Annotated in this window: 46 protein-coding genes, 4 tRNA genes, 1 other RNA gene and 3 pseudogenes; 38 read left to right on the top strand and 16 right to left on the bottom strand. The window is 32.4% G+C overall.

Annotated features, from left to right (window positions below):
• Positions 1 to 104: 104 nt before the first annotated feature.
• Positions 105 to 815, bottom strand: a pseudogene (locus CF599_RS13650) (YWFCY domain-containing protein); the annotation flags it as partial.
• 223 nt (positions 816 to 1,038) lie between these two features.
• Between CF599_RS13650 and CF599_RS13645 the strand changes: the two are divergent.
• The 7 genes and pseudogenes from CF599_RS13645 to CF599_RS19900 all read left to right on the top strand — a co-directional run bounded on the left by CF599_RS13645 (position 1,039) and on the right by CF599_RS19900 (position 11,959).
• On the top strand, positions 1,039 to 6,858 hold the full coding sequence (locus CF599_RS13645) for an ATP-binding protein (protein WP_121966561.1): 5,820 nt from the start codon (positions 1,039 to 1,041) through the stop codon (positions 6,856 to 6,858).
• A gap of 96 nt (positions 6,859 to 6,954) precedes the next feature.
• The gene (locus tag CF599_RS13640; protein ID WP_121966560.1) at positions 6,955 to 7,389 is read left to right on the top strand and encodes a plasmid mobilization relaxosome protein MobC; all 435 of its coding nucleotides are present in this window, start codon (positions 6,955 to 6,957) and stop codon (positions 7,387 to 7,389) included.
• Positions 7,386 to 8,693 (top strand): conjugal transfer protein MobB, encoded by a 1,308-nt coding sequence (gene mobB, locus CF599_RS13635; protein ID WP_121966559.1) that lies wholly within the window; start codon positions 7,386 to 7,388, stop codon positions 8,691 to 8,693. Before CF599_RS13640 ends, mobB begins: the two co-directional genes overlap by 4 nt.
• A gap of 112 nt (positions 8,694 to 8,805) precedes the next feature.
• Entirely contained in the window at positions 8,806 to 9,114 is a 309-nt protein-coding gene (locus tag CF599_RS13630; protein ID WP_254050315.1) for a co-chaperone YbbN, read from the top strand.
• Positions 9,115 to 9,132: 18 nt separating this feature from the next.
• On the top strand, positions 9,133 to 10,143 hold the full coding sequence (locus CF599_RS13625; RefSeq protein WP_121966558.1) for an NAD(P)/FAD-dependent oxidoreductase: 1,011 nt from the start codon (positions 9,133 to 9,135) through the stop codon (positions 10,141 to 10,143).
• Positions 10,144 to 10,369: 226 nt separating this feature from the next.
• Positions 10,370 to 11,284, top strand: a pseudogene (gene trxB / locus CF599_RS19905) (thioredoxin-disulfide reductase); the annotation flags it as partial.
• Positions 11,285 to 11,392: 108 nt separating this feature from the next.
• Entirely contained in the window at positions 11,393 to 11,959 is a 567-nt protein-coding gene (locus CF599_RS19900; protein WP_254050316.1) for a bifunctional 2-polyprenyl-6-hydroxyphenol methylase/3-demethylubiquinol 3-O-methyltransferase UbiG, read from the top strand.
• Positions 11,960 to 12,159: 200 nt separating this feature from the next.
• On the opposite strand, the gene CF599_RS13615 is transcribed toward CF599_RS19900, so the two are convergent.
• Positions 12,160 to 13,992 (bottom strand): AIPR family protein, encoded by a 1,833-nt coding sequence (locus CF599_RS13615; RefSeq protein WP_121966556.1) that lies wholly within the window; start codon positions 13,990 to 13,992, stop codon positions 12,160 to 12,162.
• 767 nt (positions 13,993 to 14,759) lie between these two features.
• Here CF599_RS13615 and CF599_RS13610 point away from each other — a divergent pair.
• The 8 genes from CF599_RS13610 (at position 14,760) to CF599_RS19890 (ending at position 20,369) form a co-directional block, all read left to right on the top strand.
• Positions 14,760 to 15,527, top strand: coding sequence for a ParA family protein (locus CF599_RS13610; RefSeq protein WP_121966555.1), 768 nt, complete (start codon positions 14,760 to 14,762; stop codon positions 15,525 to 15,527).
• A 4-nt stretch (positions 15,528 to 15,531) separates the two neighbouring features.
• Positions 15,532 to 15,975, top strand: coding sequence for a DUF3408 domain-containing protein (locus tag CF599_RS13605; RefSeq protein ID WP_121966554.1), 444 nt, complete (start codon positions 15,532 to 15,534; stop codon positions 15,973 to 15,975).
• Positions 15,976 to 15,987: 12 nt separating this feature from the next.
• Positions 15,988 to 16,260, top strand: coding sequence for a DUF3408 domain-containing protein (locus CF599_RS13600; protein ID WP_121966553.1), 273 nt, complete (start codon positions 15,988 to 15,990; stop codon positions 16,258 to 16,260).
• A gap of 3 nt (positions 16,261 to 16,263) precedes the next feature.
• Positions 16,264 to 16,692 (top strand): hypothetical protein, encoded by a 429-nt coding sequence (locus tag CF599_RS13595; protein WP_121966552.1) that lies wholly within the window; start codon positions 16,264 to 16,266, stop codon positions 16,690 to 16,692.
• On the top strand, positions 16,670 to 17,788 hold the full coding sequence (locus CF599_RS19895; protein ID WP_254050314.1) for a hypothetical protein: 1,119 nt from the start codon (positions 16,670 to 16,672) through the stop codon (positions 17,786 to 17,788). Before CF599_RS13595 ends, CF599_RS19895 begins: the two co-directional genes overlap by 23 nt.
• A gap of 2 nt (positions 17,789 to 17,790) precedes the next feature.
• On the top strand, positions 17,791 to 18,492 hold the full coding sequence (locus tag CF599_RS13585) for a hypothetical protein (RefSeq protein ID WP_121966551.1): 702 nt from the start codon (positions 17,791 to 17,793) through the stop codon (positions 18,490 to 18,492).
• A gap of 93 nt (positions 18,493 to 18,585) precedes the next feature.
• Positions 18,586 to 19,356 (top strand): hypothetical protein, encoded by a 771-nt coding sequence (locus CF599_RS13580; RefSeq protein WP_121966550.1) that lies wholly within the window; start codon positions 18,586 to 18,588, stop codon positions 19,354 to 19,356.
• Positions 19,356 to 20,369 (top strand): hypothetical protein, encoded by a 1,014-nt coding sequence (locus CF599_RS19890; protein ID WP_254050313.1) that lies wholly within the window; start codon positions 19,356 to 19,358, stop codon positions 20,367 to 20,369. Before CF599_RS13580 ends, CF599_RS19890 begins: the two co-directional genes overlap by 1 nt.
• A gap of 320 nt (positions 20,370 to 20,689) precedes the next feature.
• On the opposite strand, the gene CF599_RS13570 is transcribed toward CF599_RS19890, so the two are convergent.
• From CF599_RS13570 to CF599_RS13560, 3 genes are all read right to left on the bottom strand, one after another.
• The gene (locus CF599_RS13570) at positions 20,690 to 21,952 is read right to left on the bottom strand and encodes a phage integrase SAM-like domain-containing protein (RefSeq protein WP_121966549.1); all 1,263 of its coding nucleotides are present in this window, start codon (positions 21,950 to 21,952) and stop codon (positions 20,690 to 20,692) included.
• Positions 21,953 to 22,495: 543 nt separating this feature from the next.
• Positions 22,496 to 22,893, bottom strand: a transfer-messenger RNA (tmRNA) gene (gene ssrA, locus CF599_RS13565).
• Between the two features lie 126 nt (positions 22,894 to 23,019).
• Positions 23,020 to 24,147 (bottom strand): hypothetical protein, encoded by a 1,128-nt coding sequence (locus tag CF599_RS13560; protein WP_121966548.1) that lies wholly within the window; start codon positions 24,145 to 24,147, stop codon positions 23,020 to 23,022.
• Between the two features lie 238 nt (positions 24,148 to 24,385).
• Here CF599_RS13560 and CF599_RS13555 point away from each other — a divergent pair, with 238 nt between their 5' ends.
• The 4 genes from CF599_RS13555 (at position 24,386) to CF599_RS13540 (ending at position 28,423) form a co-directional block, all read left to right on the top strand.
• A complete protein-coding gene (locus CF599_RS13555; RefSeq protein ID WP_121966547.1) occupies positions 24,386 to 24,865 on the top strand; it encodes a GNAT family N-acetyltransferase in 480 nt (159 codons plus the stop codon).
• A gap of 774 nt (positions 24,866 to 25,639) precedes the next feature.
• Positions 25,640 to 26,725 (top strand): DUF2931 family protein, encoded by a 1,086-nt coding sequence (locus CF599_RS13550; protein WP_121966546.1) that lies wholly within the window; start codon positions 25,640 to 25,642, stop codon positions 26,723 to 26,725.
• 21 nt (positions 26,726 to 26,746) lie between these two features.
• On the top strand, positions 26,747 to 27,487 hold the full coding sequence (locus CF599_RS13545; RefSeq protein WP_121966545.1) for a hypothetical protein: 741 nt from the start codon (positions 26,747 to 26,749) through the stop codon (positions 27,485 to 27,487).
• 291 nt (positions 27,488 to 27,778) lie between these two features.
• Positions 27,779 to 28,423, top strand: coding sequence for a bifunctional 2-polyprenyl-6-hydroxyphenol methylase/3-demethylubiquinol 3-O-methyltransferase UbiG (locus CF599_RS13540; RefSeq protein WP_121966544.1), 645 nt, complete (start codon positions 27,779 to 27,781; stop codon positions 28,421 to 28,423).
• A gap of 65 nt (positions 28,424 to 28,488) precedes the next feature.
• Here CF599_RS13540 and CF599_RS13535 read toward each other — a convergent pair whose 3' ends face one another.
• The gene (locus CF599_RS13535) at positions 28,489 to 29,370 is read right to left on the bottom strand and encodes an AraC family transcriptional regulator (protein ID WP_121966543.1); all 882 of its coding nucleotides are present in this window, start codon (positions 29,368 to 29,370) and stop codon (positions 28,489 to 28,491) included.
• Positions 29,371 to 29,576: 206 nt separating this feature from the next.
• Between CF599_RS13535 and CF599_RS13530 the strand changes: the two genes are divergently transcribed.
• The 5 genes from CF599_RS13530 (at position 29,577) to CF599_RS13505 (ending at position 35,657) form a co-directional block, all read left to right on the top strand.
• A complete protein-coding gene (locus CF599_RS13530; RefSeq protein WP_121966563.1) occupies positions 29,577 to 31,037 on the top strand; it encodes a hypothetical protein in 1,461 nt (486 codons plus the stop codon).
• A gap of 351 nt (positions 31,038 to 31,388) precedes the next feature.
• Positions 31,389 to 31,922 carry a hypothetical protein gene (locus CF599_RS13520; protein ID WP_254050312.1) on the top strand — a complete coding sequence of 178 codons (534 nt, stop codon included), beginning with the start codon at positions 31,389 to 31,391 and terminating at the stop codon, positions 31,920 to 31,922.
• A 16-nt stretch (positions 31,923 to 31,938) separates the two neighbouring features.
• Positions 31,939 to 32,700 carry a hypothetical protein gene (locus tag CF599_RS13515; protein ID WP_121966541.1) on the top strand — a complete coding sequence of 254 codons (762 nt, stop codon included), beginning with the start codon at positions 31,939 to 31,941 and terminating at the stop codon, positions 32,698 to 32,700.
• Between the two features lie 144 nt (positions 32,701 to 32,844).
• Complete coding sequence (locus tag CF599_RS13510) at positions 32,845 to 35,022, top strand: tetratricopeptide repeat-containing sensor histidine kinase (RefSeq protein WP_121966562.1); 2,178 nt, start codon at positions 32,845 to 32,847, stop codon at positions 35,020 to 35,022.
• Positions 35,023 to 35,024: 2 nt separating this feature from the next.
• Positions 35,025 to 35,657 (top strand): response regulator transcription factor, encoded by a 633-nt coding sequence (locus CF599_RS13505; RefSeq protein ID WP_121966540.1) that lies wholly within the window; start codon positions 35,025 to 35,027, stop codon positions 35,655 to 35,657.
• A 141-nt stretch (positions 35,658 to 35,798) separates the two neighbouring features.
• Here the strand turns inward: CF599_RS13505 and CF599_RS13500 are convergent, their stop codons facing one another.
• The 4 genes from CF599_RS13500 to CF599_RS13485 all read right to left on the bottom strand — a co-directional run bounded on the left by CF599_RS13500 (position 35,799) and on the right by CF599_RS13485 (position 37,938).
• A complete protein-coding gene (locus tag CF599_RS13500; protein ID WP_121966539.1) occupies positions 35,799 to 36,248 on the bottom strand; it encodes a hypothetical protein in 450 nt (149 codons plus the stop codon).
• A complete protein-coding gene (locus tag CF599_RS13495) occupies positions 36,245 to 36,658 on the bottom strand; it encodes a helix-turn-helix transcriptional regulator (RefSeq protein WP_121966538.1) in 414 nt (137 codons plus the stop codon). The genes CF599_RS13500 and CF599_RS13495 overlap by 4 nt, the downstream gene beginning before the upstream one ends.
• Positions 36,642 to 37,049, bottom strand: coding sequence for a hypothetical protein (locus tag CF599_RS13490; protein WP_121966537.1), 408 nt, complete (start codon positions 37,047 to 37,049; stop codon positions 36,642 to 36,644). Before CF599_RS13490 ends, CF599_RS13495 begins: the two co-directional genes overlap by 17 nt.
• A gap of 316 nt (positions 37,050 to 37,365) precedes the next feature.
• The gene (locus CF599_RS13485) at positions 37,366 to 37,938 is read right to left on the bottom strand and encodes a hypothetical protein (RefSeq protein ID WP_121966536.1); all 573 of its coding nucleotides are present in this window, start codon (positions 37,936 to 37,938) and stop codon (positions 37,366 to 37,368) included.
• A 160-nt stretch (positions 37,939 to 38,098) separates the two neighbouring features.
• On the opposite strand from CF599_RS13485, the gene CF599_RS13480 reads away from it, so the two are divergent.
• Both CF599_RS13480 and CF599_RS13475 read left to right on the top strand, forming a co-directional pair.
• On the top strand, positions 38,099 to 39,226 hold the full coding sequence (locus CF599_RS13480; RefSeq protein WP_121966535.1) for an FAD-dependent monooxygenase: 1,128 nt from the start codon (positions 38,099 to 38,101) through the stop codon (positions 39,224 to 39,226).
• A gap of 308 nt (positions 39,227 to 39,534) precedes the next feature.
• Positions 39,535 to 40,743, top strand: coding sequence for an NAD(P)-dependent oxidoreductase (locus CF599_RS13475; protein WP_121966534.1), 1,209 nt, complete (start codon positions 39,535 to 39,537; stop codon positions 40,741 to 40,743).
• A gap of 67 nt (positions 40,744 to 40,810) precedes the next feature.
• Here the strand turns inward: CF599_RS13475 and CF599_RS13470 are convergent, their stop codons facing one another.
• Positions 40,811 to 43,081, bottom strand: a complete 2,271-nt coding sequence (locus CF599_RS13470) for an FUSC family membrane protein (RefSeq protein ID WP_121966533.1) — start codon at positions 43,079 to 43,081, stop codon at positions 40,811 to 40,813.
• Between the two features lie 145 nt (positions 43,082 to 43,226).
• On the opposite strand from CF599_RS13470, the gene def reads away from it, so the two are divergent.
• The 4 genes from def to CF599_RS13450 all read left to right on the top strand — a co-directional run bounded on the left by def (position 43,227) and on the right by CF599_RS13450 (position 47,745).
• Entirely contained in the window at positions 43,227 to 43,814 is a 588-nt protein-coding gene (gene def, locus CF599_RS13465; protein WP_121966532.1) for a peptide deformylase, read from the top strand.
• Positions 43,815 to 43,877: 63 nt separating this feature from the next.
• Positions 43,878 to 44,297, top strand: a complete 420-nt coding sequence (locus CF599_RS13460; RefSeq protein ID WP_121966531.1) for a DUF5606 domain-containing protein — start codon at positions 43,878 to 43,880, stop codon at positions 44,295 to 44,297.
• Positions 44,298 to 44,372: 75 nt separating this feature from the next.
• Positions 44,373 to 45,143 carry a nucleoside triphosphate pyrophosphohydrolase gene (mazG, locus tag CF599_RS13455; RefSeq protein ID WP_121966530.1) on the top strand — a complete coding sequence of 257 codons (771 nt, stop codon included), beginning with the start codon at positions 44,373 to 44,375 and terminating at the stop codon, positions 45,141 to 45,143.
• A 427-nt stretch (positions 45,144 to 45,570) separates the two neighbouring features.
• A complete protein-coding gene (locus CF599_RS13450; RefSeq protein WP_121966529.1) occupies positions 45,571 to 47,745 on the top strand; it encodes a S8 family serine peptidase in 2,175 nt (724 codons plus the stop codon).
• 65 nt (positions 47,746 to 47,810) lie between these two features.
• On the opposite strand, the gene CF599_RS13445 is transcribed toward CF599_RS13450, so the two are convergent.
• A complete protein-coding gene (locus CF599_RS13445) occupies positions 47,811 to 48,461 on the bottom strand; it encodes a hypothetical protein (protein WP_121966528.1) in 651 nt (216 codons plus the stop codon).
• Between the two features lie 112 nt (positions 48,462 to 48,573).
• Here CF599_RS13445 and CF599_RS13440 point away from each other — a divergent pair, with 112 nt between their 5' ends.
• A complete protein-coding gene (locus CF599_RS13440) occupies positions 48,574 to 49,416 on the top strand; it encodes a S9 family peptidase (protein WP_121966527.1) in 843 nt (280 codons plus the stop codon).
• A 78-nt stretch (positions 49,417 to 49,494) separates the two neighbouring features.
• On the opposite strand, the gene CF599_RS13435 is transcribed toward CF599_RS13440, so the two are convergent.
• From CF599_RS13435 to CF599_RS13425, 3 genes are read right to left on the bottom strand one after another with little or no spacing between them, the layout of a single operon-like run.
• Positions 49,495 to 50,532 carry a heme A synthase gene (locus tag CF599_RS13435; protein ID WP_121966526.1) on the bottom strand — a complete coding sequence of 346 codons (1,038 nt, stop codon included), beginning with the start codon at positions 50,530 to 50,532 and terminating at the stop codon, positions 49,495 to 49,497.
• A 4-nt stretch (positions 50,533 to 50,536) separates the two neighbouring features.
• The gene (locus CF599_RS13430) at positions 50,537 to 51,973 is read right to left on the bottom strand and encodes a CCA tRNA nucleotidyltransferase (protein WP_121966525.1); all 1,437 of its coding nucleotides are present in this window, start codon (positions 51,971 to 51,973) and stop codon (positions 50,537 to 50,539) included.
• A gap of 22 nt (positions 51,974 to 51,995) precedes the next feature.
• Positions 51,996 to 52,565, bottom strand: a complete 570-nt coding sequence (locus tag CF599_RS13425; RefSeq protein ID WP_121966524.1) for an L-threonylcarbamoyladenylate synthase — start codon at positions 52,563 to 52,565, stop codon at positions 51,996 to 51,998.
• 437 nt (positions 52,566 to 53,002) lie between these two features.
• Here CF599_RS13425 and CF599_RS13420 point away from each other — a divergent pair, with 437 nt between their 5' ends.
• The 7 genes from CF599_RS13420 to CF599_RS13390 all read left to right on the top strand — a co-directional run bounded on the left by CF599_RS13420 (position 53,003) and on the right by CF599_RS13390 (position 55,949).
• Positions 53,003 to 53,425: a PaaI family thioesterase gene (locus CF599_RS13420; protein WP_121966523.1), complete on the top strand. Its 423-nt coding sequence runs from the start codon at positions 53,003 to 53,005 to the stop codon at positions 53,423 to 53,425.
• Between the two features lie 116 nt (positions 53,426 to 53,541).
• Positions 53,542 to 54,600 carry a chorismate-binding protein gene (locus tag CF599_RS13415; protein WP_121966522.1) on the top strand — a complete coding sequence of 353 codons (1,059 nt, stop codon included), beginning with the start codon at positions 53,542 to 53,544 and terminating at the stop codon, positions 54,598 to 54,600.
• 118 nt (positions 54,601 to 54,718) lie between these two features.
• The gene (bshB1, locus tag CF599_RS13410) at positions 54,719 to 55,435 is read left to right on the top strand and encodes a bacillithiol biosynthesis deacetylase BshB1 (RefSeq protein WP_121966521.1); all 717 of its coding nucleotides are present in this window, start codon (positions 54,719 to 54,721) and stop codon (positions 55,433 to 55,435) included.
• A gap of 79 nt (positions 55,436 to 55,514) precedes the next feature.
• Positions 55,515 to 55,588: transfer RNA gene (locus tag CF599_RS13405), tRNA-His, on the top strand.
• A 23-nt stretch (positions 55,589 to 55,611) separates the two neighbouring features.
• Positions 55,612 to 55,685, top strand: a tRNA-His gene (locus CF599_RS13400).
• A 26-nt stretch (positions 55,686 to 55,711) separates the two neighbouring features.
• Positions 55,712 to 55,785 (top strand) — tRNA-His (locus CF599_RS13395).
• A gap of 90 nt (positions 55,786 to 55,875) precedes the next feature.
• Positions 55,876 to 55,949, top strand: a tRNA-His gene (locus tag CF599_RS13390).
• 91 nt (positions 55,950 to 56,040) lie between these two features.
• Here the strand turns inward: CF599_RS13390 and CF599_RS19885 are convergent.
• Positions 56,041 to 56,133 (bottom strand): annotated as a pseudogene (locus CF599_RS19885) (transposase); the annotation flags it as partial.

The following is a 56,133-nucleotide window of genomic DNA, read 5'->3' as shown; positions in this document are numbered from 1 at the left end:
GCACTATGCAATCACTCGCATAGCACGTATCCGTAGGCTACTATTGACGAAACAATAGGTCTAATCTAACGTTAGACAGCCACTTACACAACCTCGTGTCGCACGAACTTAAAATCATAGATATACATTGAAAATCCCTTTTCAATTTGCTGTTTGATAAAGTTATTCACCACAGCGTAAGATTTACCAGAACCAGGAGTACCAAGAACGATTGTGGCTCTAAATGGATTAACAATGTTTATCCAACCGCTGTTCCATTTTCCTTTGTAATAGAACTTTGAAGGCAGGTTAATGGAGTATTCGTTTTCAATGAACCTGGTCTCTTGCATAAAACTCTCGTTTTCAAAATTAAATACATCTTGCATTAGGTTGTCATTTAGGAGTCTACTAATCCACGCTCCTGATACCAAAAGCAAGATATAGCCTAAGAAGGTGCTTACTATATAAAGAACAGCACTCCAAGAATATCCAAAATCAAGTAAAAAGAAGTTAAAAAAGAACAGGCTAAAACCAACTGTAAAAACAAGAGTGATTTTAGAGACTGTTATCTTTTCATGTTTTACGCCTTTGCCTCCCCACAGGCTTAAAGAAAGTAAAACCAAACAAAAGAGTTTCGTATAAAGTAAATGTGAAAATAGCCCTGCTGTATCGTTGAAATTCACAAGTATTCTATCTACAACTCTGTGTGTTATTCCAAGGCTTAAAAAGAAAGAATAACAATACCAGTATAGGTGTATAAGCATAATAAGAATGCTTACTGCTCGCATAAATGCTAATATTTTAGCGAGCGCTTTTAAATCGTCTTCTGATTGCATAATGTAATAATTTAAAGGTTAACTATTAAAAATAGAAGACGATTGCAATGTTAAATGCTTATTGGAATATAAAGGAATTGTTTTGCAGTACATTCATATTCTAAGTATGTGGTAGTTATAGAGAAGTTGATATTAAGAATAATTTTTTAGTTCCATTTTATCGATTTATAAGCTTACCTTAGAATACAAAATTTAATACGATTACTAAAGTTTAACTAACTACATGAGAAAAAATCCCAATAGTCCAATAAGAAGTGGATATAAGTATGAAGATGTGTTTACGTTAAAATTATGCACTGAGTGGTTGCTAGAACCTGAAAAATATAAAGAAATTCGTATTCAGTATAAACCTGAAGATATAGGAGTTTCTCATTTTGCTATTGATGATATTGTTGCTACACGTAGTGATAATACAGTGGAGTTTTATCAAATAAAGCATAAGCAGAACCCAGATAGTGATTTGTGGACTTTTAAAGATTTGAATAAAAAAGGTATTCATAATTGGATAAAATCTTATTTAGCCTTAAAGGAATATAATGTAGAATGTTATTTATTAACTAATGGACAAGCTTCTGATGAGCTATTAGCATATATAGAAGAAGGTTTCTTTAATTTTAAAAAAATAGAAGATAGTAACCTAGATTTCTATAATTTATTGTTACAATCTTTTACAAAAGATCAATTATTAGATTTTTTTAAAAATTTCAATTTTAAGTTTAATCAACCTGGAAAAAAGAAGTTAGAAGAAGAAGTACGTCAGATATTATATAGGCAATTAAAAGCAATTAAGTCAGGAGTAGATAATTTACTTTTAACTATTGGTAATGAAGGGGCAGAACGACTTCCTGGTATATTTACTCTTGAAAAAATACGTTCATTCTTATCATTTGATGATCCAAGACCTTTAAATCAAAATTTTGAAGTTCCTATTGATTTTGAGTTTTTTAATGAGGACACGCATGAAAAAATAATACATGAGTTAGTAAACAAAGAAGGTGGAGTAAAAGTAATCTATGGAAAACCAGGAAGTGGGAAAAGCACCTATCTATCCAAGTTATACAGTATTTTAAGAAAAGAGGAAATCCTTGTCTTTAGGCATCATTATCACATAAGTTTAAAGGATATATCTAAAATCGAGAGATTGAATAATGATAGAGTTATAGAAGGACTAAAAGCACAGTTTAAAAGTTTAGATCATGAAGTAATTAAATCTTTGGGTGAAATAAATACGGAGATGTTGAAATTAAAAGAGTTTATAGATGAAATAGCTTCTTTTTCTAGAGAAAGAAATAAACCATTTGTATTAATTATAGATGGATTAGATCATGTTTTAAGAGAAGGAAGTAGTGAGAGAGAACTCGTTGAATTTCTAAATGAGGTAATTTTTCCACAACAAGGATATTGGTTAATATTGGGAACACAAGAGTTGGCTACACATAGTTTCCCAAATTCTCTTTTAAATTTAGCACCTAAAGAAGAGTGGATTGAAATAAGAGGTTTAAATCGTCAGGCGATTAAGAACATAACAATTAATAAGTTTAAAATTGAATGTGAAGTTAATGATTCCTATTTTGAGACTATTATATCTAAGTTAGTAACTATAACAGAAGGGAATCCACTTCATTTGAGATATGTTATAAATGAGGTAAGAAACTATGGTAATAATATTTCAGAATATGATTTAGATAAGATACCTCATTATAATAATGAAATTGAAAACTACTATTCAAATCTTTGGAAACAACTTCCTACTTTATGTAAAACAATATCTTATGCTGTTGTTGTTTTAGATTTTAAATTACAAGAGGATCAATTGAATTCATTGATTTCAAAATTTAGTAAATATGCTTCAGAGGTTACAGATAGTTTAAAAAAGATAAGACATTTATTTCGTTTTGACTTATCTGGTATTTCAATATTTCATAATAGTTTTAATGTATTTATATTAAATCAGGAGGAATTACAACAACAGAAAATACTTTTATTTCAAGAGCTTAAGGTTTGGTTAAATCAAAAAGAGCAAGATTCATTACGCTGGTTAGAACTTCCTAAGGTAGAGTACTATCTTGGAAAATCAGATAGGTTATTAAATATTGATAATAAATGGATTATTGAACATTATTTGAAATCTCATAATGAGTTAGGTATATTAACTTTATTGAAGTTAGCAACAAAAGCTGCATTTGAAAGTAATAATTTTGAAAAAACAATCTACTTTTCAATCGTTAGCAATTTATATGAAAATAAAGAGACTAATTTAGATACTGCAATTGAAGGTATTTGGACTACAGCTTTTAATTTAAAGAATCATTCTGATCTTCATTCTATAGATTTTAACACTCTTTCACACTATCAGCTTAAGTATAGTTTAATAGAATTAAAAAGGCAAGGTATTATTTCGGAAATCCCTGCTGAAGTATTTGAGAGGTTGAATGAATTGTTGAATGATAAGTGGAGTAACCATTTTCAAATAGCACAATCATGTATATCAATATTTGTTTGTTTTGATAAAGCTAATATTAATAGAGTTTTTGATTTTATCAAGCAATTTAGGGAAAATGAAGAAAGCATAGAACTATTTGAACACTATATTATTGAATTATTAAGAGCTTTAAAAAATCCGATTACAATAATAAAGAAGATGTTCTCACTAGAGTTGACTAGTGAAGAGAAAGGAAGTATAATCAAAGTTTTAATTACAGATGATTTAAACCAAAATACTGATAGATGGGGTCAAATATTAGGAAATATTAAGGAGTATAGTTTATACTTACATTTCTATCATATTATGTTAGATAAAAAAGTTCTGGGTTTAAATTCGAAAGAACCATTAATTTCTTTAGATCGCAATATTGGTTTTCCTGCTAAGAATGAAAATAGAATAAAACAGTCCTTGTTGGATATATTTCTTAAGAGTTTCATAAATGCTTATTCAAATAAAGACACTGTACCTATTGAGTTTACTAATGAGCTTAATGATATTTGGCTATCTACAATGGTGGGGGCTATTGATCAAATAAATCATGATTTAGTTAAATTGTTTAAAAATAAAGAGCTAATAGATATCAAGCTATTAATAGCTCCTATAATTAATTTGCCTAAATTGGAGTTTGGTGATAATAGATATATATATGATTATCAGCGAATAGGACTACCATGCTTAATTGATTGTGTCTTATGGATATCAAAGATATTAAATCAGAAAAATGAACTAATATATCAGTTAAGTTTCGAAGATTTGATTTTCTTAAGTACTTGTGAAAAATATAATAAAGGTTCATTATTTGAGCTTATAAATGGTAATAGGATTACAGTAATAACAAAAGATTTAGAAATTTATGTCTTAAATGAGTTAAAGCAAATCAAGAATGATTTAATTCCATTTAAAGAGAATGCAGAGTATGTTGTTAAATTAGCTCTGATAAGTTCAAATTTTTTAAGTAAAGAAAAAACGGAAGAATTACTCTATGTTACAACAAGCAATTTGATATCTTATGGTGGGCATAAATATATGTTGTTATATGATATTCTAGAAAGTATAGAAATATGTATTAATGAAGGATCAAATTTTGGAAAATACTATTTGAATAGGATATTTCCTTATGTTTTTCATATTGAAAAGTTGACTTCTGGTGATGAAACTCGACATTTTATGAATGAGTTTTGCAAGCTTTTGCCCAAAGTGGATCATAATTTACTTTTTAATATTTACCTGTATAATCTTAATGTAAGAGATTATATGAATGTAGATAGTTTATTTGATAATATTTTAGACTCGTTAGATTATAGAGATCCTGTTGCAAGGGCTATTGGAAAAACAGCAATTAATAGTCATTATCAAACATTAATCGAGATTCAAAAGAAAGGGAATGAGGAAGTTACTGAAATAGTTAATAAATTAAATAATAAGTTTGGTTTAGTAGAGATTACTGAAGAATCTGAAACATATATTCATAAAGATGATGAGGCTGATTATATTTCTATATCAACAATAGATATTAAAAACTATATATTTTCTAATACAGATTTTACAGAAAGCTATTTAACCTACTCAAATTGTTCATTCTTAAACTCTTGGTTAAAAAAACATTTAGAAAACGGAACAGATGAAGAATTATTATTTATTGTGTTAAAGGATATTATTGGAAATAATTTCTCAAATATATCATCAGAATTATTAGATAGTGTTTATTCTTTAGCAATTGATTATGATGATAATTTTGCTTTTAATTGTATTTGCTGGGCACATGCTAATGGTGGAGGATGGGGAGCTTCTTATTTTGGAAAACTAGAATATGCTCAAAAAAGATGGAAAAATGTTTTATTAGATTTTCCACAAAGAGTGGATGAATTTTATAAACATAGTGTTACAAATTCTGGTAGATACTATGGTAGAGGTAAACAGTATAGTATTCCCATTCCGAATAGTATTCAGTTTTATTTTGATAGAAATCAACAAGATAAGGCAGAGCAAATAACAACTGCCTATATTGAAGTTTTAACAAATATATTTCCAAATGTTAATCTTGTTTTACCAGAATATTTAAACGATTTACAGGAGGTAAACTTGTTTGATATATTATTATCTCGATTGACTTGGATAAGTCCAATTGTTAGATATAGAGCAGTTGAAAGTATATCTGAATTATTAGAAAATGATGAGCATGGAGAGTATCATAAATTGTTCATAGAATATTTATCCTATGAAGGGTTAGAAAATAGAAGCTGTGAAGGTTTATTGGTTATATTGAAATCTTTAAAAAATAAAAAATCATTTTCGTTTCAATATGTGAATGAATCAGTTTTAAGGAATTTAGTTACAATTAAAAGTATGTCTACGGATTTGCTTATTACAAAAATTTCGGAAATATTATCTATAAAGGTAGAATCATATAAGTTATTGGTCAGTAATGTAACCATTAATATTAGAATAAACACCAAAGAAGCAGAGTTTATTGAGTTAATAAAAAGTAATATACCTTCATATTATTTACATTATGCAGCAGGTATACAAGATATCATTGGTGATTCCTATAACTTTTTATCAATATGGTTTAATCAATATCAAGAGTATTGTCATAGTTTTAATATAGGAAAAGAAAGTGATGAGGAAAGTAGATACTGCCAAACTAAATATCAGTTTATGATAGGAAAGTGTACTATATACGGAGATATTTTGAAATCAACTTTTATGGGGGTATTAGAATATTTGTATAAGGTAAAATGTATCAACTTTTCAGATTTAAATCACTATCTAATAAAAAACTTACCGATAGATATATCATTATGGGATATTAATGTGGGAGAAAAACCAAGTTGGTGGCCAGAAATTACAATACCAAAAGAGTTTGTAAATTCTAAAGATTATACACAAAAAGTAATTGAATTTATTAAAAGTGATAATCCACAATTACCTTTGTACTTTAAAGGAAATTATTCAACCACAAAGGAGTTTTATAATTCTAATTCATACTGTGAAATAGAATCTATCGTCTTTATGACTAATCAGCATAGATCTACTATAGAGAAGATTGATTTATCTATTGTCTATAAACAACTTAAAAACACTGGAGTATGGTATGTTTTAGGTGATGACATTAATCCTAATTTCGAAGAAAACTTAAGATTTAATGGTTATTGTGAATCTAATCTATGTACTTCTTTAATATCTCCAATGAAATCATTTTTAAATAATACTTGGCAATATTATAGAGTATTTAATGACATCAAATTATTATCCCCTTTCTTATCAAGTACATTAGATTTAGTAGTTAATAACGGTAGACTTGAATATGAATACAAAGGAAAAAAAATAGCTTATTTTAGTGATTTTCTAGTCAATTTTAAAGACTCTTGTTATTCTGAGGAGCCAATACCTTATAATCATTACTTAATGGTTGATAGAGAGTATATTAATAGTGTTAGTAAGGATTATGAAATGAAATTGATGGTTATGATAAAACAGGGAATTATTGTAAAAGACAGAATGAGTCGCGATGAAGTATATGAACGTATAGAAAGCCTTAAGATAATTGAACTTTAATATTATTCATTCATTTCCAAATATAACCTTTAACAACCATTAGAAGTTTAGCGATATAAGTATTTCTTATTTTGACATCAACCAAAATAAGACACTATGCAAACCACAAGTAAAAACAAAGGAGGAAGAAAGCAAAAATCTAATCCTAAAAAACACAGACACGTTTTTAGACTCACTGAGTCTGAAAACCAGAGATTACTTACTTTGTTTGCTTCCTCAGGGATGGCAAACAAAGCAAACTTTCTTGTTTCTCTGCTTTTAGATAGAGAGATTACAACGGTAAAAGTAGATGTAGGTGTTTTGCAGTACCATACGTTACTAACCAAGCTCTTTAACCAATTTAAAGCAGTAGGGGTAAACTACAATCAGATTGTAAAGCTATGTAATCAGTACTTCTCTCAAGATAGAGCTAAGCGTTCTATCTCAAGACTTGAAGAGTACACTAAAGATCTAACTAAGCTGTGTTACTATATTATCAAGCTAAGTAAGGAGTTTGAAGAGAAACATCTTAATTCAAAAGGTAAGGTATGATAGCTAAAATTGGAAAAGGAAGTAACCTAATAGGAGTGTTGTCTTATAATCAGTTAAAGGTTGACAAGGGACAAGGAGCTGTAATAGATACGAATCATTTACCTGAACCGAATAACTCTGTAGACTACATTGATTCCCTCTATAGACACTTTGAACCATATCTAATAGTGAATAACAAGACTGAAAAGATTGTAAGACACATTTCTTTGAATCCGAACCCTAATGATAAACTAACAGACGATGCGTTAAATGAAATAGCTAAGCAGTATATGAAGCAGATGGGATATGAAAACCAACCTTATATTGTCTATAAGCATAGTGATATAGAAAGAGAACATATCCATATCGTAACGGTTTGTACAGATTTACAAGGAAAGAAAATTGATGATAAATACGATCATCTCAAATCAATGAAAGCTTGCCGTGAAATTGAAAAGCAGTTTAATCTAACTTCATCAGTCAATCAGACGCACAAAGAATCTAAACAAACTCTATTTAAACCAGTTGACTACACAAAGCTTAATCTAAAAACTCAAATAGCCTCGGTTATACGCTACTTACCCAAGTACTATCATTATGACAGCTTAACAAGTTACAACGCTTTATTATCCCTATTTAATATCAGAGCAGAAAAGGTAGAGGCAACTTATAATGGACAAGTAAAACAAGGCTTAGTTTATTTTGCTTTAAACGAAAAAGGAGAGAAGACTAGTAATCCTTTTAAGGCATCACTCTTTGGTAGAGAGGCTAGTTACCAAGAATTAGAAAAGCATTTTAAAGCATCAAAAGAAAGATTAAAAACCTTACCAACTAAGGCTAATTTAAAACAAACCATTGAAGTAGCTATAAACAGTACTAGCTCATTACAAGAGTTTAAAGAAGAGCTTCTCAATCAAGGAGTAAACGTTGTCCTCTTTCAAAACAAAGACAATCGTATCTATGGCGTAACTTTTATAGATCACAACTCAAAAAGCGTTTACAAAGGATCTGATTTAGGTAAAAACTTATCCGCTAATGTTTTTAATCAGAAATGGAGTAGTACTTCTGAATCTGAAGGTTTAATTAAACCGCAAGAGCTTCAAGAAGAACAAAAGAATGAAAGTAAACGCGATTTACCCTTATTTACACAAGCCACTGAAGAGATTCATCCTATGTTTGAGTTTGTAGAATCAGCGTTAAGTGGTAATGATGTAGCGTTTACATCATTTGTTAGTTTATTTTCAGCTAATCAAAATGTAAATTATCAAGAGTATGAATCTGAGATAAAGAAAAAACAGAAGAGAAAAGGTAGAAAAAGATTTTAAGATTAAGAGGTATTTGCGTTTAATTCTACTATATATGTGTTATGTACCGTTTAATCTCCCATTCGTCTATTATCATGTTCTAATAGTCTAGTTAGTTTTGTCCAGATTAAAAATGAAAAATAAGAACATGAATATAAAAGATATTTTAAAAGAAACAGATAAGCCAGTTTTATTGCAATTCTATGCAGAGTGGTGTGGTCCATGTAAGACTTTATCAAAAATGATTGATGAGTCAATAAATGATATTACAACACACGTTGAATTAAAACGCATTAACGTGGATGAACATCCTGCTATCGCTGCTGAATTCTTTGTAAGAGCAATTCCTACTATGGTATTAGTTAATCAAACAGGAGAGGTTAAATGGAAGCATACAGGTGTTATGCCAGTAAAGGATATTGTAGCTGAACTAATCAAGTAATTAAAATGTAGAGAAGTTATGGTATCACGTAGGGATTTTTTAAAAACAAGTACATTAGCTTCATCAGCATTGCTGTTAGCTAATCCGCTGTTGTCTTTTGCTAGTTTGGATGAAAAAAGCGAACAAGAACTTTTTGATGTTATTATCGTTGGAGGTAGTTATTCTGGATTATCAGCCGCATTAGCATTAGGGCGCTCTTTACGCCGAGTTTTAATACTAGATAGCAATGAACCTTGTAATCGAATGGCCACTCATTCACATAACTTCTTAACACAAGATGGAAATCCTCCAGGAGGGATTGGAAAACTTGGAAAAGAGCAAGTTGAAAAATATGAAACTGTGTTTTTCCATTTAACTAAAGTAAATAGCGTAGAGAAGCAAGAGAATCAAACTTTTACTGTTACAACAGATCAAAATAAGAATTACGCCTCTAAGTATGTCTTATTTGCTACAGGAATGAAGGATGAGATGTTACCAATAAAAGGATATGAAGCTTGTTGGGGGAAAAGTATTTTGCACTGTCCCTATTGTCATGGATATGAAGAAAGACACAAAAGCACCACTATTTTAGCCAATGGAGATGTTGCTTTTCATTATGCAATGCTTGTTTCTAATCTAACAGACAAGTTAACTATTCTGACAAATGGTACTGCCTTATTTAAAACAGAACAACAAAACATTTTAGCCAAAAATAAAGTCCAAGTGATTCAGAAGCAGATCAAAGAGCTTAACCATCAAAATGGAAAAGTATCTGAGATTATTTTTCAAGATAATACAACATTGTTTACAGAGGCTATCTATTCAAGACCTCCTGCTAAGCAACATTGTGATATCCCAGAAAAGTTAGGCTGTGAATTAACAGAGCAAGGACTACTTAAAATAAACGCCAAACAAGAAACAACAATCCAAGGAATCTATAGTTGTGGCGACACAAGTTCATTTCGATCTGTTGCCACAGCAGTAGCCACTGGATCAGCAACAGGTATGTCAATAAATGCTCAGTTGTGTCAAAACGACTTTATGAATTAACCTTTTAAAGATATCTTATAATTTCAGTTATTAAAATTTAAGTATTAAGGTTAAAGTTTGCAATTTATATTAGATTTCAAAAGCAAGTGATTTAGCCAAGATCACTTGCTTTTTTTATACAAACACAAGCATCTGTGTTTTGTACCATTTTTCATCCCATATGCTTAAGAACGAGATAGAAAGTAATTCTGAATTTTGAATCAGTAAAATTAAATCTACAAATAGAATGGAAAAACATGAATGTATCATTATAGGGTCTGGTCCCGCAGGTTATACTGCTGCAATATATGCTGCTCGTTATGGACGAAAACCAGTACTTTTTTCGGGTATCTTACAAGGAGGACAATTAACTCAAACAACTGATGTGGACAATTACCCTGGCTTTCCAAATGGAATACAGGGAACAGATCTTGTCAATGATATGCTGCAACAGGCTTTGCGCTTTGGAACAGAGGTAAAATATCAAATGATTGTGTCAGTAGATGCTTTTGATAGACCTTTTAAACTAACGGCAAGTGATGGAGCAATTTACTTAAGTGATAGCGTTATTATTGCTACAGGAGCCTCAGCTAAGTATTTAGGTATTCCCAATGAACAAAAGTATTTAGGAATGGGAGTATCAGCGTGTGCTACTTGTGATGGATACTTTTACAAAGGAAAAGAAGTAATTGTAGTTGGAGGAGGAGATACAGCATTAGAAGAAGCTATGTTCTTGGCTAATTTAGCTAGCAAAGTACATCTATTAGTTAGAAAGGATCACTTTAGAGCATCAGCTATTATACAAGAGCACTTGCAGGGTTATGATAATGTAGAAATTCATTACAATACAGAACTATTAGAAGTTATCGGAAATGAACATTTCGTTGAAGGGGCAGTAGTGTTTAACAACCAATCTAATATCCAAAGACAAGTTAATGTAGATGGTATTTTCATTGCCATTGGTCATTCTCCTAATACGGAAGTATTTACCTCTTTGGTCAATACAGATGAAGTAGGTTATATCAAAACTATTGCAGGATCAACTGAAACTAATGTTCCAGGCATCTTTGCCTGTGGAGATGTTCAGGACACTAAGTATAGACAAGCTATTACAGCAGCAGGTAGTGGCTGTATGGCTGCTATTGATACAGAACGATTCCTAAACAATAGATTGATTAAACACGACATATATTGTGTTGAAACTAATACAAATATTTTAGCGCTAGAGGAGTACCAAGAGCCAGAAGATAAGCTTAGTATTTTTGACAAGATGTACCAAGAAGAAGAATATGCCTATGGCATTCTTCCTAATAGTTACTTTAAAGATAAGATTGATAGTTTGATTCCTGGCAAAATTCTGTTAGCAGGTGAAGGAGAAGGAAGAAACGCTGTTTACGCCGCTAGTAAAGGATGGGAGGTATATTGTTTTGATATTAGCTCTTACGGAAAAACAAAGGTTTTAAAACTTGCACAGCAAACAGGAGTGAAGCTAAACTATGAATTAAAAAATATGAAAGAACTTACTTATGAGTTAGCTTCTTTTGATGTAGTAGCTTTAATTTACACTCCTTTAGAACACAGTGAACTGGTTAAATATCTAAAACCAGGAGGAAGATTAATCTTTGAGGGATTCAGTAAAAAACAAACCAAGTATAATCAAGAAAACCCATTTGCAGGAGGATCAAGAGAAGCATCAGAGCTTTATAATTATGATCAAATGAAAGAAACTTTCAAAGACTTATCTATGAGAGAATCTTATGAAACACAAGTAATTTTAGAAGAAGGCATTTATCACCAAGGAGTATCTTATATATTAAGATATTATGGCATAAAATAACAATTATCATAATATTAGTTTAATTTATATCCAAGATATATTTTGAATATCCTCGCCAAGAATTAAACTTTAAAATCATTCTAATTGTAGGCTGTTCGGATTTTCTCTTGAAAGCTTTAAAATCTTTTAAAAATGATATACGAGCTATATGAACAATAGTATAATCGTTAAATGCGTAGATTATAATAGAACAAAAGCTTTTAAAGCTTTTGTTCTATTATAGTTTTAAAATCAAAATCACTTATTTCTTTATTTAGGGTGGTTCCTTTATAGAAACCATCAAAATTCAAAATTTGCCTTTTTTCTTTCTTGTCTGAATCCTTGATTTCAAGGAAATATTTTGAGTTTATGGAGTGCTCTATAGCATATTTTTCAAACTCTAACCAAGCATTTAAATATAAATTTACTGTTTTATTAATTTCAGTTTCTACTAATATTTTATGATCTTTTATAATAGCACTTATCACAGCATATTTACCATATCTTAGAGCGTGACCAAAGTTAATTATACCATCTTTATTGTTTTTATCTTTACTATATTTTATCTGATAGTTATTAAGTTCTTGTAAAATAAAATATGCATTAATGTAAGATTTATATTTAGAGGTATCCTTGAGTACTTTATCGAAATTATTTTTTTTGAATAAAGTTGAGCCACCAGATCGTCTTGCTTCAGTTGGTTTTCTTTGACATGCTAATATTAATCTTAGTAAGACTTCGCGATCAATAATTTTTTTTCTATCTATATATTTGTTCTTTATTCCTTCGCTAAATTCTCCTGCTTTACGTTGATAAAAATAACCGAATTCATCAAAAATAAGGTTTTGAAGCTCTATTTGTATTTTATCATTTGATCTTCTATCTGCTTCTGATACAGTTGTTTGTTGGTTTGTTGCTTTAGATATAGCTTCAATTAGTTTAAGTTTGTTGTCACTATGTCCATCTTTAATAGTTTCATTAAATGTTATAATTTTTAATAATACTTCTTTACCTTCAAATACTTTAAGGTCTTCTTTATGCTCTAAACAGTCTTCATAGATTCTACTTAGTGTAAAGGCTGTTTGCCCTCCATTAATAATCTGTGGATTAGCAATGATTAATTGTCCAATTCCTTTTTTTGCAATTTTTTTATTAAGGTTGGTGTCATCAGATAACATTGTTATTCCGTTATTGTATAGTGCAAATTCATTTGTGTCTTTAGAAGTTAATGTGTTAGCTATTTCAGAATTTACTGTACCAGATTTCATATCTAAGTAACTTCTTGGATTGTATTTTAATATTGAATTTTTATACTTATATAATGTTTTTGCTATTTCCAATGTAGGAATAAATAATGCTGTTATTTGGCAGTCAGTAAATTCGGTTTCAACAGAATAACTAATTTCTTCGGATGTTTTGTTACTTAGATTTATTTCAATAATTAGTTCTTTCTGATCATAATATGTCCCACAAATTACAGGAAATACTAATTCTTTATATGCTCTTTCAAAATTGAATTCTTGGACAGGGTTCCCATCTGATAGTTTTTTTAATTTGTTCTGTGAGACTACTTTAGTATTAGCTATAATTATAATCTCATATTTATATCTTCCAATATCTGGTATTGTTGAAATAGTTTGTATTAATTTTTGTATTTTATCATTATACTTAGAACCATTTTCATATGTTTTTTCACCATCAGTAATTCTATCAATATCCATATTGATTAATTCCTCATATTTAATTTCTCTACTTTCAAAATTTAGTTGATTATCTCTAAATTTTGATTGTATAAAATATATTTTTTTATTTTCATTATCAATATAGTAACCATCTACCCCTCCATCATTTGTTCCATCAGTTACAAAATACTCTCTTTCTTCAAATGTTAATAATCCAAATCTAACTTTCAAGAACAAGTGAATATATGCTCTCGATCTAGCTTTATTTAATTTTTCATCTTCAGTTTCAAGAGGATGGTAAAAAGTATAATTTCCAGGAGCTTCCTTTCTAATTTCATCTAAAATAGTAATAAGTGTATTGTATTTTGACATAGTAAAGTAAAATATTATATATGGTAAAATAAAGAAATATTTACCGATTACTATTACGGAAATCCGTAAACCCCTCAATATTTTGAGTTAACACTCTATTTCAACAAAAAACTAGCGACTTCGGAGTAGTTTTCCAGCCCTCTGCAAGAGCAAGTCGTTTTGATGGCACGAACGTAGTTTCGAGTGCCTCAAAACATAACTTGCTCTAATCTTTCGATTAGTAATTCCTCTTATTTTACAAAGTAAAATCTAAAGTGATTTCATATTAAGAAATCACTCACTATTCTGCACTAAAATGCCAAGTACTACCTTAAAACTCCATAAATCAAATAAAGCTAGTATATGAGGTTTCTTTGTATGTATAATCATATTTGCCCAAGTAAATAGGTCGGTCACTCAGTACTAATGTAGTTAAAAAAGCAAGTAGTCCTGTGAATCAGTACTGTTGTAGTAAAATAAGCAGGTAACTCTGTTACTCAGTATTCTAGTAGTTAAAGAAGTAAGTGGTTAGGTCATTACTCGCAGTAGTATAGAGAGATATCCTTAGCATAGTAAATAGCTCCGTAATTCGGTATCTATTGTGGGAATTGCAATTGTAGCTTGATACATAGTTAAGTGAAGTGCTTAATATGACACTACTTATCTGAATATAATATTCAGTACTTAAAGAGATGTTTAATTACAACTATAGACCACTATGAGCTTTCTAATAGATGTATCTATTGACTAATCTATTTATTTGCGCAAGTAGCTAAATACATACAATTATGAAAACAAAAAAAGAACCAATTTTTGTAGCCTTCTCTTCTCAAAAAGGAGGAGTTGGTAAAAGCACGTTTACTACGTTAGTAGCAAGTATTTTACATTATCAATTGGGCTACAATGTAGTTGTTTTTGATGCGGATTTTCCACAGCACAGTCTTGTGAAAATGAAAGAAAGAGATTTAACTGTAGTTATGGAAAATGAGAGTTTAAAAAAACTCGCTCATAAGCAGTTTACTACCATCAACAAGAAAACTTATCCAATAATACAAGAGAAAGCGGATGATGTACTAAAAGCTGCAAAGCAGTTTGTAAGTGAGTCACCTATCCCTATTGATGTTGTTTTCTTTGATTTGCCAGGAACGGTTAATACCGCTGGAATAATCAATGCGTTATCAGGCATGCACTATATTTTTACTCCTATAACAGCGGATAGAGTAGTGATGGAAAGTACTCTTGTCTTTACACAACTTTTACGAGATGTTGTGATGAAAAAGACACAGACATCCATACAAAGCATGAATCTATTTTGGAACCAAGTAGATGGTAGGGAGAGTACTCCTTTGTATAATATCTATAACCAAGCTATTGAGGAATTGGATTTTAGTTTGATGCAAAGTCAAATTAAAAGTAGTACGCGATTTCGTAAAGAGAGTGAAGAAACAAGTAAGCTTGTTTTTCGCTCTACTTTACTACCACCTGATAAACGCCTGAGTAAAGCAAGTGGATTAGACGCTTTTATAGAAGAGTTTTTAACAATCATCCAATTATAACACCATGGAAAAAGATAACAAAAACAAAAAGCAATCGCCTATGCGTATTGACGAAGAGCTAATGATGAGCCTAATGGTTGATGGAGTGAGGAAAGAGGGAATCAAAGAACCAGTTCAGATAGAGGTTGAAACAAACGAAGATCAAACTATCATAGCAGACAAATCCTCAAAGCAAAAAACTGCTTTAAAAGAGAAAAAGCAAGCAAAGCAAAGTATTGAAAATGATTATGATGATATCTTTTTTAAAAAATCAGAGACTAATGCAAGAGATGGTAAAACGGTGTATATAAGGCCGGAGTTTCACGAGAAGTTAACTCGTATTATTCAAGTAATAGGAGAGGACAAAATAACGATATACGCATATTTAGACAATTTATTAGAGCATTACTTTGATGAGTTTGCCCAGCAGATCACCAAGAGTTACAACCAAAAATACAAACCAATTTAATACCTAAAAAAGATGAAAAATATATTCAAGAAAACAGAACAAACAAATAATTCACAAAAGTATGCTGATCAGTTCTTAACTAATCGATTCCCATCCACTCGCGCAGGGAAAGTTGTGTATATCCGTCCTGAACATCACGAAGTACTACTTCGCATTACCCAACTAGCTAAAGAAGAGAAAACAACGCTCTATGCGTATATCGATAATATCTTAGAGCAGCATATTAAAGAGCACACGGATGATATCAAGGCTTATTTTCAAGAACATTATAAACCAATTCTTTAACCCATGGAAATAATCATCATAATCAGTCTTGTTATTGTTATCGCTTTGCTGTTGTCTGATAAAAATAAACCCTTTAAAAAAGAGAATCCTACCACAGCAAAAGAGCTACCCTTTAAGCAAGACGTCCGTGTAAGTGTTATGGGAGAGAGTAAGCCTGTTATTCTAAAGCAATCTCTACAAACCGAGCAAGAGGTTAATATGCAAGAGGAAGAGCAAGTATTAGTTACTAGCATAGATCCTTTAGTGAATGAGTTTACCCAGAGATTCAATCTTAATGAGTTAGATACATTTCTAGATTCAGTTGGTAAGGAGCTAATTGATGATACTACCATTGAGATAGCTAAGAAGTTAGAAGGGTCAGAGTTACTTAAACTACTTGAGCAGGAGATGCCAAATTCAGTCAAGTCTATTGTATTCAGCAGCAAGAGGTAATTATTTTGAAACAAGTATATATTCAACTTCTTTAGCAATTCCATTAGTAGGAGCAGCTTGTATTAAAGGAGGAGCAAAAATCGGTGAAGATGCTGCTAAGCGAATAGGTATAATAGCTACAAAGGCAGATAATGCAGATGGTTTTGTACTTAGAGTAGTTCATGTAGGAGATATAAAACCAGGAGAATTACAGTTGACATCAGTTTACTTAGGACCAAATCAACAGTTAACAAAAGAATTTGAAAGTAGTGTTCTTGCAGATGTAAAAAACTATACGAAGAAAGCTGACATAGTAGAGAGTTTAAAGCATAATGAAGCTGTGAAACTCTTAAAAGGTAAAGAGCTATTAAGTTATGTTAAAGAAAGCTTACGTCGCAGTGGTTTATCAGATGATGTACTTCGTCGATTAGATGATAGTAAGATTTGGACAGATGAGAAATTACAAACGCTGAATCACTATTTATCAGATCCGAAGAAATATGGTAACTTAGCAGAGGAGTTAAATAATAAGAATTTATTCGATGCAGTAGAGGCTATTATACACAATCCTATCGATGCATGGGATATCATTAAACAGACACAGAGCGATGAAGTAATACGTGCAGTAACCGAACGAATCGGTAAGAGCCAGTTCTTTAAAGAGGTAGTAGGAAGGGGAAGAACTTTTGAAACATTGGTAACGTCTAAAATAAAGACAATCAATCCACCTTTTGCGGATTTGATAGCTGATGGATTTACACACTTAGATCAAATCTACCTTCTTCGAAAAGGAGGAAGTAAGAATATTATTGCAGATGATTTATTTGTTAAATTAGTGAAAGATGAAAAAGGAAGACCTTACTATAAAGCTGTTATAAGTGATAGTAAATTGACAAATGGATCACCGTGGACAGATAATCAATGGAGTGAATTAATAGAGATATTCCAAAACAACAAAAACTTACCTTTTATTGAGTATCAAATAAGAAGTATAGATAGTAATTTACCTAAAAATTTGCGAGGTAATATTGACATAAGAATATATCGAGAAGATGTATATAAAATAATAAGTGATGGGGCTGGAAATATTAAGATTCCACCAATTAAACAGTTTTAAAAATGAGTATAAAAGAATGGAATAATAGTATTTTGAATGGAATTGTTTTTTTGTTAGAAGAATTTACAGAATATTCAGATAGTAATAGTGTTACACTTTTAAAAAACAATGAAGGCAAGAGTATTTATGGTTTTAGTTGGTTCATCAGTGAAAATTATAAAAATGAACTTGTAGTGAGAAATACCATATATTGGATTAATTATCCACAAATGGAGAAGATTGTTCGACAAATTTTGTTTAAGAATGATCTTGTAGGTTGTGGGACAATAGAGGGGACATCTTCTTCTTTCGTAGATAAAAATAAAGGTAAATTATTAATACCCTATGATGTAAATGATGGAGATGTTGTAAATAAAGAAAGGTTAAATGATATTATTCTAAGATTTGTCTCTATTCTCAACGTAGAAGCATTTCCTTTTTTCGAGAAATGGTCAAGTTTAAATACTTTGTATCATTACATAAAAGATATGGAAGATATAGAAGAATTGGAGGCTGTGTTAGGTCAGTTCTGGCAGTTTAAGAGGGTTACTATTTTTAGGTTGTGTAATGACGATAGGTATCAGGAGTGTATGGATTCAATTTATGATAGAGAAAAGAAGTATTATGATGAAGATGCTAATGATATTGATAATATAAGATATTACCATGCTGCACGAGATTTAAAAGCAGTACTAGATACCACAGCACCAGTATATAATGTGTAAATTAGACAGCTCCTATGTGGAGCTGTTTTTGTAGATATACAGTTTAATTTTGTTAGAGGGATTCAAAAACGGAAGAGTTTAGAAGACAAACTTGTGCTTAATAAAGTAGCAGAGTTCTTACATCCTTCTAATAAAAAAGCATTAGATGCCATAGGCGGAGAAAGTGGATTAGAAGAAATTATTAAGGCGAATGTTAGAGCAGGGTGCAGTACTTGTGGAAAGGCATCGACAAGTTTCTTAAAAAATATGGATGAGTATTTAGACGATGTTCTGTATTTTGGGAATACTTTTGCAGGTAAAGAAGGTTTTGATAAGGTAATCAAAGAACTGAAAGTTATCAATAAGAAGAATAAAGATCCTAATTACGCTGTAGAAGGAGCTACTTTTATGTTGAGAAAGATAAGGGAAACACCAGAGATAACAGCGAATAGTGTTAGAAGGTTTGATGGAATATTTGAAGGAGAGATAGACAAAATATGTTTAAATTGTCGATTTGATATAGAACTAATATCAGGAAAGAAATTTGAGTATAAGAGTTACGGACCAACATCTATTAGTAGTATCTCAAGTAGTGATATATTCTTGAGACAACACTTAAGTTATTTGGAAGAAACAACTTCTTTAGATAATATACTGTATGAGTTTGATAAATTGAAATTCTCAGATAGGGATAAGGTTGTTGAACAGTTTAGAAAAATGTATGAGAAGAATGCAGAACAAATTTTTAAACCTAAGTCTCAAGGAGGATTAGGAGAAAGTAAGATAAAAGAGTTGTTTGGTAATAAAATAAATAGTATTGATGATTTTCTTGATGAGATAGAAAATATCAATAGTCCAATTTATAAATTTATAAAAGTAGATTAATGGAATTAGTAGACCATTTAAAAAATGTGGGAGATACCAAGGTTATAAATAAGCGAGTATATTATGAGAAGAATGGAGCTATTATGTTGTACCCTAATAGAAAAATTATAGAATTAGATGATTTTTGGGGTATTCATTATAGTGATAGTATAATCAATGTATTTACAAATAGAAGTTTTAATTTACTCTATGATTATGAAGGTAATCTGTTAAGTTCATATGAGAAAATAAATTTTTATTATATTTTGTCAAAAGACGATTTTATATATTATGATAGGGTAGATAAAAGAACAAAGAGAAAGGATATAAAATTATATGATGGGAAAATAGATTTAAGTTACCTTAAAGATAATTTATTCTTCTTTATTGATAAGGAGTTATTGAGATTTTGTAATATTCAAGATGGCAGTATTTATTGGCAATATGATATATCATCTATTGCTAATAACCCCCATAACGATGTTTATAACAAAGCGGCAGAATGGAAGGTAAAGAAGTTTATAGGTGTTATAGCAGATAAGTTGTGGATAGCTTTAAATCATCATACTATCATAGCGTTAGATATAAAAACAGGACAGTTGGTTCATCGAATCGATTGTATTGATGGTTTTAAGTGTGGATGGCTTCCATCTGCTATTCCATTGCCAGAAGCAACAGTGATAGATGAGAAGAATAATGTGTTAATTGGATTTATGTGGGAGTTTTATTGGGAGATAAACCCAATAGACGGGACACTTACTTTTATAGATTTGACAGAAGAGTTAAAACTAGTGGCTATCCGAAATGATCTTGCAGAGTTTGTTTTAACAGAAGATTCTATTTATTTTGCAAGTCATCCAAGTGAAAGTAAAATAGGGTTATTAGATCGAAAGAGTAAAAAGGTTACTTGGAGTTATGAGTTTAAAACAGAAGAAGGAGAACGAGAAGTTCGTATTATGCAACTTCAAGGTAATGAAGAGAAAATAGGAGCTTTAAGTTCTGCTAAAACTCTTTACATCTTCGAAAAAGAATAGGTAGACAGCTCCTATGTGGAGCTGTTCTCTTTTGTATAAAAGTATATTCAAGTATGGTCTCCAAAACCTAACATTTCTACCCTAAAAATGATTACGCTTCTTCCTTCAAAAACACCCTATCACTAAGATTAATCTGTTAAAAAACAAGAGTTGATTTTATTGTTAATTATTCCTTAATTTATGTTGTGCGAAATTAGTACACATATCCTGTAAACCCTTATGAATGCTAGGTTTTAAATTATTGTATCGAAGATAGCTTTTTACTTGTAAAAGTATGAACAGTCTGTTTAAAAAAACCATTGAACATAAAGAATTACCTTTTAATCAAAGTACTCAGACAACTGTATTGCTATATCTCTTGAACCTTTTCCAACATAAGTTAAAAACATAGCTTCAGAGCTGTGTCCTGTCATATTCATAAGAAAAACAGTAGGAATTAAGCCATAATTGTTTGTAGCAAATGAACGTCGACCTATGTGTGAACTAACTAATTCCCATTTATAAAACATCCCTTTTTCGCTTCGCCATACTCCATCCTTTTGCTTTACTTTAGATTGACTTTGTAATCTTGTATTAATACCCGCTTCTTTACATACTAATTTGACTAATGCATTATATTTTTGATCATTTAACTGTTTAGGAAAGTCCCCATCTCTTTTATCTAAAATAGCCATTACTTGCGAGCTTAAAGGTATAGTCATTAGTTTCCCTGTTTTTTTCTGAACAAACTCTAGTAAAGGTTTGGTTATTCCTTTACGATTTTTTTGATAGCGTATCATAGATTTATCAAAACGCATAAAATCAGAAATACGTTGACCTGTATAACATGAAATAAGTAGCCAGTCTCTAACAATATCAAGAAGAGTGTCTACTAACTTTACTTCAGCTATCCATTCTAATTCAAATTTCTCTAAGAAGACACTACTAACACGTTCTCTTTTTGTTCTAACTAGATCTAATGTATTGCTTACAGGAATATCAAAAATCTTTGCATGATTACATATTGTTTTTATAAACACAACATTTCTAGCTATTGTATTTTGAGCATATCCTTGATCCTTACAGTATTCAACAAATGTCATCATTACTCTTACATCTATATCTTTTACAAGTAAGCATTGCTCTATTGTGTTTTCAAAGCGAATAATAAGATTCTTAACAGACCTAGCTTTACTTAATGTAGCTGCTGTTGCATCGTCCCCTTTATCTATAACATATTGATCAAACCAACATTTTAATTCTTCGCTAGTAGTTCTTGGTGGTATAATTTTAATTTTGGGAGCATAGTATTGTTCTACAATAGCCTCAAGCCATTGTTTTGTATAAACATCTAGATTAGCAGATTCCCTTAATACAAGTTTCTTTAACTCTCTTAATTTTTTTGATACCTCTTTTTTAATATCACTATAAATAGGATGAGTAACATTTCTTGCTCTATGATATTTTATCCAATAAGTCCTATCTACTTTAACCCTTGAATCAGCTTCCACAAAAAATACTTGATCAAGCACTTTATACGAGAATCTAATTCTTAATGAACATTCATCAAGAGCACGCCTATATATAAATCTAATACTTATCATTGTCTTAAAATATAAATTGTTAAACACAAATAGTAATATTCAAAATGAAATAAAGCTTATTTCATTTAGCTCACATTCAGAAAATAACACCTGAAAATGTTTTAGAATTCTAGTTTGACTTGAATAAGAAAACTATGAAATTTGAGATAGCCTAAATTAATATCTTATGATAATAGTTTAAATACCATTGTAGTTTATGGTTACGTTTGGCTATTTAAAGATAAAAGGCGTAATACCCTAAAAGGTTTATAATTTGAGTACTCTCAGATTTAGAATAGGAGAGATGTTCAGAGCAAACTTAGGTAATTAATAAGATGTTTTTTTATATCGACCCAATAATTACGAAAATTTAGGGGAATTAACCAATATACTTATTTAACAATAAAATTGTGAATATGCCCAAAAAGAGTGCTTTATAGCACCTAAACGCCAAGTAATTCCATTAAATGCCAAAAAATCAACATTTTAACAAAAAAGCGAAAGTATATTTTGGACATAAAAAAAGGGTTAATGATTTGATAATCAAATCATTAACCCTTCAAATTGTGGAGTCGCCGAGAATCGAACTCGGGTCCAAACAAGCAATCAGGAAGCTTTCTACACGCTTAGTTTTTTCTTAGATTTTCGACCGTTGGCTTGGCAAAAAACAGCCACCAAAAGCTTAGCCTCTTAAGTTTCGAAATGTCACCGAGACCATAACATTCCTAGGTTTACTTTACGGTTCCTTTGGATAAAGCGCCATAAACCAGGGCTCTTTAGAGGAATTCAGCTCTCCCACCTAGTGGGAACTAAAGGCAATCTTACTGTAATTCAGATTATGCAGCTAAAGCGTAGTTATTTTCGCCATTTAAAAAGGTCGTTAGATGATATTTACGAGCAATCTAACAACGCTCGACGTGCTTACTAACTAATTCCACTCGCTGTCAATACCGATCGACCCCTTATGGTTGCTTATGTTAGCAATATATTGCAAAAGTATAACATTTTTCGCTAATTACAAATAAATACCTGTGAAGAGTTAGCGAGGAGCTTGCTCTTTGCGAATTTTTTTCTATTGCTAAGTATAACTATTTAGCACTAAACTTTTCACTCTCTGTTAGATGGGGGATATAGATCAGATAATCATTCCCTTTTATAATTCTCAATAATGTTTGAGCTTCTATTTTTAAATTACCCATAGAAATAGCCTTTTGAAGAGGTCTAAGATCAAAACAATACCATTCATCAGTTGTCACCACACCTAAAAATGATTTGTACAGTTTCAGATCTTCTACTGTTTCACCTGCACTTTTGCCTATCAGCATAATATGTAGTGAGTTTCTAAAGTTAGCATCTTCTATACTAGACACTAGATTACCGATGTCATAGATCTCCATTAGGCTTTCTCCTTTTGGAGTATGGACTGCGCCAAACTTGAATAGGTTCTTCTTATTTGACCAATTTGCAATCTCTTTTAGCAAAGTGTTTTTCATCACTTGTATTCTTAAATGATGATTTCCACCGAAGTATATTTCTCTACTAACTTTCATCGCTTCTAAGTATTCTCTTTCTTGTACAGATAGTTTGCTCTTTAATAATAAGGTACTCTTCTCTAGAAAATCTTCAGTAAACAGGTATATATCCTCATTTAAAGACAGTTCCTTTGACGTTTTTATCATTTCACTTAAGATAGCGTATGTATCCTTATTCTTCGTTTGCTTCAGTAGGTCAGATAATAGAAGTCTATCTGAATTTAAAAATACTTGCTCTAAACCAAATGTATGTATCCCTTGCTTAACCATCTTCTCATATAACTTGAAATCATTTTTTCTTTCTAAAAAAGAGAATGTTGAATTAAAGTCATTGACAAAAAGATTCAACATTTCAGGAGATAATGATTTAATGTTTTGTTCTAAAATACGATTTGAATAAGGATCTATCTCTTGAAAATAATTGTCAAATTTTACCTGTCCGATTAAAGCATTGATAAAGTAAGGCACTTCATTTGTAAAATGCATTTCTCCCACCACAACTGAGTTGGCAGCATTCGTTTCCTTTAACAAGAGATCCCAACCTTGCCCTTTAAAAGATTCCTTATCTACTAGCGGACTAAAAGTAGAATAATTCTTCTGTATGATGCTATCCATTAATGGCTCTTGACTAAAGGCATTGAAGCACAGGATGAAACATAGTGTAGTAGATAAATATTTTCTCATATAATGACTGATTTTATTGCTAAAGAAAATACTTTCTCCTTAAACTAGCAATAGGGGAATGAAAAAATAGTTTTAGCCCGAAATATGTGATAGGTATATAAACTAAAAGTAGTAATACAAACATACCCTAATTTTGTTTTAGAACTAATGAAAGGACTATGAAGTAGAATTGTTTTATAGTATTTGGCTAATGTGGATTTTGGGTTTAACTTGCTTCCCTCAATCAAATAATCTATCGATGGTAACTATAAAACCCTATCAAGAAAGCTATTTTGAGGCACTGTCCTCGTATGAGTTAGATGAACGCCAAGCTACTTTTGCCTTAGTGCCTAAATATATACTGACTAATCCTGCTGTTCTAGAGAATACTTTACGTGTTCAGTATTGCGTTTTATATAATGATGAGCCTGTGGGATTCTTCTCGTTAGATAGATCAGATGATCGTTTAATCTATACGGATAACCAACAGTCTATCTTGCTTCGTACCTTGTCTATTATGCCGCAGCATCAAGAAAAAGGTATCGCTAAGTCTATGCTGCTTTTATTACCTGAATATGTCAAAGCGAACTACCCGACAATCAATGAAATTGTCTTTGGGGTAAACTTTGAGAATGAAGGTGCTTATAATCTGTATCTAAAGACAGGATATACGGATGCAAATAGGGTATATCAGGGGCCTAAAGGACCACAACATTCGATGTTTAAAAAAATATTCTAACCAATAGGGTAAGAATTGACTAAAATAATAGGAAAAAGTGGTGAGATTTAAGAACAACTAAAGTTATTTCATTTCGCCATTTTTTATTTCTTACTATAGATGTTATGTAAGAGTATGTAAGGCTTTTAAAGTTATAAAACTATTTAGCCTGTTTAATTGAGAACAAAATAAAAAGGGTGTAGCAAGAAAAGCTAATTTTTATTTTATATATTTGCATAGTACTGAATATCAATATTCATTCATATTTTCCAGACCAATCTTCGAGGTCAATATTTAAAAATAATCAAAACAAACATTAGTAGTATAAAATAGGCATTTCTATGCACTTTTAGTTTGAGTGAGTCCATAGTGAGTCCATAGTGACTCCATAATGAGTCCATAGTGACTCCATTAAAACAAGCATTTTAATGGAGTCACTATGGATACACAATGCTGTCAATATACTTTCAATTAGAGCAAGGTATCAACTTCATAAATAGTCATTGGTAACAAAATATTTGTCTTGGGATAAGTGAGAAAATATATAATCCTAAAGCGAACTAATATCAATAATTTCTAAAGAAATAGAAACTAACTTGGAATTGCAAAGATATGAATTTACCCTAGATTACACACGCCTAATCTTAGAGCTTCAAAATATTCAAAAATAAAAGAAATAGTAATAAAATAAGTGATAAACAGTATTTTATAAAACTATTTTTGTTAAATTGTATTCATAATATATGTATAATGAATATTAATATATATCACCATTTCTGTAATAATTAAAAGGCTATGAATAGTTTAAAAGATAAAGCACAGTTTAAGAGCAGCAGTAAGGGAATTCTCTATTATAGTATAATAGCTGCGTTGTTAATTATATCATCTAGCTTATACGCTAGTTATGATCAAGAAAAGAAATATAAATGGGGTGGAGGAGCAAGTAGCCCTGAGGGCTATCCAGTAGAGGTAACAGTAGGAGGCTTTAGTTATCGAGCCTTAAGTTTTGGTTTAGTAAGAGGTCCTTGGGGAGAGGTAAGTTATCTAGGAGGTGATGGTTACCTACCTTTACCTCGTAAGTTAGTGGCAGAGTGGGTATCCTTCGGAGAAGGAGAGCATGGTAAGGCCTATCAGATTAAGGCTGACTTAGATTATGAAAAAATGGAGAAGTTCTTTGATGAAGGGTATGAACTTCAATTTGCAAATGGCAGACCTAATGAAATAGAGTATTATGGAAATGTAGTAGCAGGTTTTGCGCCTGGGGGAGTTGTTGTGGTGTGGGTAAAAGGAATAGGACGCAAAATAGAGATAGGAAGATATCAAGGTTATGAAGTAACGCCAGAGGATTCTAATCTATATCCGGAGACTTTAGAATTATTGACACCTTATTGGAATGCGGCATTTATGAATAATGTTAATGTAGTTCCTACAAATGTGAGAGAGGCTAATAAAGGTAAGAAGGCACCTTATGGGCTATGGGACAGCCTCCGTCAGCGATTTGATTACACAGTCAAGGTAGTATGTGCAGATGGAGGTAAGCTAATAGGAGGAGATATAAGGTATGTAAATGGAGAGATAAAGGACACATTTCCTTTAGCAGAAGGCGAAGCTTTATTCTTAAAAGAGGAAGCAGCACCTAAGAGAATTCTTATGGTTTGGCGTACAGCTAAAGGTGAAGAAGTTGGTGCAAAAATATATCTTGAAGAAGTATATAGTTTAGAATTATTTAAGCAGATGCAAGAAGGGGAAAAAACTACTGAGATAGAGTTAACTATTCGTGTCAATGAAGCGAATGACGATTGTACTTTAGTTATTAAAAATAATAAAGGCAAAGAACAATTAGTAAAGTTAGATCCATTAAAAAGGATAGAGATTTTTTAATATCTAATAATATCACAGGTTATGAAGCAATTTATGAGAAGAAGTTCGTACGTAATAATAAGTGTGTTGGCTTTACTAGCTGTTGTGACTTATAGTTTAGCTCAAGAGAAGAAACTTCCTTGGAAGGATAAGGATTTTGAAGCTTATTTGACGCTTAAGGGTATTTCTTTTTTTAATGGACCTGATGGTGGTGTGTATGCAGATTCTATAAGAAGTGATAGCTTGTATGATAATTATTACTTAGATTTTATAAAATATGAAAAGAAGGTTCAATTAGAAGCTAACCCTTATCTAAAACTAGATAAAGTATATATAGATTATAATAATGCGGGCTATATTGAGTTCTTTATTTACTCAGATCAAGAAACATTCTGTATGAAGGTAGAAAGTGTTTATAGCGATAAATTTAGTATATCCGAAAATGGTGTTGTGAAAATTTTAAAACCTATATACGTAGAGCATTATGGACATTATAAAATAGAGGACAACAAAATAAAAAGTCGTAAATATATTAGCCCTCCTGTTGATAAATATAATTATCTGAATGGTACTATAAAGAACGATACTATCCATTTTACTGAGAAATTTACAGGAACTAGTGTTGTTGAATATAAGAAGCAGTGGTTGACTAAAACAAGGAAAACAGATTCTAAAATCATCTATGAACCCACTTTGAAAGCTGTGAAAGAGAGTTATATTCTTCATCTAGTGGCTTATAAAGTAACAGGGGAGTTTACTGTAGAAGCTTTAAAGGAGAAATAACTTACGCAAGAGGAGAGATAGATTCCTTAAACCTGAAATATGTAATAGGTCTGAATTAGGTAATACAAGTATACTATAGTATGGTTTTAGAGCTAATGAAAGAGCTCTAGTGTAGAATTGCTTTGTAGTATTTGGCTAATGCGGATTTTGGGTTAAAGTCAACAATAGTCCTATTTAAACTAAGTTATGTGCTATATCACTAGTCTGCTAACTAATTATCTTTGTGGGGAATAATAAGGCTTTTTTTGACTAATATATAGAAGAAAGAGGCTGCCTAAATAGATAATTGATATGAATACTACAGACGAGATATTACACTGGGATAAACGATATAAAGAGGAGGAGTTTGCTTATGGCAAGGATCCTAATGTGTTTTTTAAAGAGCAGATCAGCTCTCTAATCCCAGGGACTATAGTACTACCTGCTGATGGAGAAGGGAGAAATGGAGTCTATGCAGCAGAGTTAGGATGGGAGGTGACCTCTATAGACCAGAGTACAGAAGCGAAGTATAAAGCAGAGCTTTTAGCTACAGAGAGAGGGGTTACCCTTGACTATATCGTTGATAATTTGGAGAATATCACTTTAAAAGAGAATTCCTTTGATGCTATTGCTTTAATCTATGCGCACTTTCCTGCAGATATAAAATTAATAGCACATCAGAAGATTAGCCAATGGCTTAAACCAGGTGGTCTTATAATCTTTGAAGCGTTTAGCAAATCACATAAGAAGTTAGTGGATGCTAATCCTAAAGTAGGAGGGCCTAAGAATATAGATATGCTATTCTCTACTGAGGAGATTAAGGAATATTTTCCTAATTACGAAATAGAAATTCTCGAGGAGAAGATAATCCCTCTACAAGAAGGCGTATATCATATAGGAACAGGTTCTGTTATACGATTTGTGGGCCGAAAACCTGCTATTGAGAAGTTAGTTTAACTCAGTAATGGCTGATATATTAGTCTATTAGCCATTGCTCATTTATAGAAATTTACGTTTTAACTCTATAGGTTTTTAGACGAGAATGTCTTTCTAAAGTTCTCAGGGCTATACGTCGTTCTTTTCTTAAAGTAGCGTATAAAATAAGAGACATCCTCCATCCCTAGTTTCCAAGCCACCTCATTAACCTGTAGAGTAGTTGCCAATAGATAGCGCTTGGCTTCTAATATAAAGTAATCATTAATCACTTCCGATGCACTTTTACCAGTGCTTGTCTTAGTAATCGCATTGAGTTGGTAAGCGGTTAGATTAAGTAGTGCGGCATAGAATGACACTTGTCTATTACTACATAGATTTGCTGTTATCAGAGAGGTAAACTCTTCATAACGCTCCCTATATAAGTTATTTGTAGGGGCGTTGTGGTTTTCCTTGAGATTTGATGTTCGCTGTAGATGGATAAATAAAAGATGAAGATTACACTTTATTACCTCTAGATATTGGTCTTTTTTTAGATGTTGCTCCTCAAATATAGCATCAATGATAGCGTATAAGGCACTAAATAGCTCTTTACTAAATGAATAGCAATTGGTATTACTCATTCTTCCTAGTAGTTGTGGTATTTTAGTTGGCATATCAGCAAATAGATCAGCCGTAAATTCTATGATATACCCTGTACTTTCTTTGTGGAGGTGTAACTCGTGTACTTGTCCTGGAACCATAAAGAATACAGTGTAGTCGCCAATAACGTACTTTATAAAGTCAATATGATGTGTACCTGTTCCCGTTTTGACTATTAGTATGTAGTAAAAATTATGACGGTGTAATGCTTGTATAATATCCCCTTTCGCTGTCAGTGGGTGTAATTCACGGATAGAAAAGGTATTCGATAATATTTGGATATTTTCGTCCGTTGGTTTTATCTCTCTAACTGGAATATGATTTGTCATATAATGTCACTTCTTTAAGTGTATCGCTATGTAATAGCAATGGCTTAAAATTAGGAAATAAAACGGGAATATTATTATATGTGTGATAATGAATATCTGTAAACATCGTCTATAGTATCTGCCTCTAAACATCCCTACTAATAGGGATTGATTCCTTCTGATTATCTTTTTAATATTGTTACTTATCGAATGCAAAAATGAAAAGAATGAAAGTAGCTCTATTAACAAACCTTCTGATGTTGACATCAGTGACTGCTTGTACACAGGTTAAAAGTGATAACTTATCTTTAGAACCGTTAAAGGCAGATGTGGTTACTTCTGTTCCATTCTTAACGAAACAAAATGACTTCGTCTACGTAGATAAGGGTAGTTTAAAACCTATTAATAATCAGCGATATAAAAGCGCTTCTTTGTATACAAATACAGGTTTTGCAGTGGTTATAAATGATCAAGGAGAGTATGGGGTGATTGATAGTAAGGGTAAGACTATAGTTGATTTTACAGATAAGATAATCTCCTTAGAGGTGGAGAATGGATTGACTTTTTATAAAAAGGAGAGAGAATATGAGAAGAAGATGCCGATATGGAATTGGGAATGGAATATCTTAGGAGGTGCTATTAAGAAAGAACAGACTTATCATCAAGTAGAAATAGGTGTGCTGGAAACAAAGCAGGTCTTACTTGAGAAAGACTTTCCCTACTTATATGATACTTACTATTTGGATATGACCTCGGTGGATGAACATCACGTTTTTTGGAATGAATGTATATATCAAATCAAGAAAGGTCTCTTGCATCGAGTAGAACGCCATATTACGGAACTATTAGACAATAAGCGCTTTATAAAGACTTCAGCGACGAGTTTTTCAATATATGAGTTGAATCAAAAGAATGCTGTTCACAAAGAGATGAAAGGGAGCGAAACACTTACAATTCAATTTGGAAGTGAGCGTATTGTATTAAACGAAATCAATAAAGAGCGTTATGCACCTGAGGTACCTAAGCTTTTAGTGGATACGAAGACAAATGATGTTTATGCCTTTCCACAGTATGATAAAGTCTTCCCCAAGGCTATTAAAGAGGCTACTCCTGTACAAATAGACTTTATTAAGCGAACGTCTTTAGTATATTCTATTGCTAATTCTCCTTATTTCTTGTTGGGTGTTTTTAATTATGATCACGATATTTGGGCTTATGATTGGCTTTATCTAGATATAAATGGTAAGGTGGTAGAAGATCTTGATTTGGATAGTTTTAAGGTAGCAGATCAAATAGGGAGACTTGTCTGGCCCTCTAAAGAAATGGTTGTGCCTCATCAGAAGGTTACTTCAGTAAAGTACTATGCTGATAGTAATGAATTATATCTTGTAAATATAAAAGGTAAAGAAGGAGATAGTATATATGGGGTATGGGATAGAAAAGCGCAGCTATGGAGTATAGAACCTAAGTACACTTCTATACTAGCTTTAGATACTGCTAAAGGTATCTATGCTTTACAGAAAGGAACAGAAGGGAATTATGTACTCTATAACAATTATAAAAAAGAAGAGATAGGTATGAGGGCTTATAAATACATTAGTTATGATGGGTTAGTTCAAGTAATACTTCAAGGTAAAACAGTGAGTTATTATATTGATATTTATACAGGTAAAGAGTATTTAGAGTAATGAAGAGATAGAAAAATAATGAAGTAGTTAGTGTTACTACCCAGTTGAAATAGATAGTTTCAGGTTGAAAAACGTTTGACAGATATGCCTGATTATCATAGAATGATTTACCCCATAATAAGGTGTAAAACAAGAAAACCACTATTATCAGTGAGATTATATAGGGTAAGAAGTATTACTTTTAACCCAGAATCAGCATTAGCCAAATACTACAAATCAATTCTACTTCATAGCTCTTTCATTAGCTCTACAACCATACTACAGTATGCTTTTATCACTAATTCAGACCTATTTTGTATAATTGCTTTTCGTTTATATGTCTATCGCTGTTTCTGGGTTTAACCAATGGATATGTTTAAAAATGTAGTAATGAAATACTTTATGCTTTTAGCTTCTCTTTTCGCTTTATGGGGTTGTAAAACCAATGCTGATAAGCTTCAGGTAAGTACTGTGATGTCAGAACCTAAGCGCGTGACTAGAGAAGTACCCGAAACAGGAAAACAACATACTTATACCACTTATCAGGAGGTTACAGAGAGATTTGTACCTGCTGTATATCTACTATCTAAAGAAGGTAACTTGGTAGTATTTAATATACAAGGTAATATTGCGTCAGGTGGTCATCACATTCAGCATGTATCTAAGATACGCTTTGAAGAAGGAGAGCAGTCTGGCAATAGCGTTTCGTTAAAGTACTATGTGATTATTAAGCATAAACCTGGTAAAGAAGGAGCCTCTATAGCAGGGTATAACTACAGTCAGGAAAAGGAGTATAAGATACCTGCTCATGTGAAAGTAGTCCACGTAGAAGTATATGAAGAACATCCGAATCAAGAACCTAAGTTAATAGCAACAAATACATTTGACTTCTTTGCGAAGATTTAGCATTAAAACAAAAACTATGAATCCATTAATAAAATTATTCCCTGAATACGAAGATGTATTCTATGACGATATCGAAAATCACAAGAAGTATTTCTTACCTATCTGTTCTTTTAATCTTAAGCTGATAGATCCTACTAAAGACCAATGGTTACACATCGTTTCTGTTAAGGAGATTTACGATGGATGTGTAGGAGAGGATAAGCCAGAATACCATACAGACTATACTAAAGCAGATATGTTTGGATTTGATGTGATTGACGGGAAGTATAAGTTCGATGCAGATTGGAACTTCTTTTCAGTGAGTACAGTGATAACTGCTGAGGATTATCAGAATAAATACTCAGCATTAGAGATAGAATACAATAAGAATGAGGCAGTGTATCAACTGCGAAAAGCATATTATCAGCAGTATGGTAAGTTATGTGATAAAGATTATGATCGTCCAGGCTTACACGTAGAAGATATCCGAAGTCTAGAAAGATTGCGTCAACTTACTGTAGAGGATATGGATAATGGAAAACATTCAGATTATTATATAGAGCGTTTAGCAGAGAAGATATACGGTGTTTTTGAGGAATTAAACACTGACAACCTTTCTTTAGAAGACTGTAAATACGGCGGAGAAAATATAATAGAAAAACCACACCACAATGGTGAGTTATTCCCTCATATTGCTACTATAGAAGGATATGACTTTCAACAGAGTGCCGCTGATATGTTATTTTTATTCTATAATCAAGATATTAATAAAGCTGTAATTTGCTTTGAATATACCTAGAAGTGTAATAAACAAGTCGCCTTAGCTAAGAAAATCTATCTTTGCAGGCTTAAGTCCATAATATCTATATCCTTGAAGACCTTATTTTTCCCTTTTACTATTTCGTTGATTCGCGTAATTACTGTTACAGTATTAGCAGTTGCTATGCCGTCGATGTATGCGCAGTCTGTCGAAAATTGGGAGAAGCAATACAATGCACAGACCAATACAGCCAATGGGCAACCATCAGTTGTATTATCTTATTTGTCAGCTTTGTATGCAAATAAGAAGGTAGATAAGGCACAGCAAGTATTGACTTGTAATGTACAAATAGCCTTAAAAAAAGGAGATTACAGTAGTGTAAGTATTTTGTATTGTATAGAGGCTATGAATCTGCGTATTATGAAGCATACTGCAGATGCTGATAAAAGTCTTGACTTGGCCAAGCAATATAGCCTTAAGACAAATGATGCTGAAGCCAAAGGATATGTCGCTTACTGTGAGGGATGGTTAAATAGCCGAAATGGCAAACAAGACAAGGCTGTACACAATATTATTACGGCAATCAAGCTGTATGACCAAGCGCCAAGTTCTACTACTTTAAACAAGAGAAAATCTGTAGCTAATAGTGAGCTTAGCGTTATCTATAATAAATTAGGGGAGGATGAGCTAAATGAGAAGTACGCTAGAGCTTCACTGCAATACGCATTACTACAAAGCGATCCACAGGTAAAGTTTTCTGCCTTTATGCAGATGGGAAACCTATACGACCGACTATACAGTAATCATCCCGATAGTCAGAATTATCGACAACTGGCAGAGCGCTATTTTTTACAATCTATCGATGTGTTCAATCAGAATAAAGAGGTGATGTATAACCAATCTGACTTGTCATTTGCCTATAATAATCTAGCGAGTTTATATCTGTATTCCTTTCCGGATAGTTATCGTCCTAAAGCACTAGAGTATGCTAAGTTAGCTAATGGTATTGCGTTAAAAATGGATAGACCCGATCATATCGCTTCTTCCTATGGTATTATATCGTCTGTCTATATGGCTAATGGTGATATAGATACTGCGATAACCTATCTATTAGAAGCACAACAAGCCATAAGCAAATCAAGTATAGTCGATCGAAACATAGAATTAAATATATACGAATCATTAGTAGATATATACGCTGAGCAGGGTAACTATAAAGAGGCGTTTAATTATCAAAAGGAGTACTTGGAATTGTTTAAGACAATCTATAATCAAGACAAATTAGAGATAGTCAAAAAGTTAGAGGCAGAGTTTGACAAGGAGAGACAACAGCAGAAACTAATTAAGCTACAATACCAGTCTGATAAAGACGCACAGCAAATTACCTTGATGCAGGCATTAGCACTACAAAGAGAGCAAGTGCTGAATAACTTATTGTTAACAGAGGAGAATCACCGCAATAAGCTTAAATTCTCTGAATTGGAGGTGCAAAAGAATATACAACAACTTCGTTTATTCCAATTAGAAGCAGAACAAAAAAATAAGGATTTACAGGCGTATAAGAGCATTGTAGCCTATAAAGATAAAGTGAATATCTTCTATATCGCTTCTATCATTTTCTTTGCGTTATTAGCGCTATTGTTATTCTATGTTTATAGACAGCGTTTAAAAACGATGAAACAACGTGATGCGTTACATAAATTGGCCATTGAACAAGAGAAACAAAACTCTAAAATATCTACGCTGACTGCTCTTTTACAAGGGCAGGAACAGGAGAGAGGACGCCTTGCTCGTGATCTACACGACGGATTAGGAGGATTGCTATCCGGTACCAAATTACACCTAACACAATTGAATGATAAAGTAGATGGACAAGCTAAAATAGGGCTTGACAAATCAATCAATCAAATCGATGGGGCAGTAGCCGAACTGCGTAAAGTAGCACATAACCTAATGCCTGATCTGTTAGTCAATTACGGTCTGAAAGAGGCATTAGATGAGTTTGCTATCCGTATGTCTAATGAGACATTAGATATTCACATTGAGTTTTTAAGTTACACTAATTCCTTATCACAAGAACAACAGTTATTAGTCTATCGCATTATACAAGAGTTAGTTAACAATGCTATAAAACACGCCACCGCTTCTCAGATTATTATTCAGTTGGTAGAAGAAGAACAGGATATCGTAGTAACTGTAGAGGATGACGGTAAAGGATTTGATATTAATAAACTAAACCTCAAGAAATCTGCAGGCTTTCACAATGTGCAGTCGCGTATACAGTTTTTAAAAGGAACGTTGGCAGTGCATTCTGAAGAACAGGTAGGAACAAGTATTGAGTTTAAATTTCCTAAACAATAATTATGATTAAAGTAGCTATTACTGATGACCATCCTTTATTATTAGAAGGATTAAAGAATATATTAAGCAATCAAGCAGAGATAGAAGTAGTCGCTTGCTTTAGAGATAAAGAGAGTATGCTACATGGACTATCTACTCTAGATATAGACATCATTCTATTAGATATTAATCTGGCAGAGATCAATACAGTAGAACTAATCAAACCACTAAAAGAGAAGTTTCCGTTAGTAGAGATTATTATGCTGAGTGTTCACAATGAGTATGCTGTGATAAATAGCAGTCTAACAGAGGGTGCAAAGGGATATATACAGAAGAACGCCTCAGTAGAAGAGATTATATCAGGGATAAAGCAAGTTTATAAGGGAGAAAGCTATCTATGCTCTCAATCTAAAATAGTATTAGATAAAAAAGAAGAGATTGGTTTAAAGCAAATCCCTAAGCTAACTCGTCGTGAGAAAGAGATCTTAGTAGAGGCAGCCACTGGATTAACTACTAATCAGATAGCAGAAAAGCTGTTTATTAGTCATCACACAGTAGAGAGCCACCGTAAGAACTTAATCGAGAAGTTTCAGACTTCTAATTTGAGTACAGCTATCAAAATGGCTATTGAATATAATCTTATCCAAAGGAATTAGGAGCGCTGCGCTTAATTAGGAATTGTGCCTGTGGCAATTAGATGACATTATTCCATAACTATTTGCACCTTAATATATCTGAATGTATTAAAAGTAAAAAGCCCAAACTATACTATTGAGTTTGGGCTTTTTATTTTATAATTAATCTTCTAATCCGAAGACTTTTTTTGGGTCAACTATGGGTAAAAAGAATTTATCTCTATAAACAGTACTCGATAGTTTAGAAGCTAATAAAGCTCTAGCGTGAGAATGAGATAGTGAATATAGTTGAACTAAGAATTCTGGTGGGAAATCATACGAATCATCCTCTTTATTTAGCATTTCATCTAAACCATTGATAATAAAACTTGTTATTCCTGTATGCTTGATTAGTGAATCTTCAGTTTCTTTTTCAACTACATTTGTTTCTATATGAATAGTTACTATAGATTTTTCGTTGTCAACTTGGATTTGGACTCCCATATCAACGCGTAAACTTTCATTGTCAAAAAAAACTACTTTAATTTTCTCTTCTTCTATTTCTTTGAATTCAAACTTTGTAGATTGAATTTTAGTTATTTTATATCCTAGAACTATATCCTTTTTTTTCATATTGCGAGTACTACTTTATAAAGCGTTGATTGATTTAGTTTAATGACTTTAGTTTCTTTTGTTTTCTTTGTAAGAACGATATCAGAGAAGTCATTAAATAAAGTAATACTATTCTGATATCCCGTGTGTTTTGCTAAATATTTTTGTTTTTCTATAAGAGTAAAATCAGGATACATTCCTATTTTTAATGCTATTTCAATAATCTTATTAATGGAGAAGTTAATCTCACCATCATTTAATATTTGAGAGATTCTTCCTTTGCTTAATTGTAACTCATCTGCTAATTGGGTTCTATTTAAGTTATTACTCTCCATATAATTAATTATAGCATCGTATAACACCCCATTCACACTCTCAATCCAGTATGATGGTTCCTTTAAAATCTTTTCTATTTTACTTTTGCTGTTCATCTTTATATGCTTGTATTGTTTTTATGGCATTATTAATGTCTTTGGTCTGATCATTTTTTTTACCTGCAGTGACAATTATACGCCCTGTTCTTTCTTCATGGAATATATAAACTCTAAGGATTCCGGCTTTCGCTTCATATAGTTTAGTCCCTTGAAGTTTTTTCTCTTTACCTTTAATTTCTCTAAACTTAGTCTCTGGTTGCCTCAATAAATTAGAAGAGTTTTCTATAATCCTAATCAGTTTAGCTAAGTCAGAAGTATGATTACCTGTTGCTTCAATTTTTTGAATGTACTTTTCAAATGAACTTATACCATACTCAAATAATTCATAAACCTTTATTTTAGTTTGATGTGGTATATTTTCAGACAAATGTAGTGAATATTTTCTCATTTGTTTAGTTATAGCTAAATAAGTGCTTTTCCGATTAAGTTATTATCAGACAACAATTTATATAATTCTTTTAATCACATTGTAAATTTTTTGTAATCAATATGTTATATAAAAGTATTTACAGAAAGAGCTAATAGATCGTTTACTAATGGACAGGTCGTATTAGGGGCGCTATGCTTAATTAGGAATTGTGCCTACGGCTATTAGATTACATTATTTCATAACTATTTGCACCTTAATGTGTGAATGTATTAAAAGTAAAAAGTCCAAACTCAGTAATGAGTTTGGACTTTTAAGTAATAAGCGGTTTTCTTTTTCAATTAAACTTTAATTCGACAGTATATAAAATGGAAACTTCTATAAGGTTATACTCCTTATCATAGACAGGAGAGTAGATGTAGACATATACATTGTCTTTAAATTTGGTTAGTGGAATATGCTCATAGCTTGATAAGTTATTAAGCACTTTAATCGTTCTATTACCTACCCATTTTTGTGCATTTCCTTTAGGATTCTTATCAAAGCGATGATCGTTGGTACTAGTATAGTACCAATAACTAGGAGATTCATCAGATATAATCAACTCCTTGTTAGGGTTAAACATTTCGTCTGCAAAAGCAGTACTTTCAAACCAAGGCACTTCTAAATCAGCTTCTCCTATAGCTGAACGATACAGGTCTTTATCAAATGTAGCTCCTATAAGAAAACTCTCTATGTTATTAGAAGTTACTTCAAAAGTGAATTCATTGCTCTTAAGATGAACTACTCCATTTTGGTTAGGAACGACTACACCATTTTGTTTGACTTGTATCTGAATGTTGCCTTCTTGTGCCCAACTGCTTACTTGTGTAATAAGTAGTAACAATAAACTAAGACCTAATTTTCTCATATTCGTTTTATAGATTGTGAATGTTTCTGAAGCAAAAGTAGTGCATTGAAGGCTAGATTTATTCGCTGTAAATAGGGATATTTGGATAACATTTATTCTAGGTTCATATTAGCTGATATGATTTGTAAAAGAATATAGTATAAAGAGTAATTTTGTAGATATGGAAGTAGCAATAATAGGAGGGGGGATTGCCGGATTAACGATGGCTATTGCCTTAAAAAGGGCTAATATTCCCTTTGTGATATACGAAGCCACTAAAGAGATAAAACCTGTCGGTGCTGGGATAGCGATAGCTAATAACGCTATGCAGGTGTATCGACATCTAGGTGTGGCTGATAAACTTAGTGATAAAGGAACTCGTATCTCTAATGTGCTACTGACAGATTTTAGTCTGAATATATTAGATCATACAGATTTGACGCCATTTGAGCAACAGTATAAGCTCGCTAATGTAGCAATACACAGAAGTCAATTGCACCAAGTCTTACTTGGAGAATTAGAGACTGCTGATATTCTATTAGATAAGCGATTAGAAGAGATTACGTGTAATAATGAAGGATTATATCAACTTGCTTTTAAAGATGGCTCAAAAGCTACTCATAAGTTCATTATAGGGGCTGATGGTTTACGTTCACAAGTACGTCAACACATCTTTGGAGAGAAGCCATTGAGAGATGCTAAACAAGTTTGTTGGCGTGGAGTGCTTGACTTTGAGTTACCTCAGAAGTATGAACATGTAGCTTTAGAAGGTTGGGGAAGAGGTAAGCGATTTGGTTTTGTCAAGCTAGAGGAGCATGTTGTCTATTGGTACTATCTCGTGAACGAATCTATTTATAAAGAAGGTAGCCCGTTAGATAGTTATCTGTCAGGCTGTGATCCTATGGTTAGAAAGATGATACTTGATACACCTAGCGCTAGTATATTCAGGGATAAGATCTATGATTTACCCTTATTAGACGAGTGGTATAAAGATAAAGTAGCTTTAATAGGTGATGCAGCGCACGCCTCTACGCCTAACTTAGGGCAAGGAGCTTGTCAAGCCATAGAAGATGTCTATGTGATTAGCAAGCTGCTAGAGCGTTACTCACTAGAGGAGTCTTTAGCTAAGTTTACTGCTATAAGACGTTATAAAGCGCATATGATAGTTTGTGAAAGTTGGAAACTAGGAAAGGTGGCTCAGTTTAGCAATCCACTCTTAGCAGGTATGAGAAACACAGTGTTTAAGATGCTTCCTGCCTCATTAAAGAAAAAACAGTTAGTAGCTATGTTTGAGTTGCAGAAGGTGTAGGGGTTGCTAAATTATATATCGTAATATAGCTTCCATTCTTCCTACTGAGTGCTAAATCTGTGCAGTATAAGTGAACAATTCTAGCTCCACAGGCTGTTTTCAGCAAGCATACTTCATAGAATGGGCACTTATAGCTCAATCATTAAGATTAGTTGGATACTACTAATAGATTCAGTTTTCAAATATGTCTTATACTAATCGAAGTTTTTATTTATTGAATAGTTGTGTAACTCCGAAATAATTCTATATTTGGAATACCAAGAAAAAACCAAACAAACAAAAACTGTTTATTAACCAATAAATAAATTATGAAATTAGGAATTATTAAAGAGAGGAAAACACCTCCTGATAGGAGAGTTGTGCTTTGTCCACAGCAGGTTAAAAATGCTTTAAATAACCACAAGGAGCTAAGTATCAAAATAGAGCCTTCTGATATTAGAGTTTTTCCTGATGACAATTACACAGCTCTTGGATTAGAACTATCATCAGATTTGAATGATTGTGATGTTCTATTAGGAGTGAAAGAAATCCCTGTTGATAATCTTATACCAAATAAAACTTATGTCTTTTTTTCGCACACAATAAAGAAACAAGAACATAATCGCAAGCTATTAAAAGCTTGCTTAGACAAGAACATTACATTAATGGATCACGAAACATTTGTAGACGGTAAAAACACAAGGATTATTGGCTTCGGAAGATATGCAGGAATAGTAGGTGCATACAATACTTTTAGAGGTTTTGGATTAAAATACGAGCTTTTTAATTTAGCTAAAGTGGAGACTTTACTTCACAAGGAAGATTTAATTTACAGATTAAAGAAACAATATTTTCCACCTATTAAGATTGTTCTTACAGGTCATGGTAAAGTGGCTAATGGAGCAATGGAGATTTTAGATGGAATGAAAGTTAAAAAGGTCTCTATAGAAAACTTTTTAACGCAGAAATACGATAGACCTGTTTATACTCAGATAGGTGTAGAGGATTATTATAAGAGAATAGATGGTACGAGTGCAAGCAAACAGGATTTTTATGACAACCCTGATTTGTATGAAAGTAACTTTGAACGATTCTCTGAAGTAGCAGATATATTAATGACAGGGCATTTCTTTAAGAAAGGATCACCTGTAATTGTTACAAAAGAAATGCTTAATTCACCTAAGAATCAAATTAAAGTAGTTGGTGATATCTCGTGTGATGTAGATCACGGACCTATAGCGAGTACGTTAAAAGCATCAACTATAGCAGAACCGTTCTTTGGTTATCACCCTGGTAAAGGAACAGAGGTAGAGTTCGATCATCCTGCTGCTATAACAGTTATGTCAATAGACAACTTGCCTTGTGAGTTACCAAAAGATGCAAGTGAAGGCTTCGGAGAAATCTTCGTAGAACAAGTACTACCTGCCTTCTTTAATGGAGATAAGGATAAAGTATTAGAAAGATCTACAATAACTAAAGGAGGAAAGTTAACAGAGAAATTCGAATATCTACAAGACTTTGTAGATGGAAAAGAATAAGTCTAAAATCTTTATATTCAAAAGGGGATGCACACTGTGCATCCCCTTTTGATATTCCTATAAGTTATTAAGGTATAATTTTTTTTCTTAAAGAGCTTAACATTGATGAGTCAGTCTCTTCTTTGTGTTTCATTGTCGCTATGCTAGCAGTGATTTTAAATATCTTCTCAGACAAGCTTGATAACCAAATCAGTTGTTCTATCACTAGAACAGATTCTTCCATTAGATCTTGGATTTGCTTGTCATCAGAGTACGTTTTCTTTAATTCGTATTCACGTATACCCTTAAGGTAAGAGATACTTAGATTAAAGTTCTCAGTGCGTTCTATGATTGTTATATTCTCATTGTTATGATCTTCTAATAAAGCGATAGTCTGCTTTAAATTGCCAATGGTATAATCCATTACAACATTAAAAGCTTCTGAAGCTTTGGTTGTTGTATGAGATTGAACATAAATACCGATCGAGGCAGCTGTAGATAGAAAGGTATGATTAAGTACTGCTAATTCATATAGTTCCGTTCTATATTTCTGTTTCGATTTAGGTTCTTGAATCATCCTTTGGAAAGACGCCATTAAGTTTCCTATCTCAATAAAGGCATACTTTCTCGCTAATTTATAAGGTAGCGTTACTTCTCCTTTTTCATTATAGTATAGAGTGATTTCCTTTACATATTCTTTATTTGCTTCAATTGACTTCTTTAAATGCGTATTTAGGTTTAAGAATTCCCATGATGGCCATAGTAGATAATTAGCAGCAAAGGCTAGTAATGCCCCAATGATGGTATCAATAATTCGATAAATCATTACATCCATAAAGTTAGGTGTAAGTAGTCCGTATATTAAGACTACATACATGGTTATGAAAGTAACTCCTACTTTATAATCTGTGTGAGAAAAGTAATAACCTATAATCATCGTTAATACTGTGATATAAGCGATGACAGTACTATTAGGAATAATATAAAGTAACCCGATAGCAAGTAACCCTCCCACGACGGTACCTATGACACGTTCGAAAGATCGCTGTTTAGTCAGACCAAACCCCGGTCTCATAATCACTACAATGGTAAGTAATATCCAATATCCGTTCAGCAAATTAAAGAACTGACTAATAATCAGCCCTGCTAGAATAGTTAAGGTTAGTCTTAAAGCATGTCTAAATATCGTAGAAGTAAAGTTTAAGTTCTCTTTTAATGTCTCGAATCTATAGTGAACAGGAGTTAAGAACTTCTCTAAGTCTTTAAAACGCTCTTCTACATCTGCTACAAAAGCTTTCTCAATCAATGTCTTTTCTAGAATATGTATCTTGTTAATCTGATTTTCTGCATAGTGTAATACATTAGAGAACATCACAACGGCTTCTACCATATTACTAGATTCGCCATTCTTTACGAATTCATTAAGTGCAGTTTGTATTTCAGCAAGTTCACTAGATAAGTCATATTTTGATTTATACTTAGTTCCTAAATTGATAGAATAACCTATATGATCTATAGTGTCTGAGAAGTGATATGCTAAGCGTTGATAGCTTTTGATAATCTCAGGATTACTTTTAAATAATTCGTGTAATTTACTGTGCTCAAAAGAGGTAGATACGGCTACTTCAAGTATTTCTACAAGAGTGGAGAAGGCTACTAATAGTCTACGATTATTAGAAGAGTTGCCTGTATTGGCTTTATTTCTTACTAAATAATCTCTTAGATTCTCATGTACTTCATTTAAGCTAATCTGAATCTTTAATTGCTCTTCAGTTATCTTTTCAACATTGGCATCTACTTCCCATAACTGGCCTCTATGTTTTAGATACTCTGCTGTTAACTCCATACATTCTGATGTCTGAAGCACTACATAGCGTCTAGGACGTAATAGATTAAAAATTAAAGAGACTACTAAATAGAGTAGTCCTCCTATTAATAACATCAGACAGTGCATTAATAAAGCTTTCCCGCTATAACTGTGTGCTAATCCTAAACTAGCTGCTAATAGTCCTGTAAAGGAAAGCATATTAGCACGGTGTCCATAGACTGAAATCATACTCAAAGAGAAGAAGACAAAGACAAAAATAGGGTAGAAGTACCAATGACCATTAGTAATAGATAAGGTAAAAGTAACAGCAGGTACTGTAAAGGCACCTACTAATAGCCCTATAATCTTATCCTTTTTATTACTAGGAATATCTACGGGAGCAGTTAACATAGCACCAATAGCTGCTGCAAAAGCCCAATCAAATGCTTCGTAAGGCATTAATATTAAGAAGGGTATGACGGCGGAGATAGTAATTTTTAAAGAATCTGCAAGATGGGTGTTATCTGTGAATTTTCTAGCTTTTCCTAGCATGGGTTATAGAAACTTTGATTTTAATTAAATAATAGGACTTTTTACTTAGCAATATAACACAAATAAGACATCAAAAATAATTTGGAGTGTTATTTATTCATTTATTTTTGAGTATTTTTGCACCTTTAGAATAAAATAATAAGACATGATATTATCAATAGTTGGATATGGAGATTCTGTTTTACGTAAAGTAGGAGAGGACATTACTAAAGATTATCCAAACTTACAAGAGTTAGTGGCTAACATGTATGATACGATGTATACAGCACATGGAGTAGGACTAGCAGCACCACAGGTAGGATTGCCGATTAGGTTATTTGTTGTTGATACAGCTCCTTTCGCAGATATGGAAGGGAACACTGAAGAAGAAACGGCATTCTTAACTACATTTAAGAAGACTTTTATCAACGCGAAGATCCTAAAAGAAGAGGGTGAAGAATGGACTTTTAATGAAGGGTGTTTAAGTATTCCTGATATTCATGAGCCTGTTAAAAGAAAACCTAAGATTCAGATAGAATATTTTGACGAGAATTTCGTTAAGCATATAGAGGAGTTTGATGGTCTAGCTGCACGTGTTATTCAACATGAGTATGACCACATCGAAGGAATCTTATTTACTGATAAAATTTCTGTGTTAAAGAAGAAGTTGATTTCTAAGAAGTTAAATAATATTTTAGAAGGAAAAATATTTACTGACTACAAAATGAAATTAAGTAAGAAAAAAGGTAGATAAATAAATTGATTATTAATAACTATTTAAGATATTTGCGATTCTTAAAGTAAAATTTAGAAAAAGATGAGTTTAGAAAAAGTTTTAGCTATTTCGGGAAAACCAGGTTTATATGAGTTACTAGTACAAACTCGTACTGGATTTATCGCTGAATCATTGGCTGATGGAAAGAAAAGTACTGTAGGATTAAGAAATAATGTTAGTTTACTTTCAGAGATTTCTATTTACACATACAGTGATGAAGTAAAATTATTTGAAGTATTTAGAAACATTGCAACTAAAGAAAGTAATGGTGAAGCTATTTCTCACAAAGCGGATAATCCTGCATTAGTAGATTATTTCAGAGAAGTATTACCAGAATTTGATGAAGAGAGAGTATATGTTTCTGATATCAAAAAAGTACTTAACTGGTACAATATTCTTCAAAAAAGAGGAATTATTGCAGAAGCTTTTACTGCAGCTGCTGTAGAAACTGAAGCAAAATAATCGATAAGAATTATATTTGAAAAGCTCGCTTTGTATAAAGCGGGCTTTTTTTTATTTTTATAAAAAAGTATTACCATGCATACACGTGAAGAACAATTACAAGCTGTAAGTCGTTTACTAGATATACTAGACGAATTAAGAGTCAAATGTCCTTGGGATAAGAAACAAACTTTTGATAGTTTAAAGAATCTTACTGTAGAAGAGATGTACGAGTTAGTAGATGCTATTACTGAAGGCGATACAGATGAAATGAAGAAGGAATTGGGAGATTTGCTTATGCATATAGTATTTTATGCTAAAATAGGCAGTGAGCAGTCTCTGTTTGACATTAAAGATATAGCTGATAGTATTTCTGATAAACTAATCTTTAGACATCCTCATATCTATGGAGATGTAAAAGTAGAGTCAGAGAAAGAAGTATTAGAGAACTGGGAGAAACTAAAACTTAAAGAAGGGAATAAATCTGTGCTAGCTGGTGTTCCTAAGGGGCTTCCTGCATTGATTAAAGCCTACAGAATTCAACAAAAGGCAAGTGGTGTAGGCTTTGATTGGGATAATATGAAAGATGTTTGGGCCAAGATAGAGGAAGAATTAGAGGAGTTTAAGGTAGAAGTTCACGCTGAGGATAAAGATAAGATGGAAGATGAGTTCGGAGATATTCTTTTCTCTTTAGTTAATTATGCTCGCCATACTGGTATAGATCCAGAAAAAGCACTTGCAAGAGCTAATAGTAAGTTTATTCATAGATTTAATAAAGTAGAAGAGATAGTAAACCAAGAAAATGGTGGTTTCGACAATGTAAATGCAGAGTTACTAGATAAGTATTGGAATATAGCAAAGAAGTAAGAATAATATAGATATTAGATAAAGAAGTCCGCCTTGTTTCAAGGTGGACTTCTTTGATTTATATACAATTGTATTGTGCCATTGTCATACACTGACATTCGTATTTTATGCATATTATTTACATAAAAATCTAAAAATATATTTGTATTGAAAATGTTATTGAAAAAGGTATACTTTCTACTACTAAAACTACAACAATGCGTAATGCCTTTAAATATAAGGGTTTTAAATTCTGTTATATGGCATAAATAGATGACACAATATGACAAGTTTACATATAGAGAATTACGTGTCTAAATATAAAAGTGTTACAATATTCAAATATTGTGAACTTTTAATGAAGTAAATAAAACAATTTCTATGACGTTAACATTAATAGGCACATACTTTGAATTATGTAATTCAACAACATAATATCCTCAAAGCCATGAAAAAACTATTAAACCTAATCGTATTTTGCTTTTTTGGAATGTCATTTGCTCAAAATGATACTATTGTCAACAAGGCAACAGGTGATGATAAAAATCGAAATGAAAGTGAGATTTTGTCTGATCTAGAAAAAGAACGTTTACTTCGTCAAGAGAGAATCAGAAAAGTAGTAGAAGAAACTAAAATTCCCTATAGCTATATTACTACTTCTGGTGAGTATCATGAGATAGTAGACGTCTATCCTGATGGAACCCCTATTTATTATCAAAGTTTTAATAGTAGAGCACAAGATTTATCAAGGATAACTACTATTAAAAAAGGAGGGAAGTATCACTTAGATTTAACTGGAAATAGAGTACTACTTGGCGTTTTTGACGCGACTCCAACTTTTAAGAGACATGATGAGTTTAGAGATAATATTAATAATATTCATATAATGTCTGAAGTTGTAACAGATCAAGCTTCTTTAACTGAAAGAAGAAAATTTCAAACAGCACAAGAGCATTCTACCCATGTCACAGGAACTATTATAGCTAAGGGAATAGATAGTGATGCAACTGGAATTGCTCCTAATGCAATATTGTATTCTTATAACTGGAGGGATGACGAAATTAATATGAGATGGTTAGCTTTTACAGGTGGAGTTACGAGTAATCACTCTTATGGAACAACATTAGTTAGTAGTAGTGGGAAGCTTCTGGTTGACAAAAACATTATAGGAGCTTATGATTGGAAAGCAGAAGCCTTTGATAGAGTAACTTTTAAATTTAAAAATTACTTACCAGTAGTTGCAGCAGGTAATTACCATAGACATGCTGATCTTCTTAATTATCCAGGGATGGAGTATAATAATCTTGCAGGTATTGCTACAGCAAAGAATGTATTGGTAGTAGGTGCAATAGAAGAGTTTGGTGGGTTAGATGATCTTAATAGCGTGAATATTGCAGATTTCAGTAATTATGGTCCCACTAGAGATTTTAGAATTAAACCAGATATTGTAGCTCGTGGTGTTGGAATTTACTCTCCTATTAATGATTTTTCTAAGACAGATGATTATACGCTTAAAACTAATAGATATACTTTTCTATCAGGAACATCAATGGCTTCTCCTGTAGTTACTGGGACAGTAGCACTATTTCAAGAGTGGGCTCAAACAAACTATGGAAATCAATTATGGGGTGCTTCTATAAAAGGTTTATTTATCCATACAGCGTACCCTATAACTAAAGTAAGAGATCATAAGACTGGTCAAGTGAAATATCTTGGTGAAGGTCCTAATGCTATTTATGGTTGGGGAGCTATTGATGCGGATAAAGCAATGAAAGTTTTGCAAGACAGCAAAGAAAATAAAAGTTATATCATAGAAAGTGAACTGAAGTCTAAAGAAACTAAAAGATATATCATTGAGAATACTCATAGAAATAATGATATAGAGGTAACATTGGTTTGGGCGGATCCAGCTTTTGTTTTCAACTATGGGCTAGTTACTGCTGGGATATATAAAGATGCTCTTATAAATGATTTAGATTTAAGAGTAAAAGTCAATGACAACGAATATTATATGCCATGGGCATTAAATAAAGATCTGAATAACCTAACAGCAAAACAAAAAGATAATGATGTAGATAATGTAGAGAGAATTGCTAAAAAGCCACTTCCTACAGGTGAAAGTGAAATTATCATTAGTACTAAAGAACAAATTGTTATGGGCTCTCAAAGTTATGCATTGATTATCACCTCTAAAGAACCTATTAAAATCAAAGACGTAATAGAACACTCTGGGGCACAGGATCAACTTATGAGTGAAGAAGATGTATATCGAATCGAGAACCCTAATGATGGTGCTTTGGCTAAAATAGATGATAATAACAACTCTCTTTTAGGAGGAGAAAACAGTACTTCTAGTGAAAAAATAGAGCCTATACATGAGGAGAAGATAGATCTTATTGTTTGGCCTAACCCAGTAAAAGATGTAGTTCACTTTGATTATGATGAAACAGAATTAACTCTATATGAGTTACATGTGTTTGATATGAATGGAAAACTTATTCGCTCAGACTATGATTTGGATGAAAAAGAAATTCCTGTTAATCAATCAGTACCAAAAGGATTCTATGTCATGAAAATTCTAACAAGTAAAGGGATTGTTGTAAAGAATTTAGTAAAACAATAATCTAATAAAGAAAGCTCCATTCTTGGTTGTGAATGGAGCTTTTTCTATTAATAAGTATTATAGCGTTATTTCTTTTTTTCCTTAGGTAAACTATCCGCTTTAGTTTGTTCTTCAGCTTTTTTCTCATGTTCACTCATTATCTTCATAAATGCTTCCTGCTGAGCTTCCATATCTTGTTGCATAGTCTGCATTAATTGCATAAAATCTTGAGCAAAGAAATCTTCTAATTCTTTGTTTGATTGCTCTGAGTATAGCCCTCTCGCTGCTTGGGGATCATTAGCTGTATTTACATACTGGCGATTCTGATTAGAAGCACTACCTAGCTCTAGATAACGATCACCAGTCTCATTCTCTTTTATTTTTACAGTAAAATCACTAATGCCATTTGAATTGAATTCTGATTTTTGTTGAGAAGAGCCTCTCTCATCTTTAAATTGAGTCTTTAGAGAGATGATTTCTCCTTTATCATTGCGTTTTATATTTGAGAAAGTAAGGTTAGCAACCTTTTGATCATTAACTTCTTTTTTTATCAGCTCTAATTCAGTATCTTTAGTATTCTTATTAATATGGTACTCTATTGTTGTACTCTTAATTTTTAAACTTTCCTTCTCTTGTGCTGTTGCACTAGTAGTAACTAAGATTAAAACAAGGCAGATTGACAATGTTTGAATGGAAATAGTTTTAATAGAATTAAATAATCTCTCTAATGTATTCATAAAAATAAAGTTTTAAGTGTAATAATTCTTTTTAGGTTGTTATACGAATTTAGCTATTAAAGGGTTAAACTAAGCTTAAAACAATCTTTTTAGAATATTAAAAATTGCTGATATGAAAATTGACTTGATAAAAAATGAAATAATTATAAATGGATCATCTAGATCTTTTCTTTCTGACTATACTTATCCTAAGGGAGGTAAAGCATTGCCTTTAGTTATCTTTTGCCATGGTTATAAAGGGTTTAAGGATTGGGGAGCTTGGGATAAAGCGATGGATTATATAGCGGAGTCGGGATGCTATGTTGTGAAGTTTAATTTCTCTTTAAATGGAACTACTTTAGAGAACCCTAGTGAGTTTGATGATTTAGAAGCTTTCGGACGTAATACTTATTCACAAGAACAAAATGACTTGACTGCTGTTATCGATCATTATAAAAATAAACTAGAAGTAGATAAGGATAATATATATCTTATAGGACATAGTAGAGGAGGTGGAACAGTGATCTTGCAGTGTTATTATAACCCTGATGTAAAAGGGGTTATTACTTGGGCAGGTGTGGCAGGCTTTAAAAAGAGATTTCCTAGAGGAACTCGATTTGATAATTGGAAAACAAAAGGAGTATTTTATAGTGAGAATGGAAGAACTAAGCAGCAGATGCCACATTACTTTACTTTTTGGGAAGATTATAAAGAAAATGAAGCAAAGCTTAGCATTCAGAAAGCAGCTCAGAATCTAAAGAAACCTACATTGATTGTTCAGGGAACAGAAGATCCTGCTGTGCCGCTAAAAGAAGCTCAGTTACTACATCAATGGATATCAAACTCATTATTAGATATAGTGGATGGTGCTGATCATGTATTTGGCTCTAAACATCCTTATGAAGAAGATAAACTACCTAGACATTTAGAACATGTCGCTAAAGCTACAAGTGAATTTATTCATGCTACTAAGTAATAAAAGGAGTTTATAAAAACAGCTAGGGGTCTTTAAATTATATAATTTAAAGACCCCTAGCTATATAAATCAAGTAAACTAATCTAAGTTACTTTTACCACTGTAATAACACTTTCTTGATTCTAATATCAATTGGAATTGAATTCCGAATAGAATAGACGCTAATACTAAATGCGCTGCTTGCGTTCCAAAAGGGAAGTGTACATAGTACATCATTATTCCTGTGAATATCTCTAGTATCAACATAATCATTACCCACTTCATCTTGTCAAAACCTAAGTTCAAACTCCTATTGATATAGAATAAATACATGTTTAAGAACAAGATTAAGAATGAGAAACTACGGTGAATATAGAATTCTACAGTAGGACTATTTAACCATAAATACTCGTTTCCAATTCCTGCTTGTACTTGTTCATCTATAAACTCACGTACTTGGGTTCCAAGTACTACTTGAGCAAGAGTAAAGATTAGAGATATAGCTAACAATGTTCTAAATGTTCCATTGTATTTCTTAATTTCAGTTCCTTTTTTAGCACTTTTGATAATACCGATAATTATCGCTACGATTACTAATGCCATCACCATGTGAATAGTGATTTTAATAGGGTTTAGCACAGAATAAACAACTGTAGCTCCTAACCAAGCTTGGAATCCCATTAAGAAAACTACTAACCAAGAAGCAAATACAAGTCCCTTGCGATCTCTCCAAAATCCAAAAGACGCAATAGCCATAGCTACACAAACTACCCCTGCTAATGCTCCGGATAATCTATTTATATATTCTACCCAAGTATGACTAGGGTTAAACTCTGCATAGTCATGACGAGTATATTTCTCCCAATGACTTTCTTCATAAGTAGCCGAAGTAGTGAAAGTATCTTTTGCTTTCCATAGACTTTGATCGTGAATGATCATTTGTCCTTTTTCATACTCTCTATTCGGTTCCCATGTGATTGCTTGTTCTTCTGTAGGGGGGATGTAGTATCCAAAACACTTTGGCCAATCTGGACAGCCCATTCCTGAACCTGTCATTCTCACTGCCGCACCTGCTAATATCACTATGTAAACTAGTATAAGCGATGCTTTAGCCAATGGCAAAAAATAGTTTCTCATATTTTTATTTATTATTTACGATTTCAAGTCCCATTTTAGATGCTTTACTTACCATAAACTCATAAGCTGCATCATATTCATTAGGGATAACACCTTCTAGGATAGCTTCTTTAATAGCCTCTTTAATCATACCGATTTCACGACATGGCTTTAAATCATAAAGTTCCATAATTTCCTCTCCGGTAATAGGAGGTTGGAAGTTACGTACATGATCGCGTTCTTCTACCTCTACGATCTTATCTCTAACGATCTTAAAGTTATTGTGGTATTTCTTAAACTTAGAAGGATTCTTTGTTGTAATATCTGCCTCACATAGCGTCATTAAATCTTCTACATGCTCTCCTGCGTCAAAGACTAATCTACGCACTGCAGAATCTGTCACCTCTTTCTGAGCTAAGACTATAGGTCTAGAACTCATAATAACCATCTGCTGTACGAACTTCATCTTTTGATTTAACGGCATGTGTAATCTCATAAAGATCTTCTTTACCATTTTACCACCTAAGAATTCGTGTCCATGGAATGTCCAACCTTGTTTCTTAGAGAAGCGTTTAGTAGGTGCTTTACCGATATCGTGTAATAACGCTGACCATCTTAACCATAGGTCATCTGTATTCTCACAGATATTATCTACTACCTCTAGTGAGTGGTAGAAGTTATTCTTATGTGTATGCCCTTCTATCTCTTCTACTTGATTAAGCGCTGTTAATTCAGGTAAGATCAGATCTAGTAATCCTGTTTTATATAACAACAAAAATCCTTTAGAAGGCTTTTTAGACATTAGTATCTTATTTAGTTCATCAACTATACGCTCTCCTGATATAATCTCTAATCTCTTGTGATTCGTTGTTATAGAATCTAGAGATCGCTGTTCTATCATAAAGTCTAGTTGAGAAGCGAAGCGAATAGCTCTCATCATACGCAGTGGATCATCAGAATAAGTAATATCTGGATCTAATGGTGTGCGTATAATCTTATTTGCAAGATCCTCTACACCGTTAAATGGATCTACTAACTCTCCATACGTACTCTTCTTTAACGATATCGCTAAAGCATTGATGGTAAAGTCACGTCTGTTTTGGTCATCTTCTAAAGTACCATCCTCTACTACAGGTTTTCTGCTTTCGAAGTGATAAGACTCTTTTCTTGCACCGACAAATTCGATATCGATATCGTCATAGCGAAGCATAGCTGTACCATAGTTTTTAAAAACTTGTACTTTAGGTTTATTAGGAAGTAATTCAGAAACTTTAAGTGCTAATTCGATACCGCTGCCTACAGCTACGATATCGATATCTTTCTTAGAATCTCTTTTTAATAAAAAATCTCTTACAAATCCGCCAATTACATAGCTGTCTACATTTAAACTCTCAGCTGCTTTAGAGATATATTCAAATATAGGATGTGTTATGGCTTCTTTATATATTGGGGTATCAGTCATAATATATTCAATAGGTGAGTGACTATTTTCTAATGATAGTTACTTGGCTATTTGCTTTTAATTTAATAATAGTTGAAGGAGTAGTTGGTTTAGTATCTTGTTGACGTAGGTTCACTACATAGTCAACACCTTCTATAATTTCTTTTGTTATCTCGCTAAAGTTACGAGGTGTAGGATAACCGCTAACATTAGCAGAAGTAGATACTAAAGGTGATTTCATTTTCTCTATCAATCTAAAGCAGAATGGTTCCTCTGTAATGCGTATCCCTAGCGAATTATCTTCAGAGATAATCTCTTTCGCTACATACTTGGGATTGTCTAATATTAAAGTAGTTGGTTTTTCAGTACAGTTTAGTAAATCCCATGTTACTTCAGGTGGTGAGCTAAACACTTTGTGAAATAATCTCTCAGTCGTTAATACGATCATACTTTTAGACTCAGCACGGTTCTTAAGTGCATATATCTTTTTGACTGCTTCAGGATTATTAGCATCGCATCCTATTCCCCACACTGTATCAGTAGGGTATAAGATTATACCACCATTTTTAATGACTTCGTATGCTTTAAAAACTTCTTGTTGGATATCTTCCATTATATTGTTGTAAATAGTATCGTTAAAATCAAGGGAGTAAAATTACTAAAAAAATAGGATAGTAAGAACTGATAGAAGTCATTAAAAACACAGAGTATGCCTAATTTGAAACAATTATAATATTTTTAAGAAATCAACAGTTATTTTCCTTTAATTTTAAACCTTAAAACTGTAGATAACGTTTAAACGAGAATGAATTGTACAAAACATAGTAAGATTAGTGATTAAAGCACACTCTAGTGTGGTTTTAGAGCTAATAGAAGCTATGTAAAGTAGAATTCATTCGCAGTAAATGGTAGTTGCAGATTTAAGGTTAAACCCTCAGTACAGGTTAGATATCATTAATATATGTAGACATAATGCCTTGATTTATAAATAAATAAAAGGTTTTAACTGCATATCTTGCCTTTTATACCTTAATCCTAAATAAGTAGAATATGAAAGATTTAAATAAAGAAGAACTATTAGCAATGTATGCAAAGGTGTGTAAGAACACACTGATGGAAACATTAGAAATAGAATATATAGATGCAGGTCCAGACTTTTTAGTAGCGCGTATGCCTGTTAATCCTAGAGTACATCAACCTATGGGACTATTGCATGGAGGAGCATCTGTTGCATTAGCAGAGAGTTTAGGGAGCGGAGCTTCCTTAATGTTAATAGATCCTGCTAAGCAAGAAATCAGAGGAATAGAGATATCAGCTAATCACGTAAAGAGTAAGCGTGCAGGATACGTTATCGGTACAGCTAAACTACTTCATAGAGGGCGTACACTGCATCTATGGGAAATTAGAATCACAGATGAGAATGATGTATTAGTCTCTATATGTAAGATTACGAACATAGTTATTGATAAATAATTTAAAGTGATTTTGTTATTTTGGTTTTTTGTGATGAGGATGATGCAAATTTAAGAGTGTAATCCGTGGAGCAAAACAAAATAATAAACTCATAGAAGAACAAAATCACATAAAAGATGTATTTATTTAAATGTTTAGCAAAACAATATAGTGATAATAAGCCTTTTGCTGTTTATCGCAAGCCCAATTCTAAGACAGCAGTAGGATTATTCCAAAAGACATATACTCTTCATCCTGTTGAGACCTTTGAAGAACAAGGTTTTGTATTTGCGCCATTTGCTGATGGTAAGCGATTTTATATACCATTAGTAGAATCTGCTATCATAAAAGAAGAATTAAACGAGATTATAACTACACTAACTGAAGTTGCACTTGATTATAATGATCTAGTAGCAAAGCAAGCTTTTGAAGATCTAGTTACGCGATGTGTTAAAGCGATTAAAGAGGGGGAGTTCGGAAAGGTGGTACCTTCTCGTAAAGAGAGTATTCCTTTTAAAGTAGAAGACTTAGGTCAACTATTCAATAAGCTATGCAGTATATATCCTACAGCTTTCTGCTCTTTAGTATATCACCCTGAAATAGGACTGTGGATGGGGGCAACTCCCGAAACATTATTAGCTGTAAATGGCAATACATTAAAGACTATGGCATTAGCAGGCACACAAGTTAATCATGGACAAACTGAAGTAGAGTGGGGGATTAAAGAAAAAGAAGAACAGCTATTCGTTACAGACTTTATAACAGATACATTAAGACCATTCTCAGACCAAATTAGCACTTCAGAACCTTACTCTAAAAGAGCAGCTAAAGTGATGCATATTTGTACAGATATTACAGCTACTTTAAAGGATGAAAACCTTAAATCAATAATTGAAGCACTTCATCCTACTCCTGCTGTTTGTGGGATGCCAAAGGATGTTGCTCGTGATTTTCTTGTAAAAGAAGAGGGATATGATAGAGGCTACTATGCCGGTTATTTAGGAGAACTAAATTGTAATGTAGAAGCTGAAAATACGGAAGAAACAAATCTATTCGTAAATTTGCGTTGTATGAATATTGAAACAGATAAAGTGAATCTGTATATCGGATGCGGAGTTACTATTGATAGTGATCCTACAAGCGAATTTATAGAGACTGTCAATAAATCTTCTACAATGAAGAAAGCGCTAATTTAATTACAAATTAGGAATTGTTGGCTTTCTATGGATTGAATACAACAATGAGGCAGATTTGCAATCTGTGACAGGAAAATACAACATCACAAAAAAAACAGAATAACAAAAAACAAAAACAGTGAAATTAGATATATTAGCATTTGGAGCACATCCTGATGATGTAGAATTAGGTTGTGGAGCAACGATAGCAAAAGAAGTATCATTAGGTAAACAAGTAGGGATAGTAGATCTTACACAAGGAGAACTTGGAACAAGAGGATCAGCTGCTATTCGAAAAGTAGAAGCAACTAATGCTGCTGAAGTATTAGGAGTGAATGTAAGAGAGAATCTAAAGTTTAGAGATGGATTCTTTGTTAATGATGAAGCACACCAACTAGAGATTATTAAGATGATACGCAAGTACCGTCCTGAGATAGTACTGTGCAACGCGATTGACGATAGACATATTGATCATAGTAAAGGGAGTAAAGTAGTCTCTGATGCGTGTTTTTTATCAGGTCTTAGAAAAATAGAAACTTCTATAGATGGAGTAAACCAAGAGGCATGGAGACCTAAAGTTGTTTATCATTATATACAGTGGAAAAATATAGAGCCAGACTTCGTAGTAGATGTAACTGGCTTTATGGATAAAAAAGTAGCCTCTGTAATGGCATATAGTACACAGTTTTTTGATACGAATTCAAAAGAACCAAGTACACCGATTACCTCAAAAAACTTTTTAGATAGCATTACCTATCGTGCGCAGGACCTAGGCCGACTAATTAATAAAGATTTTGCAGAAGGTTTTACAGTTGAAAGGTATTTAGCTGTCAACACATTAGAAGATTTGATATAAAATTGTTGTAAAAAAGTCTTGAAAAAGCTTGCAGGGTATAGAAAAATCGCTAAATTTGCACTCGTTAAACAGAAACATGGTAGCTATAGCTCAGTTGGTTAGAGCGCTTGATTGTGGTTCCAGAGGTCGTGGGTTCGAATCCCATTAGTTACCCTATTATTACACTGTTTAACATGGTAGCTATAGCTCAGCTGGTTAGAGCGCCGGATTGTGGTTCCGGAGGTCGTGGGTTCGAACCCCATTAGTTACCCTAAATAAAAGTACTATCGTTATATGGTAGCTATAGCTCAGTTGGTTAGAGCGCTTGATTGTGGTTCCAGAGGTCGTGGGTTCGAATCCCATTAGTTACCCTAAGTACTTTTATTGAAATTAAGATTAAACCTAGAATGAACAGTAAGTATAATAACGAAATATAGTTATTGTGAAGTTCTTAATACATGGTAGCTATAGCTCAGTTGGTTAGAGCGCTTGATTGTGGTTCCAGAGGTCGTGGGTTCGAATCCCATTAGTTACCCTTTAAAAAAAGGCATTCATTAATTTGAATGCCTTTTTTTGTGCTATAAATAGTCTAATCCCATTTTAGGGATCAATCTCAAAAGTTGTGTTTATGCATAAAGTTTAGTCAATCTGTATAAGAAGAAGTCAATATCTCTTACTCCTCTAAATTGAGCCCTGAATGCTTTAATTTTGGCATTAAA

It is taken from the genome of Myroides sp. N17-2 (genome assembly GCF_002286775.1).
In the GTDB taxonomy this organism is placed as follows: domain Bacteria; phylum Bacteroidota; class Bacteroidia; order Flavobacteriales; family Flavobacteriaceae; genus Flavobacterium.
Note: the sequence above shows the minus strand (reverse complement) of the source record. Positions and strands in the feature narration are given on the sequence as shown.

Coding starts and splice junctions, on each gene's coding strand:
- CF599_RS13645 (WP_121966561.1), top strand. CDS start 1,039: ATGAGAAAAAATCCCAATAGTCCAATAAGAAGTGGATATAAGTATGAA.
- CF599_RS13640 (WP_121966560.1), top strand. CDS start 6,955: ATGCAAACCACAAGTAAAAACAAAGGAGGAAGAAAGCAAAAATCTAAT.
- mobB (WP_121966559.1), top strand. CDS start 7,386: ATGATAGCTAAAATTGGAAAAGGAAGTAACCTAATAGGAGTGTTGTCT.
- CF599_RS13630 (WP_254050315.1), top strand. CDS start 8,806: ATGAAAAATAAGAACATGAATATAAAAGATATTTTAAAAGAAACAGAT.
- CF599_RS13625 (WP_121966558.1), top strand. CDS start 9,133: ATGGTATCACGTAGGGATTTTTTAAAAACAAGTACATTAGCTTCATCA.
- CF599_RS19900 (WP_254050316.1), top strand. CDS start 11,393: ATGTACCAAGAAGAAGAATATGCCTATGGCATTCTTCCTAATAGTTAC.
- CF599_RS13615 (WP_121966556.1), bottom strand. CDS start 13,992: ATGTCAAAATACAATACACTTATTACTATTTTAGATGAAATTAGAAAG.
- CF599_RS13610 (WP_121966555.1), top strand. CDS start 14,760: ATGAAAACAAAAAAAGAACCAATTTTTGTAGCCTTCTCTTCTCAAAAA.
- CF599_RS13605 (WP_121966554.1), top strand. CDS start 15,532: ATGGAAAAAGATAACAAAAACAAAAAGCAATCGCCTATGCGTATTGAC.
- CF599_RS13600 (WP_121966553.1), top strand. CDS start 15,988: ATGAAAAATATATTCAAGAAAACAGAACAAACAAATAATTCACAAAAG.
- CF599_RS13595 (WP_121966552.1), top strand. CDS start 16,264: ATGGAAATAATCATCATAATCAGTCTTGTTATTGTTATCGCTTTGCTG.
- CF599_RS13585 (WP_121966551.1), top strand. CDS start 17,791: ATGAGTATAAAAGAATGGAATAATAGTATTTTGAATGGAATTGTTTTT.
- CF599_RS19890 (WP_254050313.1), top strand. CDS start 19,356: ATGGAATTAGTAGACCATTTAAAAAATGTGGGAGATACCAAGGTTATA.
- CF599_RS13570 (WP_121966549.1), bottom strand. CDS start 21,952: ATGATAAGTATTAGATTTATATATAGGCGTGCTCTTGATGAATGTTCA.
- CF599_RS13560 (WP_121966548.1), bottom strand. CDS start 24,147: ATGAGAAAATATTTATCTACTACACTATGTTTCATCCTGTGCTTCAAT.
- CF599_RS13555 (WP_121966547.1), top strand. CDS start 24,386: ATGGTAACTATAAAACCCTATCAAGAAAGCTATTTTGAGGCACTGTCC.
- CF599_RS13550 (WP_121966546.1), top strand. CDS start 25,640: ATGAATAGTTTAAAAGATAAAGCACAGTTTAAGAGCAGCAGTAAGGGA.
- CF599_RS13545 (WP_121966545.1), top strand. CDS start 26,747: ATGAAGCAATTTATGAGAAGAAGTTCGTACGTAATAATAAGTGTGTTG.
- CF599_RS13540 (WP_121966544.1), top strand. CDS start 27,779: ATGAATACTACAGACGAGATATTACACTGGGATAAACGATATAAAGAG.
- CF599_RS13535 (WP_121966543.1), bottom strand. CDS start 29,370: ATGACAAATCATATTCCAGTTAGAGAGATAAAACCAACGGACGAAAAT.
- CF599_RS13530 (WP_121966563.1), top strand. CDS start 29,577: ATGAAAGTAGCTCTATTAACAAACCTTCTGATGTTGACATCAGTGACT.
- CF599_RS13520 (WP_254050312.1), top strand. CDS start 31,389: ATGTTTAAAAATGTAGTAATGAAATACTTTATGCTTTTAGCTTCTCTT.
- CF599_RS13515 (WP_121966541.1), top strand. CDS start 31,939: ATGAATCCATTAATAAAATTATTCCCTGAATACGAAGATGTATTCTAT.
- CF599_RS13510 (WP_121966562.1), top strand. CDS start 32,845: ATGCCGTCGATGTATGCGCAGTCTGTCGAAAATTGGGAGAAGCAATAC.
- CF599_RS13505 (WP_121966540.1), top strand. CDS start 35,025: ATGATTAAAGTAGCTATTACTGATGACCATCCTTTATTATTAGAAGGA.
- CF599_RS13500 (WP_121966539.1), bottom strand. CDS start 36,248: ATGAAAAAAAAGGATATAGTTCTAGGATATAAAATAACTAAAATTCAA.
- CF599_RS13495 (WP_121966538.1), bottom strand. CDS start 36,658: ATGAACAGCAAAAGTAAAATAGAAAAGATTTTAAAGGAACCATCATAC.
- CF599_RS13490 (WP_121966537.1), bottom strand. CDS start 37,049: ATGAGAAAATATTCACTACATTTGTCTGAAAATATACCACATCAAACT.
- CF599_RS13485 (WP_121966536.1), bottom strand. CDS start 37,938: ATGAGAAAATTAGGTCTTAGTTTATTGTTACTACTTATTACACAAGTA.
- CF599_RS13480 (WP_121966535.1), top strand. CDS start 38,099: ATGGAAGTAGCAATAATAGGAGGGGGGATTGCCGGATTAACGATGGCT.
- CF599_RS13475 (WP_121966534.1), top strand. CDS start 39,535: ATGAAATTAGGAATTATTAAAGAGAGGAAAACACCTCCTGATAGGAGA.
- CF599_RS13470 (WP_121966533.1), bottom strand. CDS start 43,081: ATGCTAGGAAAAGCTAGAAAATTCACAGATAACACCCATCTTGCAGAT.
- def (WP_121966532.1), top strand. CDS start 43,227: ATGATATTATCAATAGTTGGATATGGAGATTCTGTTTTACGTAAAGTA.
- CF599_RS13460 (WP_121966531.1), top strand. CDS start 43,878: ATGAGTTTAGAAAAAGTTTTAGCTATTTCGGGAAAACCAGGTTTATAT.
- mazG (WP_121966530.1), top strand. CDS start 44,373: ATGCATACACGTGAAGAACAATTACAAGCTGTAAGTCGTTTACTAGAT.
- CF599_RS13450 (WP_121966529.1), top strand. CDS start 45,571: ATGAAAAAACTATTAAACCTAATCGTATTTTGCTTTTTTGGAATGTCA.
- CF599_RS13445 (WP_121966528.1), bottom strand. CDS start 48,461: ATGAATACATTAGAGAGATTATTTAATTCTATTAAAACTATTTCCATT.
- CF599_RS13440 (WP_121966527.1), top strand. CDS start 48,574: ATGAAAATTGACTTGATAAAAAATGAAATAATTATAAATGGATCATCT.
- CF599_RS13435 (WP_121966526.1), bottom strand. CDS start 50,532: ATGAGAAACTATTTTTTGCCATTGGCTAAAGCATCGCTTATACTAGTT.
- CF599_RS13430 (WP_121966525.1), bottom strand. CDS start 51,973: ATGACTGATACCCCAATATATAAAGAAGCCATAACACATCCTATATTT.
- CF599_RS13425 (WP_121966524.1), bottom strand. CDS start 52,565: ATGGAAGATATCCAACAAGAAGTTTTTAAAGCATACGAAGTCATTAAA.
- CF599_RS13420 (WP_121966523.1), top strand. CDS start 53,003: ATGAAAGATTTAAATAAAGAAGAACTATTAGCAATGTATGCAAAGGTG.
- CF599_RS13415 (WP_121966522.1), top strand. CDS start 53,542: ATGTATTTATTTAAATGTTTAGCAAAACAATATAGTGATAATAAGCCT.